Here is a 57671-nt window from a genome sequence, read left to right as displayed (position 1 = left end):
TTCTACAAATGGAAGAGGAAATCTTATTGATAGGAATACACTTAACCCATCTGTTGAAACCACATTAACTTATGATTTTTCGGTAGGTAAAAGCAATGCCAATATTTTAGTGGGTAATACGTTTCAAAACGAGAAAACTGAGACAAATAGTTACTATGGCGAAAATTTTCCCAATGATGATACTTTAAGAGGTTTAAGTTATGCAGGAGAAAATCTTTCCATACAACAAGCTATAACAGAAAGTACACTAGTGTCTTTTTTCTCTAGATTTATTTATGACTTTGATAATAAATATCTTTTAAGTTTTGCGGGTAGAATTGATGGCTCATCTAAATTTGGTGAAAACAACCGTTGGGCATCATTCCCTTCTCTTGGTGTTGGTTGGAATATTCACAGAGAAAAATTTGCCGAAAAATGGAATGGTTTAAATTTTTTAAAACTGCGAGCCAGTATCGGGCAATCAGGTAATGTGACTTTCGACCCTAATCAGTCTTTTAGCTTATTTGGTGCATTAAACAGCACATTGGGAGTTTACGATGGTAATACAGGCGTAGTACCTTTAAGAATTGGCAATCCTGATTTGAAATGGGAAATTACCACCCAAAAAGATCTAGGGATAGAGTTCGCTGTTCTAGACAACAAAATAAAAGGAGAAATAGGATATTATATTAAAGATACCAAGGATGTGCTCTATCAAACCGAACTGCCTTCTTCTAGTGGGTTGTATACCGTAATATCAAACTTAGGCGATACCCAAAATAGTGGTTACGAGTTAACCCTTAACTTTAATATTCTAGATTCTGAAGATTTAAAATGGAACCTAGGTTTTAATGCTGCAACTGCAAAAAGCAAAATTATACGACTAAATAGTAGTTATAAAGATGAGTTTGGTGGTGTTTCCTTAAATGGATTATATTTTAAAGAGGGTCAAGCACTTGGGTTAATTCGTGGTCATGTAGCTAATGGTTTGTTTCAAACACAAGATGAAATTGACGCATTAAATGCAGGTGCACCTAGTGGGCTTTATCAAGCTTCCTTAACAAGCCCGGGGGATATTTATTTTGCCGATTTAGATGGTGATGGAGAAGTTAGTACATCGTCCTCTGGTCCAGATGTTACTAATATTGGGAGTATAGAACCAGATTTTTTTGGAGGTATTAATACCAATATAAATTATAAAGGCTTGTCTTTAAATGTATTTGCCAACTATAGTGTAGGGAACGATATTTATTGGAAAGCAGGAGAGAATACTTATAGTTATACATCTCTTAACGACCAAGGAAATAAAGAATTAATAGCACTAGATCGTTGGACCCCAGATAACACCGACGCTAAATACCCAAGGGCTGTATATAGAACTAATTTAACTGGTGGTAACCAAAACAATAGAATATCTAGTTTGTATGTTTTAAAAGGCGATTATTTGCGTATTAAAACAGTAACATTAGGTTATAACTTACCAAAGGAAGTGCTAGAATCGCTTAATTTTCAAGGTCTTTATTTATACTTAACAGGCACAAATTTGTTTACTATAACAAAATATCCTGGAGCGGACCCCGAGTTTACCAATGTTAACAGTTTTAGAACACCTATAGACAACAATAAATATCCAGCAACAAAACAAATTGTTGCAGGGGTTAGGTTAACTTTTTAAAAGATTTAAGAGATATATAATAAGCTGAACATTAGTATATTTTGCTGATTGAAATAAGCAAAAATAATATCTGATAATAAAAAATCATAAAACATAAACAGATGAAAAATAAAATAATATTACTCTGCATATTTACAAGTTTTTTATACAACGCTTGTGATGATGCTCTAGATGTAAAACCAGAAAACTATTTGTTTGAAGAACAGTTGGTAACCGATGATAAAAGTGCACAAACTTCTCTTACAGGGGTTTACACACAATTAAATTGGCTATATGCTCAGTATTTTGAGCTTGTACCACCTATTATGGATGGTTCTCTAACGCCTACAGCTAGTTTAACTGGTATTTGGGGCGAAGCTAAAAATAACACGTTTGATTCCTCAAATGCTGTTACTAACACAATGTATGAATGGCCATATTATATTGTAAATTCAGCAAATGCTACTATTAAAGCTGTTTCAGGAAACGAGGCGGTTTCTCAAACAGAAAGAGATAGGATTCTTAGTGAAGCCTATTTTCTAAGAGCTTTTGGGCATTACCAAGCACTGCGTCTTTTCGGACAATTTTTTGATACCTCTAGTAATTATGGCATCGTAATTCGAGATAAACTTTCAACTGTTGAAAATAGTCAAAAAGCACGTTCGACCGTACAAGAAAGTTATGATTTCATCCTAAGTGATTTAGATAAAAGCATCGATTTAAACGCACCATTTTCAAAAAATTATTATGCATCTGCTGTAGCGGCAAAAGCATTTAAAGCTAATATATTAATGTATATGGGTGGTGATGCTAATTATACCGAGGCCATTAATTTGGCAAATGAAGTAATAGCTTCAGGTGCTGTATCATTAGAAACTAAATTTGAAGATGTGTTTCTTAAAGGATCAGCAAATAGAGAAGTGATCTTTTCGCGAACTGTAGGTACTGGTCAATCTAATAAATTATCCAGCTTTTTTCAAACCAATGTAAAGGCTTCCACATGGGTTCAGAATTATTTATTGGGAGATCCTAGAGCTGCGGCATCTTATTTAAGTACAACGAAAGTGATTAAAAAAATATACACAACCAGTTTAACCGCAAGTCCCACAAATTATTTGCGTTTAGCTGAAGTATACCTTATAAAAGCAGAGTGTCAAGCCAGACTTAATCTGTTATCTCAAGCAGAAACCACTCTTAATGTAATAAGAAATAGAGCCTATAGCGGTGCTGCCCCAGCTTTGGTTTACACCACTAAAGAGCATTTACTGGATTTAATTTTTAGCGAGTATGTTAAAGAACTTTGTTTTGAAACAGGGGCCGTATGGTTTGCTGCTATTCGATATGGTAAGTTAGAAACTCTTAGACCAAGCATAACAAGCACAAACCAATATATCTTGCCCATTCCAATTTCAGAATTAGAAACTAACCTTGAGTTTGGTGCACAAAACCCAGGGTATCTTGGACTGTAAATAGTGGTTTTTTATTTAAAATTAGGGTTATACTCCATTAAAATGTTTTATAGCCCTAGTTTTAAAATATAATTATTGTATGCATAATTTTGTAATTCAATTACTTATAGGCCTGTCAATTGCTCTTTGGATTTGGACTTTAATGGATTTATTGCAATCAAAATTAATAAGTATAAAACATAAAGTGTTTTGTGCTTTAATCATTTCAATACTCCCAATTTTAGGAGCCTTACTTTATTTCCAATATAAAAAAGACAATAAGATATCAGATTATGAGGTAGATTAGAGGTTTCTGACTAAAATCCAAGGAAACTCAATTTAAGTTTCAACCAATTAACATATTTCAATAAATATTTAGAAACATTAATCATGAAACAATTTAAAATAACATTCCTTTTTTTCTTACTTGTAAGTGTACCCATACTTTCAGCACAAAAAACGGGATTAAATATTTCAAACTTAAATAGGAAAATCCCTATTGATTCTACAATTAAAATAGGTAAGTTAAGCAACGGGCTTGTTTATTACATAAAACAAAACGCAAAGCCTAAGGACAAAGCAGAACTACGTTTAGTGCTTAAAGCAGGTTCTATTTTAGAAGATGAAGACCAACTAGGTTTAGCTCATTTTATTGAACACATGGCGTTTAATGGCACCAAAAGCTTCGAAAAAAACAAACTAATTGATTATTTACAAAGCTTAGGTGTTGAGTTTGGGGCAGATTTAAACGCACATACCAGCTTTGACGAAACGGTTTATAAATTATCGGTGCCCACAGATAAAAAAACGTTTGATACCAGTTTACAGATATTAAGAGATTGGGCAGATGGTATTACTTTTGAAGATGAAGAAATTGATAACGAACGCGGTATAGTAGCCGAAGAATTAAGAGCACGGAGCGGTGCAGGCATGCGTATGTATTACCAATCTATTCCCGTTATTACAAACAACTCTAGGTATGCCCAAAGAGCTCCTATTGGAACTTTGGATGTGGTCATGAATGCTGAATATGATGCCCTAAAACGTTATTATAAAGATTGGTACAGACCAGATTTAATGGCTTTAGTATTAGTAGGAGATTTTGATGTTAATGAAACCGAAAAGAAAGTGAAGGATTTTTTTGAAAGTATTGAGCCTGTTAAGGACCCGAAAGAAAGAATTTACTATAAAATTCCTGAAAATACGGAACCTAAAATTACTGTTATTACAGATAAAGAAGCAAAAGGTGTTAGTATTTCTATTTACAATAAAAAAGAAGAAACCCCGATAAAAACATTAAGCGATTATAAAGAAGTGATTTTACAAAAATTATATACAGGTATGTTACGCCAAAGATTTTCTGAGGTTGAATTGCAGCCTAATGCGCCTTTTTTATCTGGAACGGCTGGTATTGGAAATTTTTTAGCCAATATGGATGCCTATTATTTAAGAGCTACGCTTAAAGAAGATCAATTAAAACAAGGCATCGAAGCTTTACTAACTGAAAGTGAACGCGCTAAACGTTACGGCTTTAATCCTTCAGAATTAGAACGTTATAAATTGCTGTTGCTAAATAACGCTGATATTATAAGAAAGGAGTCAGATAAAATGACTACCAAATATTTCATAGAACAGTATATCGACAATTTCACTGATAATAAGCCTATACCGAGTGATGAATTTATTTATGAATTTTATAAAACAGTATTTCCTACCATAACAGTAGAAGAAGTTAATAAAGTTGCAAATGAATGGGTGACGCCTACAAATATGGCGGTGGTTTTAAATGCGATTGAAAAAACAGATTTAACCATTCCTACTGAAGACGAGATTGCTAAAATAATTGCCAATGTTAATAATAGTAATATTGAACCTTATGTTGACACTTTAGGAGATTTGCAATTAATGCCAAATAAACCAAAGCCAGGTAACATAACAAAAACTATCTATAACAAAAAAGTAGATGTTACCACATGGCAATTATCAAACGGTATTACGGTAATAGCAAAACCTACCAAGTTTCAAAACGATTTAATATCGATGACTGGTTTTAGGCCTGGTGGAAGTTCTGTGGCCCCAGATTCATTGTATGTTTCAGCGAGAAATGCAGGTGTTATAATTGGGTCAAGTGGTTTTAATAATATTTCAGATATCGATTTAAAAAAAATAAATATGGGCAAAACAGTGAATGTTACGCCTAGAATCAATTATTATGATGATCTTTTTTCTGGAAGCAGTTCTTCAAGTGATTTAGAAACCATGTTACAAATGGTTAATTTGTATTTTACCAAACCTAATAAAGATGAAAATGTTTTTGCAGCCAATAAGGAAAATTTGAAATCCTTGTATAAGGATCAAGATAATAGTCCAGGTGCTTATTTTGAAAAAATCATAGAACAAACTATGTCTCAAAATCATTTAAGAGCCATTCCACTAACTGAAGAACAAATTGAGAATGAACTAAACCTAGATGAAGCTTATAAATTTTATAAAGAACGTTTTGCATCGGCCAATGGCTTTGCGTTTGTTTTCGTAGGAAGTTTTGCATTGGATGATTTAAAGAAATTTATAACCCAATATTTAGGCAGTCTTCCATCTAATTTGAAAGAAAAAAGTACATGGAGAGATATAGGATTACGCAGAGCCAAAGGAATTATTAAAAAAACAGTTAAAAAGGGTGTTGAAAATAAAAGTGTTGTTGACATGAGATTTACAGGAACACTTAATTATTCAGAGGAGAACAAAGAAAAAATAGGTTTGCTAGGTAAACTACTTAAAATTAAACTGACAGAAGAATTAAGAGAAAAAATGTCAGGTGTTTATGGTGTAAAAGTATCAGGCTTTGCTACTGATAAGCCTTATGAGTGGTATAGAATGAATGTTAACTTTTCATGTGCACCCGAAAATGTTGAGAAACTTATTGAAAAAGTTTTTGAAGAAATCAATAAAATCAAGCAAAACGGAGCTTCACAAGAAGATATTAATAAAATTAAGGAAGCAGAATTGGCAAACACTAAAGAATATCTTGAAATCAATAGTTATTGGACATATAAATTGAAAGAACTTTATGAAAGTGGTTTAAATTTTGAGTCTATTTTAGATTATCGATCTAGTATTGATAAATTAAATTCAAAAACCTTTCAAGATGCGGCAAAAACCTACTTCGATGAGAATAATTATGCTGAATTTATTTTAATTCCTGAAAAATAATTAGACTTAATTAGTAGTTCTTCAATTAATAAAGATGAAGTGATTTAAACTTTTTACAGAAAAAACAAAAGGGTTGCCGATATTTGCGTTACCACACGTAAAATATTCAAAAGCAACCCATTATGTACACAGTACTTGACAAAGATACGATAGAATTGGAAATTATCCCATACATACCATTGACAAAACGAGGTTTTCCACCAAGGGTTCCGTTGGTCGAGACTGTCAACGCAATTCTCTACAAACTGAAAAACGGGAGTTCAATGGCATCAATTGCCCACAGAGGTGTTTTTCAAGGAAAGCCCTTTGGAAGGGGTGTTTTTAAATGCCGATGCTGGGTTCTACTCAAAAGACTTTAGGGACTCTTGTTAAAAAAAAGAAATCAATGCCAATGTCGGCTTTAACAAACGTAATGGAAATGCCGGAAGGGACGGGTATTTTGACCCAGAGCTCCATGGGCAAAGATATGCGATTGGGAGAACCAACGCATGGATGGATAGCTACCGGTCTGTATTGAACAGATTTGATACTACAGTTGCCAGTTGGTTGGGGTTTAACCATCTATTGTTTATGGTCTTACTCCTCAAGAAAATAAAAAAGAAAAAGTTTAAATGAGTTCATAATTAAAAACGCCAACCAGTATCCGGTTGGCGTTTATAATTTTATCCGTTTATAATCCTTTCCTGATGATTGATGGATTCTTGGTGGATGGCCTTGAACATTTTTAGGATGAACTCTTCGCTCAACCCTTTCGATTCGCCTTCCATAACCATTTTTCCTAAAATTTCATTCCAACGCTTACTTTGTAAAACCGAAACGTTTTTCGATTTTTTAAGTTCGCCAATACCGTCGGCGGCCTTCATACGCTTACCAAGCAGCTCTATAATTTGGTTGTCAATTACATCAATTTGTGCTCTTAAATTTTCAAGTTGCTTATTGTAATTCACTTCAGAATCGGTTTCTTTTCTAATTTTCAAATCTCTCATAATTTGAATTAGGGTTTCTGGGGTTACTTGTTGAGAGGCATCGCTCCAGGCGTTATCCGGATCAAAATGGGTTTCAATCATTAAGCCGTCAAAATTCAAATCCAGAGCGGTTTGCGATAGATCAAAAATCATATTGCGGTTGCCTGTAATATGCGACGGGTCGTTAATTAAAGGAATGCCTGGATATTTATTTTGAAACTCGATTACCAGTTGCCATTCGGGATTGTTTCGGTAATTGGTTTTTTCGTAGGTTGAAAATCCGCGGTGAATCGCCCCTATATTTTTAACGCCCGATTTGTAAATACGCTCAATACCGCCCAACCACAAGGATAAATCGGGGTTAACGGGGTTTTTTATCAAAACAGGCTTATCGGTACCATCCAAGGCATCGGCAATTTCTTGCATAATGAATGGGCTAACGGTAGAACGGGCTCCAATCCATAATAAATCCACATCATGCTCTAAAGCCAACTTTACATGGGCTGCATTGGCAACTTCGGTACATATTTTCATGCCTGTTTCTTCCTTTACTTTTTGTAGCCATTTTAAGCCTAAGGCACCTACGCCTTCAAACATGCCGGGGCGTGTTCTGGGTTTCCAAATACCTGCCCTAAAATAATTGACATCGGTATCTTTTAGCGCGTGCGCTATTTTTAAAACCTGTTCTTCTGTTTCTGCACTGCAAGGCCCTGCGATAACCAAGGGATGACTTAAATTCAAATCATCTAACCACGTTCTCATTTCTTTTTTGTTTTCCATCTTCTTTTTTAAAAAATTCAAAAATCAAATCCCGAATCCCAAAATTTTTATTGGGCATCCCATGGGAATTGGCTTTTATTAATTGGTGTTTATTTTATTCCCTTTAAAATTTCCTTTATATAATTGGTGTCTTTCATTTCGTTAAAAATGGCATCGAAATCATCGGCCTTCATCAGTTCTTTAAACTGCGTTAGGTTGTCGATGTATTCTTCTAAGGTCTCGATAACATTTTCTTTGTTCTGTTTGAAAATGGGAGTCCACATTTCGGGCGAACTTTTTGCCAAACGAACCGTAGAGGCAAATCCACTGCCTGCCATATCAAAAATATCGCGCTCGTTTTTTTCCTTTTCAATAACCGTTTTACCCAACATGAACGAACTGATGTGCGATAGATGCGACACGTAGGCAATATGCTTATCGTGTGCAACGGGGTTCATGTACCGAATGCGCATGCCGATACCCGTAAAAAGTTCCAACGCTTTTTCCTGAAGTTTAAAGGTTGTTTTTTCAACTTCGCAAACAATGTTCGTTTTGCCTTCAAACAGGCCGCCAATGGCTGCACTTGGCCCCGAATGTTCGGTTCCCGCAATAGGATGCATGGCCAAAAAATTTCGGCGCTTCGGATGGTTTTCCACCGCTTTACAAATCGCTTCTTTTGTTGAGCCCGCATCAACCACCAACCCCGTATCCGGAATTTTATCCAATATGGTTGGCAACAACTTTACGGTAGCATCAACGGGGATGGAAATAATCACTAAATCGGCATGGATTAAATCATCCAACGTTGCTTTTCTGTCAATTAAACCAAGTGCCAAGGCTTCATCCAAAGTGGCCTCTTTTCTGCTGATACCGTGAATAACCATTTCGGGATGCTTCTTTTTGATATCAATAGCAAGACTGCCGCCTATTAATCCAACACCTATGATGTATATGTTTTTCATTGTCTAAGCCCCTAGCCCCCGAAGGCGGAAACCTTTTACTCGGGCGGGTTAAAATTTATTGTTAATTATTTGTTCTTTTTTCTATATCTTTTTTCTGTTTTCTGCAACTCAAGACTGCGATTGCAAACTCACTTCACCCGTGCAGCGGCTTCCTCTAAAACTTCCGTGGAAGCGCATAATGAAAACCGAATGTAACCTTCGCCCTTGCTGCCAAAAATGGTTCCGGGCGTAATGAAAATATGACTGTTTTTAAGAATCGTATCGATAAATGCTTCCGATTTAACATTTGGTGGCAGTTTAGCCCACACAAAAAGTCCGGTGGCATTTTTATCGTAAGTACAGTTTAGGGCATCGGCCAATTTCCATACAAAATCACGACGCTGCTTGTAAACATTGTTTAAGGTAACAAACCACATTTTTGAACATTTCAAAGCTTCAACAGCGCCTTTTTGGATGCCGTAAAACATACCCGAATCCATATTGCTCTTCACTTTTAAGATATTGTTAATGTGCACGCTATCGCCAACCACCATGCCTACGCGCCAACCTGCCATATTGAAGGTTTTACTTAATGAATTAAGTTCCAAACAAACATCTTTGGCCCCTTTTGTAGCTAAGATGCTTTTAGGGTTGTCGTTTAGCACAAAACTATAGGGGTTGTCGTTTACAATTAATATGTTGTGCTTTTTGCCAAAAGCGACCAACTCTTCAAAAAGGTATTTGCTTGGTTGTGCGCCTGTGGGCATGTGCGGGTAATTTACCCACATAATTTTCACCTTGTTTAAATTTAACTTTTCCAAGGCCTTAAAATCGGGTTGCCAGTTGTTGGCCGCATCCAATTCGTAAAAAACAGGTTTGGCGCCAACTAATCGGGTAACCGACTCGTAGGTTGGGTAGCCCGGGTTTGGTATCAATACCTCATCGCCTTCATTCAAATAGGCCATTGAGATATGCATGATGCCTTCCTTACTTCCCATTAATGGTAAAATTTCGGAAGACGGACTTAAGCTTACCGAAAAATGCTCTTTATAAAACGCTGCCATAGCTTCCCTAAGTTCTGGCAAGCCTTGGTAACTTTGATATTTATGGGCACTCGGACTTGAAAACCCAGTATTTAGTGCATCGATAACCTTTTGCGGTGGTTGCATGTCGGGGCTACCAATTCCTAAATTGATAACGGGTTTTCCGCTTGCTATAAGCTGGTTTACTTCCCTTAATTTTTTTGAGAAGTAGTACTCTTCAACCGTGTTTAATCTATTCGCTGCTTCAATCATTTTTTTGCATTTTTATACTCGCCCAACACTTTGAAATTTTGTGCCATAATATCTATAATGGACTTTGCCTTTTTAAAATCGTTGTAGGTTTCAAAAGTAACATCTACGAAAAAAGCGTATTTCCAAGGTGTTTCAACAATGGGCAAGGATTGAATTTTTGTTAAATTGAGTTTGCAATCGCTCATAACATTTAAAATTGCCGCCAAACTACCGCGCTTGTGGTCGGCCTCAAACCGTACCGATGCCTTATTTATCTCTGTTTCTGGAACTTCGGAATTTTTGCGCATCACAACAACAAACCTGGTTTCGTTCACTTGAATGGTTTGTATGCTGGCAGCGATCACCTCCAGTTTAAATAACTCGGCAGCCATTAAACTCGCTATGGCACCTACGCCTTTTAATTGCTGTTCTTGAATGCGTTGGGCAACTTCGGCAGTATCCTTATCTTCAATTAATTTTATGTGTGGGTGCAGTTTAAAAAACTCGGTACATTGCAACAATGCCATGGGGTGCGAATACACTTCTTTAATATCCATAATGGTTTGATTTGGCAAAGCCATTAAATTTTGTTGGATATCAATATAATGTTCGCCCACAATATGCAATCCAAATTTATTGATCAAAGCGTAATTGGGAATGATAGAGCCCGCGATGGAATTTTCCAATGCCATAATAGCCGCATCACATTCTTTGGTAATCAAGGAATCGACAACCCTGTCGAAGGTAGAGCACTCGATAGCCTCCACTGGGTTTTTAAAAAATTCCTGCGACACAATATGATGGAACGACCCCCTAACTCCTTGTATAGCAACTGTTTTTATCATATTACAAAAAAAAGTCCCGATTTTCATCGAGACTTATATTTTAAAATTTATGTTTATAAATTATACATACAAAGTCTCGTTTCTTCCGCTAAAGAAAAAATAAAAACCGCTAAAATATGTATAACCTATTGTTGTTTTCATGTGTTTGTTATATTGTTTTCTCAATGGTTACATGCAACATCCACTTCATCTTTTTCATAAAGTAAAGAAACTCGTTGTTGGATGTTTCATAATTATGTGGCTAAAGTAATTAATATTTTGAGAAATCAAATAGGCTAAAAATCTTTTTTTCATATTTATTAAAAATTTTAAATATTTTACAGCAAAACCCACATTACGTTAGATAATCATTATTTTTGAACAAATTTTTTTAATATGTCGATACAAGTAGCGGGCATTTCAAAACTTTACGGAAACCAAAAAGCATTGAACAATGTATCTTTTACGGTTGAAAAGCCAGAAATTGTTGGGTTTTTGGGCCCTAACGGTGCCGGAAAGTCCACCATGATGAAAATCTTGACCACCTATTTAGTTGCCAATGAAGGAACAGCCCTTGTAAATGGCTTTGATGTAAACAACCACACCCAACAAGTACAGCAAAGTGTGGGCTACCTGCCAGAGCACAACCCACTGTATGCCGAGATGTACTTGAAAGAATATCTGGCCTTTAACGCAAGCATATACAGCATTAACAAACAACGCATTAACGAGGTTGTTGAGCTTACTGGCCTAACCACAGAAGCCCATAAAAAAATTGGACAACTCTCAAAAGGCTACCGCCAGCGTGTTGGGTTGGCAAATGCCTTATTGCACAATCCTGATGTTTTGATTTTAGACGAACCTACTACAGGCCTGGACCCCAACCAACTGATAGAAATCAGGAACCTTATAAAAACCATTGGTAAAACAAAAACCGTTTTTCTTTCCACACACATCATGCAAGAAGTTGAGGCCATGTGCGACCGCGTAATCATCATCAACAAAGGTGAAATTGTTGCCGATAAAAAATTGAAGGAACTGCGCGAAAGCAAAGAACAAGTTGTAATTGTTGAATTTGATTTTAGGGTAGAAGATGCCTTTCTGTTAAAACTTCCTAAAGTTAAAAACGTGAATAACACACATGATTTTGTTTACGAAATAACCTTTTCAACTTCCGAAGATATGCGTTCGCATGTATTTGATTTTGCACACGACAACCAATTGAAGATTTTACAGCTTAACCAAAAAAATGCGAGCTTAGAGAGTTTGTTTAGAGAGTTGACCGCCTAACCTATTAAGAATTACGGCACTTTTATTTAATTTATATCCAAAAGTATGACCAATGTCATCTTAACTATACACCCAAGGTTTTAATTTTGCACCCGCATTTATTTTTTCATTAAAAACCATTTCAATTTTAATGACATAAAAAAACGCAATCGATTATCTTTGCAAAACAATAAAACCATAACATGAGTAAAGGAATTTATGTAGCTACCATCGAGCCAAACAGCGGAAAATCTGTTGTTGTTTTAGGCTTAATGCGTATGTTATTAGGAAAAACAGCTAAAGTTGGATATTTCAGGCCCATTATTGAAGATTTGAATAATGGCAAAATGGACAACCATATTAGTACCATTTTATCGTATTTTGAAATAGATATAAATTATAAGAAAACCTTTGCTTTTACCAGAAACGAGGTACTCGATTTGTACAACCAAGGAAAATCGGGCGAGGTTATCGATCATATCATTAAAAAATACAAAAACTTAGAAGAACGTTTCGATTTTGTTTTGGTTGAAGGCACCGATTTTTCGCATGAAAACTCCAGCATCGAACTGGATTTGAATATACTCATCTCGAAAAATTTAGGCATCCCCGTTATTATCGTGATGCAAGGCGACAAAAAAGAACCTAAAGAAATTGTTGATAATGGCCAATTGGCATACGACACGTTTAAAAATGATGTGAACGTGCTTTCCATTATAGCCAACAAAGTAAACCCTGATGATTTATCGACCTTAAAAACCCTTTTAAAAGAACGTATTCCCAACACGGGCATAACAGTTATCCCAAAAATCCCCAACCTTGCTTGCCCAACGGTAAAAGAAGTAGTAGATTCACTAGACGGCAACGTACTTTTTGGCAAAGAAATGCTTAACAACCTTATTGAAAGCTTTAGTGTTGGCGCCATGCAATTGCGCAATTACTTAACGCATTTAAAGGATAACGGCTTGGTAATTACCCCCGGCGATAGAGCCGACATTATTTTGGGGGCGCTACAAGCCAACATATCAAAAAACTACCCTAAAATTTCCGGTATTATCTTAACGGGTGGCTTAATTCCTGAAGAACCCATTTTAAAACTCATCGAGGGACTTTCAAGTGTGGTGCCCATTATTAGCGTAAGCGGTGGCACTTACTTTGTTACCAACAAAATTGGCAGCATTAAACCTAAAATTTATGCCGATAACATCGAAAAAATAACAACCTCTATTTCAACCTTCGAAAAACATGCCAATACCGATAAACTGGCCGAACGGTTAATTACTTTCGAGTCGGAACGCTTTACACCACGCATGTTCCAATATAACTTATTGCAACGGGCCCTAAAAAATAAAAAGCACATTGTATTGCCCGAAGGTTATGATGAACGCATCCTAGAAGCCGCGGCACGCCTAATAAGTGCCCAAGTAGTAGAACTAACACTTATTGGTGAAGCCGATAAAATTAAGGAACGTATTGAAAAACTCGATATTTCTTTAGATGTAAACGCCATAAACATTGTTTCGCCAACAAAATCGCCTCATTTTGACGATTATGTAAACACTTATTACGAACTCAGAAAGCACAAGAACGTTAATCTGGCCATGGCACGCGATGCAATGACCGATGTATCGTATTTTGGCACCATGATGATTTATAAAGGGCACGCCGATGGCATGGTGTCGGGTGCGGTAAATACCACCCAACATACCTTATTGCCCGCTTTGCAGTTTATAAAAACCAAACCGGGCGTTAACATTGTGTCTTCCATTTTCTTCATGTGTTTAGAAGATAGGATTTCGGTTTTTGGCGATTGTGCCATTAACCCAAACCCCAACGCTAGAGAATTAGCAGAAATAGCCATTTCATCGGCACAAACCGCTAAAGATTTTGGCATCGAACCTAAAGTTGCCATGTTGTCGTATTCGTCGGGAGCATCAGGAAAAGGTGCCGACGTTGAAAAAGTAAGGGAAGCTACCGAAATTGTAAAAGCAGAAGTCCCAAGTTTAAAAATTGAAGGTCCCATTCAATATGATGCGGCTGTTGATATGCGCATTGGAAAGAGCAAGTTGCCCGATTCTGAGGTTGCAGGTCGTGCCAGCGTGCTCATTTTCCCCGATTTGAATACGGGCAACAACACCTACAAAGCCGTACAGCGCGAAACGGGCGCTTTGGCTATTGGCCCTGTGTTGCAAGGATTGAACAAACCTGTTAACGACCTAAGCAGAGGGTGCACTGCAGATGACATTTACAGCACCGTTATTATAACCGCCATTCAAGCACAAGATATTTAAAACCATGCAAGTACTTATATTAAACTCGGGGAGTTCATCCTTAAAGTTTCAGTTATTTTTAATGCCCCAAGAAACCATTCTGTGTTCAGGAATTATTGAGCGCATTGGCTCAAAGGATGCGCTTTTCAAATTTAAAACCGAAAACAACAACATTGAATTTGAATCTCAAATTTTAAACCACAAACAAGGCCTAAAATTGGTGGCCGAACATCTTTTGGATAAAAACACCGGCATCATCAAATCGCCCGAAGACATTGCCGTAGTGGGGCACCGTGTAGTTCATGGCGGTGTGTACTTTAGCGAAACCACAGAAATTACAGAAGATGTGAAAGATAAAATAAATTACCTATGCTCATTGGCTCCGCTTCACAATCCTGCCAATTTGGAAGGCATTGAGGTTGCTGAAGATATTTTTCCGAAGGCCAAACAAGTAGCAGTATTCGACACGGCATTTCTTCAAACCATTCCAGAAGTGGCATACAAATATGCCATTCCAAACGAATTTCTAACCAAACATCACATACGCGTGTATGGTTTTCATGGCACCAGTCATAAATACGTTTCAGAGAAAGCGATTGCTTTTTTAGGCAAAGAAACATCGAAAATCATTACCATTCATTTAGGAAATGGCTGTAGCATGACCGCCGTTAAAAACGGAAAGAGTGTGGACCATTCTATGGGCTTTTCCCCACTTGGCGGTTTGATTATGGGAACCCGTTCTGGTGATATTGACCCTGCCCTAACTTTTTATCTTGCTGAAAAACTTAACTACAATTTGAACGACATCAACACCATGTTGCTTAAAAAAAGTGGCATGTTGGGACTTACCGGTTATAGCGATTTAAGGGATATTGAAAGTGAGGCCGAAAAAGGCAATAAAGCGTGCCAATTGGCATTGCAAATGAATGCTTACCGCATAAAAAAATACATAGGAAGCTATGCGGCCATTTTAAACGGGTTGGATGCCATTGTGTTTACGGCGGGTATTGGCGAAAACTCCAATGTGATGCGCCAGCTTATTTGTGAGGATCTGGATTATTTGGGGATTGCATTGGATACAGAAAAAAACAACATTCGTTCTAAAGAGATTCGTGCTATTAACAACCCACATTCGAAAGTTAAGATTTTGGTAGTGCCAACAAATGAAGAGTTGGAAATTGCAAAACAGGCGATGGCGTTAATTAAAAATTAAACGTCCTTTATAAAACGTTTGTACAACTACGGTGGGCGGGCGTGTTACGGCAATAACGTTGCCAGTGCCGTAAATTTGCCCATATATATAATTTTGCGGATTAACAATCATATCGTTTGAGCTTCGGTTCCAAAACGATATGTCTTGTGCAATTAGGTTTGCACCCTCAAAGCGTGAAGTACCAGCAGCCAATGTTACATTTAAGTTTATTGTTTTTCCTGAAATATAGCAGTTGGACAAATTATTGAAAGCTAAAGTAAAAACCTTATTGTCAATTTGCAATCTAAAATCGCCACTTGTAAATGCGTTCGCATCATCATAATCATCTGACAACACTGTTAAACTAGGGTAGGTTAAAACACCATCCGAACGCACATCATATTGTGTAGAACTGCGTATTTCGGTAATATTGGGCGCGGTTACATACACTTTTGTAATTCCATACTTGCGCACATAATTACAGGTATTATTATCCGTAAGAATCAATTTTCCATCTAAAACTAGGGCTTGCACATCGTTCAATAAATTCTTTCCGGTTTCAATGGTTACTTCTTGTTCCAAACCGTCCTTAATGATAAGTTCAATATCCCGATTGACCAAAATTTTATCGAAACTAGGCACTGTAACTTCTTGCTGAACAATTGCTCCTGTGGCTTGGAAACAATCGTTTGCATTTTCGCTGTTGCAGGAAAACAATAAAATTATAAGATATATGTATGCTAGTTTCTTCATTTTTTTTAATTCCTGCGAAAGCAAAAATCTATTTTAATATTTTAGTTTCCATTTATGGAATTCCAGCTTCCGCAGTAATTTATAAGCGAACACCAATTCCTAATTCTACCGCTTCGGCCTTAGCACCGTGCGATTTTAAGGTTAAGGCGCCAAACCATTTTTCATTTATATAGCGTTTTAAACCAATTCTTAAATAGGTACGCCCTTCAAAATCAAATGGATAATACACATAATAGCCCAATTGCGTTTCTAAGGAAGTTCTATTTATAAACAACTCGTGTCCCACAAAAACACCAACCCGTTTATAATCTTCATCTCCAGACACATTTTCTTCAGGAAACGCCACACTTTGGTAATATATAAGTTCTTTCAGGAAATTTGAAAAAAACACATCGGCCCCCAACTGAAGGGCGCTCTTTACGTTGATGCGTTTATCGGCATACGCTGAAACAATGTAAAACGGAAACTGGCCACTGCCTACCACATCGCTTTCATTTACGCCGCCCCTAAAAACCACATTGTATTTGATGGGTTGGCTGAATTTTTCTTTTTCACTTTCTGAAATTGTGGTTATAAATTTAGGTGCTTCAGCATCCAAATTATAAGTTATTCCCAAATTTAAAGCAATGGTATTGATGCTTGCATTGGGCGCTTTTACATTGGCATTTGAGTAATGAATTAAAGACAGTCCCGCTTGAAGCCCAAGATTGTCGATAAGCCGTTCCTTTTTATAATTGAGCATCATAAACGTACTGCTTAACAAATGGGTGCCAAAAGCAATGTTTCTATAATTGGTTACTTTATCATAAGGCTTGGGAGTGTAGGCAATGCCTTGGCCAATGCGGAACATTAAATTTCGGTTCAAAAAATAAAAATTATAATGGGCGTAAAGTGACGTGTTGCTTCCTAAAACATCGTTTTGAAGGTCTTGGTAGATCAAGGTTGCTCCATAATCGGGATAGTTGTAGCGTTGTTCCCATGCGTTAAATCCGTAGGTTTTTTTGTTCCAACTTAATATGACGCCTTGGGGATGCCCTTGAATTAAATGGAGAATATCATTGTTGTGCAAGGCAATATTTCCTTTGAAATTATTGACATCAAAATAGTAAGTATGCTCTTTTTCCTGTGAAAACACACACAGTTGTACCATTAAAAACGTACAGGTTAAAACGTATAATTTCATTAACAAATTTGCAGATAAGCAAAAGTAATAGAATATTTAAAACAACGCCGATGCAATGGCCTTAATATTGTCGCTTTTGCCCATAGAATAGTAATGCAGCACGGGAACGCCTGCCGCTTTCAATTCTTTTGATTGTTGAATGGCAAACTCGATGCCAACTTGCCTAACGGCATTATTGTCTTTGCACGCTTCAACAGCATCAATTAAATCTTGGGGCAAATCTATTTTGAAAACCTGTGGCAAAATTTGCAAATGGCGCTTTACGGCAATGGGTTTAATGCCCGGAATAATAGGTACATGAATGCCTGCGGCCCTCGCTTTTTCAACAAAATCGAAAAATTTGGTATTATCAAAAAACATTTGGGTTACCACATAATCGGCACCTGCATCCACTTTTTCCTTTAAGCGTTTTAAATCGGATACCAACGATGGTGCTTCCATGTGCTTTTCAGGATAACCTGCTACCCCGATACAAAAATCGGAATTATGCTCAACCTCAACATCGTCGTGCAAATATTTGCCCCTGTTTAAGTTGGCTATTTGTGCTACCAATTCACTTGCGAAACAGTTACCTCCTGCAACGGGCTTAAAATAAGGCTCGTCCTTCATGGCATCACCGCGTAAAGCCATGACGTTATCCAAACCTAAATAATGGCAATCAACCAAAACATACTCGGTTTCTTCTTTTGTAAAGCCACCACACAATAAATGCGGAATGGCATCAACACCATATTTATGCATGATTGACGCACAGATACCTACGGTTCCTGGACGCATCCGGGTAATACGCTTGTCCAGTAGCCCATTGCCTTTATTGATATACACATACTCTTCGCGCGAGGTTGTTACATCGATAAATGGTGGATTGAATTCCATTAACGGGTCGATATTATTATATAAATCCTGAATGTTTTTTCCTTTTTGAGGTGGAATCACTTCAAAAGAAAACAATGTTTTCCCGTTTGCTTTTTTTATATGTTCTGTTACTTTCATGATTTAAGCCCCATAAACCCCAGAGGAGAAACTCCTACTCGGGCGTGTAAGTGTTTTGTTTTAATTATTATTTTTATTTCCTTGTCTCTCGCAAGGAGGGACTTTAAATAATCGTTTTTAATTTCCTTTTATCAATTCTATTTTCAACCTTGTCAGGGCTAAATCTACTCATCTGCAATGGCTGGGTGCAGCCACTTTCCTGCTTTTTCTTTGGTAATGCCTTTTCTAACTGCATAGTCGGTAACTTGGTCGTCGGTAATTTTTCCCAATCCAAAATATTTTGCTTCCGGATTTGCAAAGTAATAGCCCGAAACGGCCGAGGCTGGCCACATGGCCATACTTTCGGTTAATTTTACACCAATAATTTTCTCTACATCTAGCAATTGCCAAATGGTTTCTTTTTCCAAATGGTCTGGGCATGCTGGATAGCCCGGTGCCGGACGAATGCCTTTATAGCTTTCTTTAATCAAATCTTCATTTGAAAGTGTTTCAGCAGCATCGTAACCCCAATGTTTGGTTCGTATTTTTTTGTGTAAATATTCGGCTAATGCTTCCGCAAATCGGTCGGCAATAGCTTGCGACATGATGGCGTTGTAATCATCTTCTTTGGCCTTATAGCTGTCGGCCAACTCTTGTGCACCAAAAATGGCGACACAGAATGCGCCTATATAATCGGTTTTACCTGAATCTGCAGGCGCTATAAAATCGGCCAAAGCGATGTTTGGAATACCGTCGCGTTTGCTTAATTGCTGGCGCAAGGTTCTAAAAACAGCGATTTCCTTTCCTTTTTTCTGAACAGAAATATCATCATCATGTATGGTATTTGCTTCAAACAGGCCAAAAACAGCCCTAGGTTTTAGTAATTGTTTTGCAATGATTTCTTCAATCATTTTTTGAGCTTCATTATAGATAATTGTGGCCTGTTCACCTACAAGTTCGTCGGTTAAAATATCGGGGAACTTACCATGCAATTCCCAACTTCTGAAGAATGGGCTCCAATCTACAAAAGGCAGAAGCTCTTTCAAGCTTAACTGCTTCAACATTTGAACACCTAATTCATTGGGCTTCACAATTTCACAAGCTTCCCAATCAATTTTATATTTACGTTGTCGTGCCTGTACAAGCGAAATATATGATTTTTCCTTGCCGCGTTTTAAGAACTTGGTTCGGAAGTCATCGTAATCTTTTTTTAGGTTCGCAACATAGTCGTTAGCGGTTTTCTTGTTCAACAGATCGCCCACAACGGTTACGGCCCGAGAAGCATCGTTAACATGCACCACCGCATTTTTGTATTGCGTATCAATTTTTACGGCGGTATGTGCTTTTGAAGTTGTTGCACCGCCAATAAGCAACGGAATTGTAAAATTTTGACGTTGCAATTCTTTTGCTAAATACACCATTTCATCAAGCGAAGGTGTTATTAATCCAGACAAACCAATAGCATCAACGTTTTCCTTGATGGCCATTTCAATTATTTTTTCTGGCGGAACCATAACCCCTAAATCGACTATTTCATAATTGTTACATGCCAAAACCACGCTTACAATGTTTTTACCAATATCGTGCACATCGCCTTTTACAGTAGCCATTAATATTTTGCCTACAGGCTCTTGCGCATCGCCTTTTTCAGCTTCAATAAACGGATTTAAGTATCCAACGGCCTTTTTCATAACGCGTGCCGATTTTACTACCTGCGGCAAAAACATTTTTCCGGAGCCAAATAAATCGCCTACCACGTTCATGCCAATCATTAAATGCCCCTCAATAACATCAATTGGTTTTTCGGCTTGCTGTCTGGCTTCTTCAACATCTTCAATAATAAAAGCATCGATACCTTTTACCAAGGCGTGCGTTATTCTGTCTTGAACCGGGGCTTTTCGCCATGATAAATCGACTGTTTTTTCTTCTTTCGAGCCTTTTACGGTTTCGGCAAAATCCAATAACCGTTCGGTGGCATCGTCGCGCCTATCGAACATCACATCTTCTACGTGTTCTAATAAATCTTTTGGAATATTGTCATAAATCTCTAAAAGTGCCGGATTTACAATACCCATATTCATGCCCGCTTGTATGGCATGGTACAAAAACACCGAGTGCATCGCTTCGCGCACGCCATCGTTCCCTCTGAAAGAAAACGATACGTTACTTACCCCGCCACTTACACTCACGTTTGGTAAATTTTGACGTACCCAACGGGTCGCTTCAATAAAATCGATGGCGTTTCGACGGTGTTCATCCATACCTGTTGCCACCGGAAATATGTTTAAATCGAAAATAATATCTTCGGAAGGAAAGCCTACTTTGTTGACTAAGATATCGTAGGAACGTTTGCAAATCTCGATGCGCCGCTCGTAATTATCGGCTTGCCCTACTTCATCAAACGCCATGATAACAACCGCTGCTCCATAGCGCTTTATCTGTTTTGCTTCCCAAATAAATTTTTCTTCGCCTTCTTTTAAAGAAATGGAGTTTACCACACATTTTCCTTGCACAACCTTCAATCCCGCTTCGATTATTTCCCATTTCGAGCTATCGATCATGATGGGTACTCTGGCTATATCGGGTTCGGCAGTAATTAGATTAAGAAAACGCACCATCGCTTCTTTGCCATCAATCAGGCCGTCGTCCATATTTATATCAATAATTTGGGCGCCTCCATCAACTTGATGCCGTGCAATATCGAGGGCTTCATCAAACTTCTCTTCCTTAATTAACCGAAGGAATTTTTTTGAACCCGCTACGTTTGTACGTTCTCCTACATTTATAAAATTGCTGCTTTCGTTCAATACTAACGGTTCAAGTCCCGATAGTCTCATATATTTTCGTTCAACCTTCTCTTTCATTTTCAGTTTTTTAATGAGACCCTTCGACTGCGCTCAGGGTGACCGCTCGACGCGGTTTATATTTGGCCGCTATGTTTGCAATCACTTTAATATGCTCTGGCGTGGTGCCACAACAACCGCCAATAATATTTATTAAGTTTTTTTTGAAATAGGCTTCAATTTGTTCGCCCATATCTTCGGGCGATTCATCGTATTCGCCAAACGCATTTGGCAAGCCCGCATTGGGGTGCGCTGAAATAGCAAAATCGGTTTTATTGGCGATGGCCTCTAAATGGGGCTGCAATAAATTAGCTCCCAAAGCACAGTTAAAACCAATAGACAATAACGGAATATGTGATACTGAAATTAAAAAAGCTTCGGCGGTTTGCCCTGACAATGTGCGTCCGGAAGCATCGGTAATTGTGCCACTTAACATGATGGGAATATCGATGTTTCGTTCTTCTTTTACTTCTTCAATGGCAAACAAGGCTGCTTTGGCGTTCAGGGTATCGAAAACGGTTTCAACCAACAGTAAATCGACACCACCATCCAATAAGGCTTCCACCTGTTGCTTATAGGCTAGGTGCAATTCATCAAAGGTTACCGCTCTATAACCGGGGTCGTTTACATCGGGCGACATGCTTGCGGTACGGTTTGTTGGCCCAATGGAACCAGCCACAAAACGGGGCTTGTTGGGTTCGCGCTTTGTGAATGCATCGGCTACTTCCCTCGCTAATTTTGCCGATTGAAAATTAAGTTCATACACCAAATCTTCCATTTGGTAATCGGCCATTGCAATGGTTGTACCCGAGAATGTGTTGGTTTCAACAATATCGGCACCCGCTTCAAAATATTTAGCGTGAATGGTTTTAATGGCTTCGGGCTGTGTAAGGGAAAGCAAATCGTTATTTCCTTGCAAGGGCGTTGGGTAGTCCTTAAAACGTTCGCCCCTAAAATCGGCCTCGGTAAATTTATAGCGTTGCAGCATCGTTCCCATGGCGCCATCGAGCACTAAAATACGCTCTTGTAAAGCTTGATGTATATTTGACATTTGATGTTTTTTATAGCTGTTATGTCATTAAGAAAAGTAAAAGAAACACTTTTCGTTATCTTTCCAATATTCTGTAAAATATTAGTAGAACGTAGCACCTTTCCCTAAAAAACGGGAGGTTGCCAAGGTTTCAACGGGTCTATTCCCTCTGCCTTTCTTGATAACACTGTAAATAAGGTTATGAACTTGTGAGCAAAAATACTAACTATATTTTTGTTTTCCCTATCCTGCAAGGTCTTTTTTTGACCTTGTAGGTGTTGTTTCTCCTTTAAAAATAAATACCTACAAGGTTTTCAAAACCTTGCAGGGATTTATTTAACTATTCAAATAATGTGGAAGATAGATACCTATCGCCCCTATCGCAAATGATGGCAACGATAACGCCTTCATCAATAGATTCGGCTATTTTTAAAGCACAAAACACCGAACCGCCGCTGCTCATGCCTGCAAATACCCCTTCTTCTTTAGCTAAACGTTGCGTTGTTATTTTTGCATCTTGTTCGCTAACATCTACAACAACATCTACTTTAGAACGGTTGAAAAACTTAGGCACATAATCGGGTGACCATTTTCTAATACCTGGTATTTTGGCACCATCTTCGGGCTGTGCACCTACAATGGTGATGTTTTTATTTTTCTCTTTTAAATAGGTTGAAACGCCCATGATGGTTCCGGTGGTACCCATGGCCGACACGAAATGGGTGATTTCACCATTGGTATCGTTCCAAATTTCGGGGCCTGTGGTTTTGTAATGGGCTTTCCAGTTATCATCGTTTTCAAACTGGTTTAATAACACATAGCCTTTCTCATCACGCAGTTTGAAAGCTAAATCCCTAGACCCTTCTATGCCTACTTCCGCAGGGGTTAAGATAACCTCGGCACCATAAGCTCGCATGGTTTTTACGCGCTCTTCGGTTGAGTTTTCGGGCATGATCAAAACCATATTCAATCCGAATAAGTTGGCTATAAAAGCCAAAGCGATACCTGTATTGCCACTGGTAGCTTCTACCAAATAACCGCCTTTTTTAATATCGCCCCGTTTTAAGGCTTCACTTATCATATTAAAAGCGGCGCGGTCTTTTACGCTTCCACCGGGGTTATCGCCCTCTAGTTTCAAATATAATTTTACACCTTTTTTGGAAATGAGATGACTGGCCTCAACCAGTGGCGTGTTGCCTATTTGGTTTAATATTCCTTTAATGGATGCCATTCTTTTTGGGTCTTATTTTAATTTCGGTTTGATAGGTTACCAATGAATTTTCGGGAACCGATTGGGTAATCCACACGTTTGCGCCAATAGTGCTGTTGGCTCCTATTACAATATTGCCCCCTAAAATGGTAGCATTGGCATAAATAGTTACGTTATCTTCAATAGTTGGGTGGCGCTTAGTAGATTCCATGTCCTTTTTCACCTGGATACCACCCAAAGTAACCCCTTGGAAAATTTTAACGTTATTTTTTATGATGGATGTTTCGCCTATAACAATTCCCGTACCGTGATCGACAAAAAACGAATTGCCAATAGTGGCTCCCGGATGAATATCAATACCCGTAATACCGTGCACGTACTCGCTCATCATCCTAGGAATAATAGGCACGTTTTGCACGTACAGTTCGTGGCTTAAGCGATAAATTGAAATGGCATAAAAACCGGGGCATGCCAAATAAACTTCCTCTAAACTTTTGGTTGCCGGATCAAAATTAACAACCGCCTGCGCATCCAAATCCAGTTGCTCTCTGATGGATTGAAACTTAGACTGAAATTGATTCCAAATGGCTTCACCGTGGTTGATATTTAAGTTATCAGCTATCTCTAAAAAAGTTTTCCTTAAAGATTGAAGCTCGTTTTCATGCGCATCAAAAACATAGTAAAACAATCGTTTTGTAAATGTTTTTACCACATCTTTTAAGCGCACATTGTATTTTTTCTGAATTAATTTATCATTGAACTCTTGGCAAGGATCCATATTAAATACGTTTAATAGTCATAATGAATGTCGTTATTCAATCTTGAAATTTACGACAATTAAGGATTTATAAAAAATCTTTTCAATTAAATGGACTGCACAACTGCTTTTGGTGCTTCCTTACGTGAACCATCGAACCCATCGATACCGCTTACGGTGGTATATTTTAACACATACCTTTTGCCTGGATTGATAATTCTGTAAGCTGCCTGACACATAAGGGTTGCCTCGTGAAAACCGCACAGAATGAGCTTTAATTTTTCAGGATAGGTATTTACATCGCCAATGGCAAATATGCCGGGGATATTTGTTTGGTAATTTAATGAGTTATCAACCTTTATGGCATTTTTTTCAATTTCCAGCCCCCAATCGGCAATGGGGCCCAACTTTGGCGACAAACCAAATAAAGGAATGAAATGGTCGGTTTCCAAACGAATATCCTTTCCGTCAACATTTACCGTTAGCGCTTCAATTTTTCCATCGCCATGCAACGCCGTTACTTCAGCCGGTGTTATCAGGTTTATTTTTCCGGCATCCTTTAGTTCGCTCACTTTTTCAACAGAATCTAATGCGCCCCTAAATTCGTTTCTTCTGTGGATGAGTGTAACTTCAGAAGCTACATCGCTTAAAAAGATGCTCCAATCTAGTGCAGAATCGCCGCCACCAGAAATTACGACGCGCTTATTTCTGTACATTTCTGGGTCTTTAATGAAATATTCCAGTCCGTTATCTTCATAAACTTCAAGATTGTCCATGGCTGGTTTGCGGGGTTCAAAAGACCCTAAACCTCCAGCAATGGCCACAACGGGCGCATGGTGTTTGGTGCCTTTGTTGGTTGTTACAATAAAAGTGCCATCCTCTAATTTTTCAATGGTTTCGGCACGTTCGCCCAAGGTAAAACCGGGTTCAAATTGGCGTCCTTGCTCTAAAAGATTTTTGGTTAGATCGCCTGCTAATATTTCGGGAAATCCAGGAATATCGTAAATGGGTTTTTTTGGATATATTTCAGAGCATTGTCCCCCCGGTTGTGGCAAGGCATCAATTAAATGGCATTTTAATTTTAACAATCCTGCTTCAAAAACGGTAAACAATCCTGTGGGGCCCGCACCTATTATTAGTATATCTGTTTTAATCATAGTGTTTGTAATTTAGACCTTAAAGATTTTAAAAATCGTGTAGGTCTTCTTTATTTTTTCTCAATTAATCCTTTGGTAAATTCGTTAAGCGTTTCTACTTTTTGTTCAAAATCACCCTTTATTGTTTTTCTATATTCATTTAGGTTTTTAACCAAATCGTCTATGTTTTCAGGAATGACATCCTCAAAAAACTGGCGTAGGCGCTTAGCTGTTGTGGGCGACTTCCCGTTAGTCGAAATTGCAACCTTTACATTACCTTTCGTTACGATGCCGCCCATATAAAAATCGCAATACGGTGGGTTATCGGCAACGTTTACTAAAATACTGCGTTTTCTGCAATGTTTATGCACCTTTAAATTTACTTTGGGCACATTGGTTGTGGCAATAACCAGGTGCTTTCCTTTTAAATAGCGTTTATGATAGCGTTGTTTTATTAATTTAACATCGCCCTTTTTTGCGAGTTCCATAGTGGCTTCCCTAAACATGGGCGATACCATTGTTACTTTTGCATCGGGACTTGACTTTAGCAAAAAGGCCAATTTTTCTTCAGCTACCTGCCCGCCTCCAACAATTAATATATGTAAACTTTTTACCTTTAAAAAAATGGGGTATAAATGATTCCGAAGCTCTCCAACCTCTGATGGGATAGCTTGCTCACTGGAATTATTATTAGTGTTTTCTTCGGCATTCATAAACATAGATTTTGATTGACTTCTTCAAAAACCGAAGTTAATTTTACACGCTCTTTCACCACATCGCCAATAACAATAATGGCAGGAGCGGTTAATTGTTTTTCTTCAACTACTTTCGTTATGGTCGCAATGGTTCCGAAGCCTACTTTTTCGTTTTCTGTTGTTCCTTCCTGGATGATGGCCACTGCTGTATTTTGCTTGTTTTCTACTGAAAAAATATGAACAATATCATCTAATTTGTGCATGCCCATAAGGATAACAACCGTTGCGGTAGATTTTGCCGCTATGGCCACATCTTCAGATAATTGATGCGCTTTGGTTGTTGCGGTAATGACCCAAAAACTTTCGGCTACACCACGTTTTGTTAACGGAATACCTTGATACGCAGGTACTGCAATTGCTGATGAAATACCGGGCACCACAAAGGTTTCCAGTCCAAATTTTTGTGCATATTCAATTTCTTCGGCACCCCGACCAAATACAAACGGGTCGCCGCCCTTTAACCGAACCACGTGACCTTTTTCCTTTGCTTTGGCAACAATTAGTTCGTTAATTTGCGCTTGCTGAAAGGCATAACACCCTTTGCGCTTGCCAACAAAAATCAATTCTGTTTCCGCGGAAGCGTAGTTTAATAGTTCTTCATTTATAAGAGCATCATACAAAATAACGTTAGCAGACGCAATGGCCTTAATTGCTTTAAGCGTAATAAGTTCCACATCGCCTGGGCCCGCGCCTACAACGGTTAAACGCCCTAGACCCCTAACACCCGAAGAGGGAATTTGATGCCCGGTATTTATGTTTTCTACTTTTTTATTCATGATTTTTTTACCTCTCATAAATTTATAATTCCTTGATAGTTAATCTTTTGGAACTAATGAACTTGGGCTTCTTAATGCTTTTACTTTCTCTAAAAACTGGTTGGCACTATGTATATATTGTGCCGCAAATGTTTCAGATGGCGCATTTTTATTGATTTGATAAATCAATTCTGAAAACGAGGTTCCTAAATCCAGTTGGCCACTTTCAACAAACAACGCATCGAATTGGCTGATGATGCCCGCATGGGTGTTGGTACTTTTGTTTTCGGCCAACAACATGGCCTTGGCGGAATTTACCATAGAAGCATAAGCGTAATAAATGGCACTTGAATACACTTTATCACCAAAGGCTTGTTGCGCATTTTCAATTTTCTCCTCACTTTCAAAAAACAAGGTAGCAATTAAGTCTATAACAACGCCGGCACATTCGCCAATACCAATTTCCTTTTCATATTTTTCCTCAGAACCCCAGTCGATAAAATCGCTTTGGGTTAAGTTGGTAACATCTTGAAGATCGTTCAACAAATCGTAAAAATACCTTTCGCCCGTAATTTTATAATACTCCACAAACGATTTTCCGTTCGCGTTGGCATCAATATCATTTAAAATTCGGCGTAATGCCTCGGGGCCGCGTTTACTGGGGACTTTCACCACTTTATCGGCAAACACACCATTGCCGTTGCCCAAGTTAGCGCCACCCAACAATACCTGTAACGCTGGTGCCACCAATTTATCTGGCGTGCGTACCGACATGCCCTGAAACCCAATATTTGCCATATTGTGCTGTCCACAAGCATTCATGCAACCGCTAATTTTTATAACAACATCGGTGTTGTTTAAGTAGTGTGGATATTCGGTTTTGATAACACGTTCCAACTCTGCAGCTATACCCGTGCTACTTGCTATGCCTAAATTACAGGTGTCCGTTCCGGGGCAAGCCGTAATATCAACAGCTTTATTATATCCTGCTTCGGTAAAGCCTAATTTTTCCAATTCGGTATAGAAAAATGGGATTAAATTCTCTTTTACAAAAGGGATTACGATGTTTTGACGCAATGATAAACGAATTTCGCCTGCTGCATAATTTTCCACTAAATTGGCCAACAATCGCGCCTTATCGGTATAAAAATCGCCTAAGAGCACTTTAATTCCAATAGCAACGTAACCTGCTTGCTTTTGCGGAATGAGGTTTGTGGATTTCCATGTTTCGAACGCATTAAGGTCTTTAATTTCTACTTTTGGAGCTTCAACCGAAACTGGCCGTGATGTTACATACGCATCGGCATCAATAGCAACTGTTTTAAATTCAATGGCTTTTTGTTCTTCCTCGACCAGTGCTTTAAAAGCCTCTAAACCTATGTCTTTAATTAAAAATTTCATTCTGGCCTTTGAGCGACTTTTACGTTCGCCATACCTATCGAAAACCCTCACAACACCCTCCATTAAAGGGATAATTTTATCTGAAGGCAAAAAGGGATATAGTGTATCGGCATGACGTGGTTGCGAGCCTAAGCCGCCGCCAATCATTACTTTAAATCCGCGTACGCCCTTTTCAATTTTGGCAATAAAGCCCAAATCGTGCATATACGAAAGCCCAGAATCTTCATCGGAAGATGAAAAGGACACCTTAAACTTACGGCCCATTTCTTGGCAAATTGGGTTTCTTAGGAAGAAACGGAACAGGGCATCGGCGTAAGGCGACACATCGAAAGGTTCGTTTATATCAATGCCCGCCAATTCTGAAGCGGTAACGTTTCTTACGGTATTTCCGCATGCTTCCCGAATGGTAACATCATCTTTATCCAACAACGCCCAAAGTTCGGGAGTTCTGTTAATGTCCACATAATGGATTTGAATATCCTGGCGCGTTGTAATGTGTAAACGCCCGCGCGAATATTCATCGGACACATCGGAAATGGTGCGCAATTGACTGCTTTTTACTTTTCCGTAGGGCAATTTAATGCGAACCATTTGAACGCCTTCTTGACGTTGCCCATAAATGCCACGCGCCAAACGCAGGCTTCTAAACTTTTCTTCATCAATTGTACCATTATTGAATGCTTCAATTTTTTTAGCCAATTCAATAATATCCCTTTCGACAATAGGATTTTCTATTTCCGTTCTAAAACTTTGCATAATGCCCCACCCGACCTCCCCACTAAGGAGAGGAACACTTTACTGGGTATTTTTTAAGTTAATACTTTTTTCAACACCTAAAAGATTTTTGAAACCTAATAGGATTTTTATGAATTTATTATTAGCAAACCTGTAAATCTCCCCCATTGGGAAGTAAGGGGCTATTGAATAAAGCCTGCGCCAACCGTACTATTGGACTGTGTATCAATCAATATAAACGATCCGTTGGTTCTATGATTGCTGAACTTATCATAAAAAATAGGCTTGTTTAATTTAAACGTTACCGAAGCAATATCGTTAACGCCAATTTCTGAAACATTGGTTTCGATACCAGAATAATCGGGATGTATTTTATGGTGAATCGCATCAACTTTTGCCAACACCTTATTAACGCCGTGTTGTACTACATATTTGCCACCCACGGTTAATTGCTTGGAATCCATCCAACACACATTGGCAGTAAATTGTTTATCGATGGTTGGCAAATCGTTTTCCAGAACAATCATATCGCCACGGCTTACGTTGATATCATCTTCTAAAGTAATGGTAACAGAAGAACGTCGAGATGCTGTTTGATACTTTTGATCGTAAAAATATATGTCTTTTATTTTGGATTTTGTTTGCGATGGCAGCACCACAACTGCATCGCCAACACTTAGCTCGCCGCCATATACTTTTCCTGCATACCCCCTGAAATCGTGAAAATCTTCGGTTTTAGGGCGAATGACATATTGCACCGGAAAACGTGGGGTCCCCACATTGAAAATATCCTTTTTATCCAGTTTTTCCAAATGTTCCAACAAGGAATCACCGGTGTACCAAGGCATGTTTTTAGATTTATTCACCACATTGTCTCCTTTTAGCGCACTTACGGGAATGAAGGTTATTTTTTGGTCTTGATAATCGCGCTTGCTCATTAATTCTGAGAAATCGGCTTTGATTTTGTTGTAAACGGTTTCAGAATAATCAACCAAATCCATTTTGTTGATGGTAACCACCACATCTTTGATACGCAACAAATTATTGATAAAAAAGTGACGGTTGGTTTGTTCGATAACGCCTTTTCTGGCATCAATTAAAATGATGGACGCTTGCGATGTTGAAGCGCCCGTAACCATATTTCGGGTATATTCCACATGCCCGGGCGTATCGGCAATGATGTAACTTTTTTTGCCTGTTGAAAAATAAATATGGGCCACATCAATCGTGATACCTTGTTCCCTTTCGGCCACTAAGCCATCGGTTGCCAACGAAAAATCCAGATAATCATACCCTTTTTGTTTACTGGTTTTTTCAATGGCCTCTAGTTTATCGGTGGTCAAAGATTTTGTGTCGTAAAGTATGCGCCCAATTAGGGTACTTTTTCCATCATCTACACTACCTGCCGTTGCAATTTTTAGTACTTCCATTTTATTTTTTTCTTTATGCTTTGGGCTTTACGCTTTAAGCATTTTAAACTTATCTTAATTTTATTTGGCTACGGCTTTAAGCCTGAAGCTTATTGCCTATAGCTTAAAAATAACCTTGTTGTTTTCTTTTTTCCATGGCTGCTTCCGAGCGTTTGTCGTCTATACGGGCACCGCGTTCGGAAATGGTGCTTTCCCTTATTTCCTGCACTACGGTGGCAATATCGGCCGCATCGGATAAAACGGCTGCCGTACAGCTCATGTCGCCAACGGTTCTAAAACGCACCATTCTTTCTACCACTTCTTCATGTTCATCCCTATAAACCACGCCATCTTCAGCAGACCATATTAAACCATCCCTTAAAAAAGTAGCTCGTGTATGGGCGAAATAGATGGAAGGGATTTCAATATTTTCTCTTTCGATATACGACCAAACATCAAGTTCTGTCCAGTTTGAAATAGGGAACACCCGCACGTTTTGCCCCAAATTAATTTGGCCGTTTAACATGTCGAACAATTCCGGACGTTGATTTTTTTCATCCCATTGGCCAAAATCGTCACGTACTGAAAAAATACGCTCTTTGGCACGTGCCTTTTCTTCATCACGACGCGCACCTCCAATACATGCATCGAACTTAAATTCTTCAATGGCATCTAAAAGCGTGGTGGTTTGTAGTTGATTTCTACTGGCATAACGGCCAGATTCTTCTTTAACCTTGCCTTGATCGATGGAATCCTGCACGTTTCTAACAATTAATTCCAAGCCTAATTCCTTAACCAAACGGTCTCTAAACTCAATGGTTTCAGGAAAATTATGGCCTGTATCGATATGCATTAACGGGAAAGGTACTTTTGCCGGGTAAAATGCTTTTACCGCCAACCGTACCAACGTAATGGAATCCTTACCGCCAGAAAACAACAGTACGGGTTTTTCAAACTGTGCCGCTACCTCGCGTATAATGTAAATGGCTTCGTTTTCTAGTGAATTGATATGGTATGTGTCTTTGTTCATAATGGTTCCCTAGCTCCCATTTCGACTGCGCTCAACGCAGGCTCAGGGAGGACTCTTACTCGGGTGGATTTTTGTTATTATTAACTATTTACTTCGTACTTCTAACTTCGTACTTCTAACTTTTATTAAGCATGCAACCCACATTCCCTGTTTTCCAAAGCTTTTGTTGGGTCGAAATATTTGAATTCGTTTGGCAAGTTGTTTTCTGCCAGGTATTTATCTAAATCGGCATCGGTCCAGTAATAAAATGGACTAACCTTTAAAACCCCGTCTTTACTTAAACTAAAAATGCCAATGCTGTTGCGAAACGCGGTTTGTCCTTGGCGCAAGTTGGTAAACCAAACTTTTGGTTTATGGGCCTCCATGGCGCGACGAAAAGGCTCTAACTTGACCTGTTCGGTAAACAAGGCATGCTCGGGCGCATCAATACTTGGGATGCCCATAACCACATCGCGATGGGCCGCTGTTTGTTTGGGCACATACAAAAACACGTTTAGGTTTAAATTATTAATCACCTGTTCGGCATGTTTGTATGTTTGCGGAGTATTATAACCCGTATCGCACCAAACCACGGGAATATTGGGTATTACCACATTAACTGCATGCAAGATGGCTGCTTCGTAAGGTCTGAAATTTGTTGTTACTACCGCCTCACTATTTAGCTCGATGGCCTTCTTGATAATTTCAGATGGTTTTGCATCTTTAAACAGTGTATTTAATTCGTTTATCGTGTTTTGTGTTATCATATTAACTTATTTTCCCCATTTTATCGTGTTCCAAATGCGTTCGTGAAAAAAGTACAATACCATTTTAGTAACCAACTCTACCGAGCCAATTTGGAACGCCAAGGTTAAGTGACCTGTAACGACCCATGAAATTAAAATTGTATCTAAGGTACCTATGATTCTCCAACTGATGGATTTTACGACACTACGTGCTGGTTTCTCTTTTGCTGTATCTTTTTTATAGCTTGTTTTTTCGCCTTGATTTGAATTTATTAACACGTGATCTATCATTTTAAATCGTATTATACTAATCCTACCAATTTAATAGGAAATGCAAATTTAATACTTTTTTGAACTTATCAAAATATATTTTAATTTTTTTTACCTATCGGATAAATCTTTCAAAGTGGTATTTTTGAAAACCTCTAGTGTGCTATCCCGAACTTGAATCATGAGTTTATGTACGCTACAAGCAGCTTCATCGGGGCAATCGTCGCACTTTTCATAAAAATTCAAACTAACACATGGCACCATGGCAATAGGGCCTTCAAGAACGCGCATAACCTCGGTCATTAAAATCTCAGAAGGGTCTTTTCTTAAATAATAGCCACCGTGTTTCCCTTTTTTAGAACCTAAAATACCCGCCTTTCTTAAGGCAAGCAAGATACTTTCTAAAAATTTTTGTGGAATTTGTTCACCTTTGGCAATTTCGCCCACTTGCACAGGTTCACTGCTCGTACTTCTAGCAATAAATGTGAGGGCTTTTAATCCGTATTTTGTTTTTTTGGATAGCATGGTGCAAAGATAGCTAAATTAACGCCTGTTGCAAATCCTGAATAATATCATCAACATGTTCCAGGCCTACCGAAATCCTTACCAAACCATCGGTAATATTTACAATTAACCTGTCGGCTTCGGCCAAACTATGGTGCGTGGTAGAGGCAGGATGCGTAACAATGGTTCGGGTATCGCCCAAATTGGCCGAAAGCGAACACATTTTAATGGCATTTAAAAATTTTCTTCCGGCTTCAATGCCGCCCTTCAATTCAAAAGCGACAATGTTTCCACCCAGTTTCATTTGCTTTTTGGCTACTTCGTACTGCGGATGCGATTTCAAGAACGGGTATTTTACCCAATTGACCTGCGGATGGTTTTCCAAAAATTCGGCAACTTTCATGGCGTTTTCACAATGTTTATCGACCCTTACAGCAAGCGTTTCCAAGCTTTTTGATAACATCCACGCATTAAAAGGCGATAAAGCAGGCCCCGTATTTCGGGAAAACAAATAGATTTCCCTAATTAAATTGGCATTACCAACCGTAACACCGCCCAAAACGCGCCCTTGGCCATCTATCAATTTTGTGGCAGAATGAATGACCAAATGCGCCCCAAATTTGATGGGTTGCTGTAAATAGGGCGTTGCAAAACAGTTATCGATTATTAAAATGAGATTGTGCTTTTTGGCTATGTTTCCTAAAATTTCCAAATCGATAACATCAATAGCTGGATTGGTGGGCGATTCGGCATACAGTATTTTCGTGTTGGGCGTGATGAAACTTTCAATGGTTTCGGGTTCATTGCTATTGAAATAGCTTGTTGTAATCTGCCATTTGGGAAGATATTTAGTAAACAAGCTATGCGTAGAACCAAAAATGGAACGCGCCGATACAATATGGTCGCCACTTTTTAACAGCGCCGCAAAGGTTGAAAATACGGCCGACATGCCCGTGGCGAAAGCGTAACCCGCTTCGGCACCTTCCATCTTGCAAATTTTATCAACAAACTCGGAGGTATTTGGGTTGGTAAAACGGCTGTAAATATTGCGCTCTTTTTCTTCGGCGAAGGAGGCACGCATATCTTCGGCATCTTCAAAAACAAAACTGGAGGTTAAATAAATAGGACTGGTATGTTCTAAAAACCCAGTGCGTTCCAGTTGTGTTCTTATGGCTTCGGTTTCAAATTGTTTTTCGTTACTCATGTCGTTCTTTATTCGGCAAATTTTTAATTTAGTTGCCCCAATCTTTCGGGGAATTCACGACTAAATATTTCGTTTAATTTGAGAATTTGCGGTTTATAAGTTAATTTATATGTTTTGAAAGTCTTAATATATCCCCAAAAACACCCCGTGCAGTTACTTCAGCGCCCGCGCCGGCACCTTGTATCACAATGGGTTGTTCGCCGTAGCTTTCGGTGAAAATCTCAAAAATGGCATCCGAGCCTTTTACATGGCCCAAGGTGCTATCTTCTGGAATGGACACCAATTTTACTTCCAGATTTCCTTTATCCTTGGAAAGATCGCCCGACAAATCGCCCACATACCTAAGAACATGTGCTGGTTTTTGATTTTCCTTTAGCTTTTGAAATTCGTCATTTAAAACAGCTAACTGGCCCAAAAATTCTTTTACGGAAATATTTCGATAGGCTTCTGGAATTAGATTTTGTACTGAAACATTTTCAAATTCATTTTGCAAATCCAATTCCCTTGCTAAAATTAATAATTTTCGGGCAACATCGTTCCCTGAAAAATCTTCTCTTGGGTCGGGTTCGGTAAAACCTTTATCGATGGTTTCCTGAATGATTTCGCTAAATGGTTTATTTTGAACTGAAAAATTATTGAACAAATAGCTGAGCGTTCCCGAAAAAACACCCCTAATCCTGGTGATATTTTCCCCCGATTCGTGCAACAGCCTTATGGTATCAATTAAGGGCAACCCCGCGCCTACCGTGGTTTCGTAGAGATATTGCTTGTTTAGTTCCTTGAGTTTAACACGCAAATCGGTATAAAACTGGTACGAAATGGTATTGGCAATTTTGTTGGACGATACCAAATCGAAACCGGCTTCTACCAGTGGCACATAGTTTGTGTAAAAATGGGAACTTGACGTATTATCAACTGCAATTAAGTTTTCCAAATGATGGTTTTTGGCAAACGTGATAACAGCCTCGATGGAGCTTTCTAAAGATGATGTTTGTATGGCTTCCTGCCAGTTTTCATCAACACCTTTTTTGTTTAAAAGCAGTTTTTTGGAGTTTCCAATGGCAAACACATTCAGGTTGATGCCTTTGCGTTTTTCAATATCGCCCTTCGATTTTAATATTTGGTTTATTAAAGCGCTTCCAACCAAACCATGGCCAAAAATGGCGATGTTTATTTTTTTTGAAATGCCGAAAATCTCACCATGAATCACGTTCATCGCCTTATGAAGCTGGTGTTTTTTTACCACCAAGCTCACGTTTTTCCCCGTTACCGTATTATTAAAAAGTAACGGTGTGATTTGGTTTTTTATAAGTGCGTTGAAGGGTTTGTGGAACGAACTAAGCTCTATGCCGATAATGGAAATAACCGAAACATCGTCAACCACCCCAATTTTATTAACATCTTGTGAGTAAAAATCGCTTTCAAATTCCTGTTCTAGGGCAATAACCGCCTGAGTGGCCTGTTCTGCGTCAATAATTAACCCAATACCACGTTCTGAAGACCCTTGCGATATGATGCTCACACTAATTTGATGTTTCGCCAGAGCTCCAAAAATTCGGGCATCAACGCCACTTTTACCCAACAACCCGCGACCTTCCAAATTCAACAAGGCCACATTATCTAAAATCGATAAAGAAGTAACCTCTTTAGCGTTTGGTTTTGCGGTAATAAGCGTGCCTTCATCCTCGGGGTTAAAGGTGTTTAAAATACGCAGGTTGATATTTTTCTCCACCAATGGAATGATGGTTTTGGCGTGCAGAACCGTGGTGCCAAAATTGGCAAGTTCATTGGCTTCGCTAAACGATAGTTCCCGAATTTTCTTGGCATCCTCAACCAAATCGGGGTTTGCCGTATAAATGCCGTTTACGTGCGTGTAATTTTGAAGTTCTTCCGCATCCAAATAATTTGCCAACAAGGCCGCGGTATAATTGCTGCCGTTTCTGCCCAAAGTGGTGGTTTCATTTTTGGTATTTGAAGCTATAAAACCCGTAACGATATTTATAACATCGCTACCACTTTTCTTATAATAATTCTTGACATTATCTTTTGAAAGTTGCAAAATGGGCTGTGCATTGCCAAAGGTGCCATCGGTTTTAATCAGCTCCCTGGCATCCACCGCATTGGCCTTAATACCTTTATTATTTAAAAGCGCTGCAATTAATTTTACCGAAAGCAGTTCGCCCTGTGCTAAAATTTCATCTTTCGTTTTTTTGCTGAAATCACCCAACAAACTTACCCCTTCAAACAGTTTATCTAAAGTTGAAAATTCTTTTGAAAAATCAACGTCCTTCAACGGTTCGGTTTGGTAGTTTTTGAAAACCCGCAGCACTTCTTTATACGGATGCCCTTTTACGGCTTTATTCAAAATATCCTCTAAATCGTCGGTTGCAGAGCTTCGTGCCGAAACCACCACGGTTATTTTTTCTCCATCGGTTACCTTTTTTTCAATAGTGGATATAACGGTATCCAACCCGCGGCCGTTTGCTAACGATTTACCTCCAAATTTTAATACTTTCATGCGTCTTTTTTTAGAACTTGGCACAAAAATGCCCTCTACTATTTTTTCCAATTGTTCATATTCCATTAAAAAAGCATCGTGCCCATGCACCGAATGGATTTCGTTATAGGTTACGTTCGGGTTGCTTACCGCCAATTGTTTGTGGGTTTGCCGGTTTTCTTCGGCCGTGAAAAACAGATCGGAATCCACGCCCACAATATGGATGTTTCCGTGGATGTTTTCCAGCACATTGAAATCGGTTGGCCTGTTTTTGGTAACATCGATGGTTTTCAACAACTGGTTCATTAATTTATAGGCCGAAAGCTGAAACCGTTCCTGCAACTTGTTGCCATGGTGCAACAACCAGCTTTCTACGTTAAAGATTTCCAGTTCCTCATTTTTGGAGCGTTGGAAGCGTTCCTTGAAAGATTCTGGCGTACGGTAGCATAACATGGCGTGCATGCGCGCATCGTGCACGGGGTTTCTGGAATTCAATAAAAACTGTTCTTGTATTTGGCAGTTGGCAATAAGCCAGTCGGTCGATTTCCAATCGGTCGCCACAGGTATTAAATGCTGGGTAATATCGGGATTTAAAACGGCCATTTCCCAAGCAATGCCGCCGCCCAACGAGCCCCCAATAAGGGCAAAGAGCTTGTCTATTTTCAGCTCTTTCAAACCTATTAAAAAGATGTTGGCAATATCGCGCGCCACAAAATCCTTGTAATTATCAATCACAAAGCCGTCAAAACCGTTTCCGGGAATGTTGAAGGCCAACACGGTGTACAGTTTGGTGTCAATTACTTTATCATTGCCCACCAAATCCTGCCACCAACCATCCTTACCTGCTACATTGCTGTTGCCCGTAAGCGCATGGTTTACCAACACCACAGGGGCTGTACCTAAAGATTTTCCAAATAGCTGATAACTCAACTTTATTTCTGGATTTACCACCTTACTCTGTGTCGTAAAGTTTTTGATGATGATATGTTGCAAATTTGTTTTCAAAATTGGTATGGTAAATTTTTTTAAGACCTACAAGGTTTTTGAAACCTTGCAGGTCGATTATTCAAGCTTGCAGGTCGATTAAATATTGCTGAACGCCTCTTTTAAATCGGCTTTCAAATCCTCAATATCCTCAAGTCCAACCGACAAGCGGATGAGATCCCGCGACACCCCTGCCGAAACTTGTTCAGCCTCGGTTAGTTGTTGGTGCGTGGTACTTGCAGGGTGGATGATGAGCGATTTTGTATCGCCAATATTTGCCAACAATGAAAAATATTTGGTGTTATCGGCAATTTTCTTAGCAGCCTCAAAACCTCCTTTAGCCCCAAACGTAACAATTCCGCTTTGGCCATTCGGTAAATATTTATCGGCCAACGCTTTGTATTTGCTCGATTCCAAACCTGGATAATTTACCCAAGCAACTTCCGGCTGTTGTTCTAACCATTTTGCAAGTTCTAAAGCATTTGCGCTGTGTTGTTTAATCCTAACGGGCAATGTTTCTAAACCTTGAATAATTTGAAAGGCGTTAAACGGACTTAAAGCACCACCAAAATCCCTTAATCCTTCTAAAATCAATTTAAAAGTATAGGCTGCGGCACCTAAAGCCTCACTATAAATTAAGCCATGGTAGCCTGCTGAAGGCTGGGTAAATTCTGGGAATTTCCCGTTGGCCCAATCAAAAGTACCCGCATCAATAATAGCTCCCCCTAATGATGTGCCTTGACCGCCAATATATTTTGTTAATGAATGGATAACAAGGTTTGCACCATGCTCAATTGGGTTTAAAAGCACCGAAGTTGCTACAGTATTATCAACAATAAAAGGTACGCCCGCAGCTTTGGCATGTACTGAAATAGACTTTAAATCGAGCACATCCAATTTTGGGTTTCCTAATGATTCCACAAAAAAGGCACGGGTGTTTTCTTGTACCGCTGATGCGAAATTATCAGGATTATCGGCATCGACAAAAGTGGTAGTAATGCCTAATCTGGGCAAGGTTACGTTTAGCAAATTAAAAGTGCCACCATAAAGACTACTTGATGCGACAATATGGTCGCCGGCCTTTAAAAGCGTTAATAAACCGGTTGAAATTGCAGATGTTCCCGATGCAAATACAACGGCACCAATACCTCCTTCAACCGCCGCCAAACGTTCTTGCAAAATTTGGTTGGTCGGGTTGTTTAAACGTGTATAAATGAAACCGAGTTCCTTTAATGAAAACAGGTTGGCCGCATGGTCGGTATCATTAAAAACATACGACGTTGTTTGATAAATGGGAACCGCTCTGGTACCGCCATTGGTTTTAACATCGTGCCCTGCATGTAAAGCGTTTGTAGCAAATTTTTGTGTACTCATTTTTCTTTTTTTTTGAATTAATAAATTGATTAAACCAAAAGCCAAATGCATCGTTTTATTGATGTACTTAAAATAGAAAAATGTTAAAAAGAAATATAACTATTATTGAAAAAAATAGTTGTTGGTTATCTATCCAATTTTTAATAAATGAATTAAAAATTAAGTAGAATTTAGCACCTTCCCCGATAGGTCGGGAGGTTGCTAAGGCTTCAATGGGTCTAATCCCTCCACCTTTCTTGATAACATTTCAGTAAGTGTTTGAACTTTGTGAGTGCAAATATTCAGTTAGAAAAACTTAAAATCCTAATTTTTTATGAAAAAATTATCAAAAATTATTGAAGTTCGACCCCTGGCATGTGATTTTCATTTGGCTGTGCGCAGTTTTTGAAACTTGTTTTGAATGATCAAATCGATGGGGCGGTTCCAGATTTTAGATTCTAGCCAGGAAATGATATCCAAATATAAAAATGCCCGACTTTGGTAGGGGTCGTTTTCAAATTCCTTGAGCTTTTCGTGCAGTTTAATAAATTCGTTCCTTACTTCATTAGGGTAAATATCGCCCAAGCCCCTTAAAAACTTAATAAATTCCCTTTGCACATCATACAAATCTTCCATTTTAATCAAGAACTTATAAGTGCTTCTTATTAAAACATCCAAATTATAGTCCATGCCCGCTTCATAATGTGCCACCAAATTAAGTATCCTGGCAAAACACAACAAGTCTTCGCGCATGTGCAACGATTTGTTGTTTATTATTTTTTCTAAGTACAAAATGCTTTTTTTGTGTTCGCCAGCACCAAAATACATGCTCGCAATTTTGTAGTAAAACACCATTACGTGGTGCTCGTCAATACGGTCTTGATAGTCTTTCAAACGTTTTAAAACCTCATCAACCAAAGGCAAACCTTCTTTAAAACTACCTTCAATAAAATGCAAATTGAATTTGTTGTTGTAAATGTACAAAAAGGCCAACCCGTCCAGATTATCATCAACAGGGAACCATTTTTCCTTGGTTACGGTTTCTAGCCTGAGCAGCGATTCCTTAAATTTTTCATAGTGCCTTAAATAGAACAGCGCTTCCAGCAAATAGTGGTTGCCCTTTAAGAAAAAAACGGGGTTCAAAACAATTTGGTCTTTATTTTCGTAAAACAGATCGACCCATTTGGTAGCGTATTTGTATGACGATAAAAAATCGACGGTTAAAAAGCTGTACCACAAATAAGCCTTGTAGAGCCACAGTTTTTCGCGAAATCCTAAAGTATTTAGGTCGTATTTTGGAAGTCGGGCGTTGAAATATTTGATAACCCGCATACTTTCCTTATCGTTTTTTACATAGCCTGTTTTTAAAAAGAGGCCGTACAATTGCAGCGATAAATTGGACAGCTTACTTGCCACGACATTTTGTTGGCTTAGTTCCTTGGCCTGTATGGATAGCTCGTCGGCACGATTGCTTAAGCTTCTGGTAATATACTGCGATTCAATAATTTTCTCAAATTCAACAATCTCATAGGCCACATTTTTTTCCTCGTTGGCAATGGCCAGGTTTTTAGCTTTTTCTAAAATCTTTAAGCTTTGTTTGTACAGGCCTTTGTGATAAAGAATGGTTGCAAAATCCAACTGTTCGCGAATTTGGATGCGAATGTTTTGGTGCGAAGGGTTTAACCGTAAACTAATTAAAATTTGCTTGTACAAGTGGGCCTTTAAATTGGATAACTGTTCTTTTTTTACGATGCCCTTTTTAAGAATGGCGGTTTCATCATAAACCGGTAGTTTTTCAAGAATGTTGAAAAGCGTTAAAAATTTGGAATCTTCATTAACATCCAATCGACCCACATAAAGTTTGAACTGTCGCTTTTCAGACTTTGAAAGCGATTTTACCAACACAAACAAATTATCTTTTTGTTCTTTTGTCATAGTTTCAAAAACAGTTATAAAAAACTGGTTTTCAGTTATTTAATTACATCACACATAGGTTAAACATCGTAAAAAAAGCGAGTTGCATTATCATTTTAGGAAACCAAAATATACATTCGTACTACAAAAGAAAAATTTATTTTATTAAATGTCCAATACAAACGTCCAAATTTTTGATACAACGCTTCGCGATGGCGAGCAGGTCCCAGGCTGCAAATTAAATACCGAACAAAAATTGATCATCGCCGAACAGCTCGATTTATTAGGTGTCGATATTATCGAGGCCGGTTTTCCTGTTTCTAGCCCCGGCGATTTTAAATCGGTTGAAGCCATTTCTAAAATTGTAAAACATGCAACGGTTTGTGGTTTAACCCGTTCTGTTGAAAATGATATAAAAGTTGCCGCCGAAGCCCTAAAATACGCAAAAACACCCAGAATACACACAGGAATTGGCACTTCCGATTCCCATATAAAATTCAAATTTAACTCCAATAGAGATGCCATATTAGAACGTGCTTTCAAGGCCGTAAGTTACGCAAAATCTTTTGTAGAAGATGTAGAATTTTATGCAGAAGATGCCGGTAGAACCGATAACGATTATTTAGCTCGCGTTTGCGAAACCGCCATTGAAGCGGGCGCCACCGTTTTAAACATCCCAGACACCACAGGCTACTGTTTGCCGCACGAATATGGTGCCAAAATAAAATATTTAAAAGAAAACGTAAAAGGTATTGAAAAAGCCATTTTATCGTGCCATTGCCATAACGATTTAGGATTGGCAACCGCCAACTCCATTGAAGGCGTAATTAATGGGGCGCGCCAAATAGAATGTACCATTAACGGTATTGGCGAACGTGCCGGAAACACCGCTTTGGAGGAAGTGGTAATGATCTTGAAACAGCACCCCTATTTGAATTTAGACACACACATAAAAACGGAAATGCTCTATGGCATCAGTCAATTGGTGTCCGATAGCATGGGCATTTACACACAACCTAACAAAGCCATTGTAGGTGCCAATGCCTTTGCCCATAGCTCTGGAATCCACCAAGATGGCGTGATTAAAAACCGTGAAACCTATGAGATTATCGACCCAAAGGATGTTGGCGTCACCGAATCGGCCATTGTGCTAACCGCCCGTAGTGGTCGTGCCGCCTTGGCGTACAGGGCCAAAAATATTGGGTATGGCCTAACAAAACTTCAACTGGATGAAATATATTTGAACTTCTTGGATTTTGCCGACAAAAAGAAAGAAGTTAATGATGACGATATTCATAAAATCATAGAAAGCAGCAGATTATACAAAGAGATTGTTTCAGCTTAAAATAGATTTCTATCTTTACCGAAATAATCAAACCTCATAAACGCATGAAATTAAATATAGCCGTTTTGCCAGGAGATGGCATAGGACCGGAAGTGATAGCCCAAGCTGTAAAAGTTTTAAAGGCTATTGCTATGGAATTTAACCATGTATTTACCTTTCAATATGCCTTAGTTGGTGCCAGTGCCATTGAAAAAACAGGCAATCCGTTACCAGATGAGACCATAAACATTTGCGAAAAAGCCGATGCCATTTTATTTGGCGCCATAGGAAACGATGCCTTCGATTTGGATCCTTACGCCAAAATACGACCAGAACAAGGGCTTTTAAGGCTTCGCAAATCGCTCGATTTATATACCAACATACGGCCCATAATTGCTTATGAAGATTTATTGAACAAGTCGTCATTAAAGAAAAAACAGATTAAGGACACCAACATTCTTATTTACCGCGAACTTACCGGGGGCATTTATTTTGGCGAAAAAAAATTAAGCGACGATGCAAACACCGCTTCCGATACCTGTGAATATACACGCCATGAAATAGAACGCATCGCCCATTTAGCTTTTAAGGCAGCACAATCTAGAAAACGCAAATTAACCCTGGTGGACAAAGCCAATGCCATGGAAAGTTCCCGATTATGGCGCAGGGTGGTGCAAGAATTGGCACCACAATACCCAAACGTAGCATTACACTTTATGTATATTGATAATGCCGCCATGGAACTTATTGTAAACCCACGGCAGTTCGACGTTATTTTAACCGAGAACATGTTTGGCGACATCCTATCCGAGGAAGCCAGCGTTATCGTGGGCTCCATTGGTTTATTGGCATCCTCTTCCATTGGCGATAAGCACGCCATGTTCGAACCCATTCACGGTGCATACTCAAAGGCAGCCAACAAAGGCATTGCCAACCCTATCGCCGCTATTTTGGCAGCAGCCATGTTGTTGGACCATTTTGTTTTGGACGATGAAGCGGCACGCATACGGGAAGGCGTCGATAAATCGCTAAAACTGCACATTACCACACCCGATTTAAACACCAAATACGATACCATTACCACCACGAAAGTTGGCGACTTCATTGAGGATTTCATTAACCATCCCGATGAAACCAACTTAAACTTTACCAACATTCATTTAGGACAATCCACCATTATTTGAGTTAGTCACCAAAAAATTAAAATTTCAGGAAAGTCCTTAAAAGCGCATTTTTAAAGTGCGCTTTTTTAATGTGATTGTTTTTTTTTTGGCGTTACCCATTGGGGTCGGGCTTTCCGCTAAATCTTTTTAAAACGCTGTTGCACAGAAGCGCCACAAGGCAATCTGCCAGTTTGCGTTACTTTCCAAAGGTTGTTTTACCAAAGTTTTAAAAAGGCCTAACGCGGGCATACTTGCTTAGTTTTAGGCAAAACCATAAGGTTTAGCGGTTCATAATTTTTGCAAGCTTTTTTTTGACCCTATAGGCAACCATCATAACAAAAAGGCATACCTACAAGGTTTTGAAAACCTTGCAGGATTGGTTACTTTAAAATTGATACCTAAAACGAATAAGGTTCAGCTTTTCACAAAAGCATCAAAAGCATCGTTATAATAAATAGTTATTTCCGTACCCTTTTCAATAGATGTTTTAGCCACAAATGTTTGAATGAGGTTTACAAAATCGCGTGTTGCGACTTCAGCAGTAGGGTTGCTACTATGGTTAAAAAAACTCCCCACATCGCTCATGCAAATAGCGTCGTATTCCTCGGTCCAAGGGAATTGAAGGGTTGCCAAAACTTCAGGCAAATTCTCATTAACATGTACAAGTGCCATGTCGCATTTCGCTAATAGTTCACCTTTTGCAATATTTCGGGTGGCAAAAACACCTTTACCGTGTACCGGCGAATGTTTTACTTCAACTAAGTTAGTCATAAATATATTTGTGAATCAAAATTCTGATTATGTATCAAGCAAATGTATAAGGATTATCTAAACGCAAGCTAAATTTTAATTAAAAAACTTGTTAGTCCATTTTTCCTGTTCCTATAAATAGTCCACCCATTTATGCTTCACTGTTTTATTTAACAAAATTTTAACAAAACCGCTCTTTAAATTTTTCCGTAGGTATGTGTGAGAGTCTAATAAATAACTAATAATAAAATCTCGAAAAACATGAAAAATTTAAAAACAGTAATCGGAATTGGAGTTATAGCGGTAGCTAGTTTCTTCGTAATTGCAGCAGATCATATCGATGCGCCTGCAGTAAAAGGTGGTAGTAGCGATATTACCGATTTTTATGCCTTTAGAGGGCAAAACACAGATAACATGGTGTTTGTAGCAAACATTCAAGGTTTGTTAAGCCCATCAGCCACTAGCAGTGCTAAGTTTGCTGAAGATGTATTGATTGAATTCAACATCGATAATACAGGCGATAATGTGGAAGATCTCGTTATTCAAGCCATCTCTAAAAATGGTAAAATGTATTTTTTTGGGCCCGTTGCACCAGCACAAACAGGACTTAACAGTACCATACAATACACATCAACAATTGGTGGGGTTGTAGATATTACGCCATACGGCACGAATGCTAAAATTAGCACTAATGGAGGCATGAGTTTTTTTGCTGGACCAAGAGACGACCCATTTTTCTTCGACTTTGCCCAATACTCAGCTATTATAGCAGGAACAGCGACGGGTGGTTTTAACAATCCAGGAGCAGACACTTTTGCAGGAACCAATGTATTATCTATTGTGGTAGAAGTACCAAAATCGATGATTGCAGGTAGCGGAACAACTATTAATACTTGGGTAGAATCTAAAAGAAAATAACAATTAACCTTTTTTAAAATTATAATCATGAAAAATATACACAAAATAAAAGTTTTAACAGTTGCCGTAGCAGTTTCATTATTTGCATTTAACTGTTCAAATGACGACGACGACAATATGAATAACGCACCAGATTTTTCTGGAACCTATTCACAAGAAGACCAAATGGGTCGTCCAGCGATAAATACCGTATTTGTATCGGCTGCCAGTAAAGATATGTTTAATGTAACCATACCGTCTGCACAAGGCGCCGCTTTTCAAAGCATGTTTCAAACTAATTTAAAAGCCTTGAGTCCTGCGTATGCCAACCCGGGCGATAAAAATGCACTAGGTTTAGATGCTGCGGCTTTTACAGGTTTATTGGCTACCGATGTTTTAACTGTCGCATTAGATAAACCTACTACATTTTATGATGGCACCAATGTTTTAACGGGTAGAAATTTAGCCGATGATGTCATCACTGTTGAATTGATACTGATTTTTGGTGGTGAAACCGGATTGACCATGTCTGAAAACCCGACGTTATCAAATGATAATGTAAATGCAAACGACAAGCCTTTTTTGCCCTCATTTCCTTATTTAGCTTCTCCTTGGTAGAATACTCAACACCCTCAGAAACAGGTGTGTCTCACATGTGTTTCTGAGGTTTATTTAAACAAAAAATAATTAACTAACAAAAAAACAAAACAATGAACTTACGATATATTATGATGTATTGCACACTAATATTTATAGCTAGTTGTACAACATCTTCAAAAAAGATAACAGATAGTAAACAGTATAATGTTTATCTAGATGTAACAGAAAACACATCGATTGAAAAAGCAAAGACCGAATTGGGATTTTGGAAACAAAAACTTAAAAACCAACCCACTCAATTTCCATATTTAGCAAAAATAGCTTCAGCCAATAACAGTTTATTTTCTATAACTGGAAATATTGAATATTTAAAAAATGCTGAAACCAACTATTTAGAACTAAATGAAAAAACTCGAAACACGAATAGCTCCTATTTAAAAGGACTTGCTGCCAATTATATTTCGCAACATAAATTTAAAGAGTCTTTAGAATTATTAAAGAAAGCTGAAGCAATAGGAAATAATTTGGAAGGCACTCAAAAAATGCTTTTCGACGTGCATTTGGAATTGGGAAATTACGAATTAGCGAAAGCCTATTTAGATAAATTTAGCGACGATCGGGATTTTGATTACTTAATACGCGTTGCAAAATGGAGCGACCATCGTGGTAATTTGGATGCTGCCATACGTTATCTGGAAAAAGCCAAAGAAAATGCAGAGTTTGCCAATATGCCAGAAGCTAAAATTTGGATCTATACCAATTTAGCTGATTTTTATGGACACCACGGAAATATTGAAGCGTCGTACAATCACTTTTTAAAAGCCTTGAAATTAAACCCAAATGATGCTTATTCAAAAAAAGGAATTGCTTGGATTGTTTATTCATATGAAAAAAACCCTAATGAAGCGTTACGCATCTTAAACACGGTTTCAAAAACGCATAATTCGCCCGATTATTATTTATTAAAAGCTGAAATAGCCGAGTTTAAAGGCGATTTGGTCATGCAAAAACAACAAATAAATCAATATAAAATAGCGGTTGAAAACACCCTTTATGGCGATATGTACAACAAATACAATGTGTTGTTATTTGCTGATAATTCTGAAAAATTAAATACCGCTCTTGAAATTGCAAAAACCGAAGTAATGAACAGACCAACACCCCAATCTTATGATTTACTAGCGTGGACTTACTATAAAAAAGGCAACACAAAAGAAGCATTACAAATTATGGAACAGCATGTTACCGGTAAAACTTTTGAGCCACATACTTTGTATCATTTAGCTGAAATTTATAAAGCAAGTGGTAAAATAAGTGAAGTTAAAAATTTGAAAAAAGAATTAATAGAAAGCGCTTTTGAACTTGGACCATTAATGGCTCAAAAAATCAATGCTATTTAACTTTAAACCTTGATATGAAAACATTAAGATCTGTAGCTTTTCTATGTACTCTATGCGTTGTAAATACGCTGTATTCTCAACAAACAAAAGGCATTGTGGTTAACGAGAGTAACCAACCTCTAGAGTCTGCTTACATATATAACCTAAATTCAAAAAGTCATACACATTCATCTGAAAATGGCGTTTTTATTTTAGATAATAGTAAGGTTGGCGACTCCTTAAAGGTGAGGCTTTTAGGGTTTCAGAATAAGAATATCATCTTAAACGCATCAAATTTCAACACGAATTTGATTATCACTTTAGCAGAAAAATCATTTCAATTAAACGAATTGATTATTACCGAAACCTTAAATCCGGTTAGCACCATGAGTCGATTGGACATCAAAACAAATCCTGTTAATTCTTCTCAAGAAATTTTAAGAAAAGTACCCGGTTTATTTATAGGTCAGCATGCCGGTGGTGGCAAAGCGGAACAACTATTTTTAAGAGGGTTTGACATAGATCATGGTACCGATGTCGCCCTTTCGGTAGATGGCATGCCAATTAACATGGTATCACATGCGCACGGACAAGGTTATAGCGATTTGCATTTTATAATCCCAGAAACGGTAAATAAAATAGATTTTGGCAAGGGCGCATATTATGCAAATCATGGGGATTTTAATACGGCGGGTTATGTCGATTTTTCAACTAAAGATTATTTAAAAGAAAATTCAATAGCGCTATCAGTTGGTAAATTCAACTCCTTACGAATGTTGGGCATGTTCAATTTAATGGAAAACATAAAAAACCAAAACGCCTATATTAGTACCGAATATTTAGCAAACGACGGTCCTTTTAATTCGCCCCAAAATTTCAACCGCCTTAATTTATTTGGAAAATATGTGGCTTTCTCACCTAATAACGACAAAGTGTCTTTAACCCTATCCCATTTTACCAGTCGTTGGGATGCTTCAGGACAAATACCACAACGTGAAATTGATAACGGAAACATTACCCGTTTTGGTGCTATTGACGATACTGAAGGCGGTACTACGGAACGAACTAATTTTAACGTGGAATTGCAGAAACATATTTCAGATAATTCAACATTGAAAACCAATGCTTTCTATTCGCATTATGGGTTCGAATTGTTTTCAAATTTTACATTTTTCTTAGAAGACCCCATAAATGGCGACCAAATAAAACAAAAGGAAGACCGTCAAATATTAGGTTTTAATACCGCCATTTCCAAAGAAATTGATTTAGGAAATACGCAGGTAACAACTACCTCAGGCATTGGTTTAAGACACAATATTGTAAATGATATTGAGCTTTCAAAAACCTTGAACAGAAGTGCCATTTTACAAAACGTACAATTAGGCGATTTAAATCAAACCAATTTGAGCGCCTTTACAAATGCCGAATTTGATTTTGGAAAATTGAAAATTGCTCCAGGGTTACGTTTAGATTATTTCAACTTTTTATACAATGACAAATTACAACCTACTTACGCTTCACAGTCTGAAACAAAAACCATATTAAGTCCAAAACTTAATTTTTACTATGATGCACAATCAAATTTACAATTGTATTTAAAGTCGGGTTTAGGCTTCCATTCCAACGATACGCGTGTGGTGGTTAGCCAATTGGGTAAAGATATTTTACCACGCTCGTATGGTTTAGATTTAGGAACTATTTGGAAACCAGCCACTAAAGCTTTGGTCAATGCCGCATTATGGTATTTATTTTTAGAACAAGAGTTTGTTTATGTGGGCGATGCAGGCATTGTTGAACCTAGCGGAAAAACAGAACGTTATGGTCTGGATTTAGGATTGCGCTACCAATTAACGGATTGGTTGTATTTTGATACCGATGCCACTATAACACATGCTAGAAGCACCGAAGATCCTGATGGACAAAACTACATTCCACTGGCACCCGATTTTACGATGGCAGGCGGACTTTCCATAAATAATTTATACGGTTTTTCTGGAGGTATCCGCTATAGGTATTTGGATGATAGACCCGCAAACGAAGGCAATAGCATTGTTGCAAAAGGCTATTTCGTGACCGATTTTAATGCTAATTACAATTTTAAAGACATAACATTAGGAATCGTAATCGAGAATCTATTTAACACCGAATGGAACGAAACACAATTTGCAACCGAATCTAGATTACAAAATGAAGCACAACCCGTTGAAGAAATTCATTTTACCCCAGGAACCCCTTTCTTTATAAAAGGAACTATTTCTTACAGATTTTAATACCCAATAAAAAAACTAACATTTGAAAAAAGGGAAATTATTTTTAAAAATCAAGTTTTTGGTTTTTGGTTTTTTTGTTAGTGAAGCTGCCCGATTATAGCAATATAGTTGGGTGTTTTTTTAATAAATTTTATTTGGGCGTTACCACAAGGGTCGTGTTTTACGCTGTATCTTTTGGTTTTACATTACCAACTCAGGTCATCTACATTTTAATATAAATGTATAAATCAAAATTATGCCAGTCACCAAGAAAACCAAAAGGATGCCGCTTCAACCACTAACGCAAAAAAGGATGACCTAAATCTTATTTAAGTTCTATACTATCAATTTCTAACTTAAAATATTCATCTATTTTATTGCCAATTAAAAAAGCAATAGCTTCCATTTTTAAACCATGATAATTTTGCAGGTTCAATGGTTTTCCTCTAAAAGCAGGATACATCGTATTGAAAGGTATTTCTAAAGTTTCCCAGTCGTTGCTCGTATTAATAAGCGCTATATAAGAATGTTTATCGTCTTTATTCGCTTTAATTCTAAACTGATATGTTTTACCATCGCCTTTCAATCGAATACACACCTTACTGAATATCGCAACGCTTTTTGTGCCAAAATAATATTGCACCATTGAAAAACCACCATTGTTATCTAAAGAAACTACCCCAGAAAAAATACCATTCCCAGCCTCATTCAAACCAAAATTCCCACTCGAGCATCCACCCATTACAACATCGTCAACAATTTTCCAATCAGAAATGTTGCTGTTGTGTTTAAACTTGAATAAAATCATGGGTTGCTAAAAGTAAATAATAGTCTAAAATTAAGAATGAAACAGCTAATCAATTAAGAAGACGCCACCACACCCAAAGTATATAATTGTTCCATGGTTGGCGTTGCGCTACCTCCTGCTGGTTCTAAAGTAATCCCGAACGCTTCACTTTCGTTGGCATTTTCTATTTCGAAAATCTTGTTGGCATCTGTTGTAAAATTGTCAATAGTGCCTAAGCTTGTTGGCGTAAGCGGATTTAAGGTTAACGACCAAACTTGGTACACTTTACCTTTTGGCGGCTCTGGTAAGCCTTGTGCATCTAAAAATATTCTTTTCGTGTTTTTATCCCAATATACTTTGGCATACGCATCAGCAAAATTTCCTTGTCCTGCCAATGGCACTTTTGTAATTTTATCATCACGCAATACGGTTATGAGGGTATTGGCTTCTTCTAAACTGTTTTTAGAATTGGCTATTTGGGTTTCTAAAAGCGATTGTTGTGTTTCAGAAATCTGAATATCAGATTTTAATTGGTTGTTTTGTTGCGAAGTCCAAAATAAACCTACCGCTAAAACAATAGATGCTGCCCATCCTGTATAAGTTATCCAGTTGTATTTAGGCTTAACTATGGATATAACTTTGGTTCCATTAGTGTTGTTAAAGCCTAAATTTTGTTTTATGGCTTCAAATGTGTTTTTAGTAGTTTTTTGCGAAGTAGCTGCTGTTAGTTTAATAATGGCAGCCTCAATATCTAAAACTTCTTTTAGTATTTCAGGGTGTTGAAGCATTAAAGCGTACACTTCCTTATTTTCTTTTTCAGAAAGTACGCCAGCTACGTATAGCTCTAAAATTCCAGATTCTATGTAAGCTTTAATATCCATTTTAATTTAACACTATATTTCTTAATTCTTGAATGCAATTTCTGTTCCTGGTTTTGATAGTCCCAATGGGCATATCCAGTGCTTCAGATGCTTCCGCTTGCGTGTAACCCTTAAAATAAAGGAGTTCAATAACTTCAACACATTTTTTAGCAAGCTTGCTAACAAATTTTGAAACGCCTATCGCATCGGTCGAATTATCTAAACTATCATTGCTTTCAAGTATATCTACGAAAAAATCGGAATTAAGGTTTTGTTTTGAATTTTTGAAAGATTTTGAGCGTATTTTATCAATTGCTGAATTTCTTGATATATTTAAAATCCAAGTAAAAAAACGTCCTTTTTCCGCAGAATAAGATTGAGAATTATGCCATGCTTTAATAAAAACATCCTGCATTACTTCTTCGGCTATATCGCTATCTCTTACAATATTATAGATAACCCCTTGCATACTTTCACGATACATATTGTATAATGATTCGAAAGCTTTTTCGTCTTTCTGCTTAAATTTTTCTATAAGAATTTCTAACTGCATGAATAGGTTATATATGCGTGAAGATAATAAATAAAAACGCTATTTAATCAGGAAACTTTTCCCGAATCTTATCTAAACACAAATTATGGATGCTACCAACGTGCGTATGCTTTTTAGAAGTATCTGGTTTGTAAGTGCCATCTTGCACCTGTCCGCCAATTTTTTGATAGGCTTCTCTAAAACTTTGTCCCTCCACAACCAAGGTATTTATATTATCAACCGTAAACAGGTATTTATACAAGTCGTTATGCACATCAACATCTTTCACAATAGCTTGTTTAATGGAGAAATTGAAAATATCTAAAATATCTTTAACGTCTTCAAAAGCAGCTATCATATTTTCTTTTAACAACTGAAAATCACGATGGTAACCACTCGGTAAATTATTGGTAATTAAAATCATTTCCGTTTGAAGTGCTTGTATTTTGTTGCATTTTCCACGAATCAATTCGAATACATCCGGATTTTTTTTATGTGGCATGATGCTACTGCCCGTGGTCAATTCATCTGGAAAGGAAATAAACCCAAAATTCTGACTCATATACAAGCACACATCCATAGCAAAACGGCTCATGGTGTTGCACAAACTGCCCAAACTGGCGGCAATGGTACGCTCACTTTTTCCTCTGCTCATTTGCGCCGCCACCACATTGTATTTTAGGGTGGAAAAACCCATTTCCTTGGTGGTAAACTCCCTATCTATTGGAAACGAACTGCCATATCCCGCCGCAGAACCTAATGGATTTTGGTCCACCGTTTTTAAAGCGGCGTTTAACAGAAACACATCGTCAATTAACACCTCGGCATAGGCCGAAAACCACAACCCAAATGATGATGGCATGGCTACTTGCAAATGCGTATATCCTGGCAATACTTTATCCTTATGTGTTTCCGCCAACTCTAAAAGGGTTTCAAAAAGGGTTTTGGTTTTTTCTTTTACAATACCCAAATTTTCCTTGTAGTATAACTGTAAAGCCACCAAAACTTGGTCGTTTCTAGAACGTGCGGTGTGGATTTTTTTCCCAACCTCGCCCAAAGTCTTCGTCAATTCAAATTCTATTTTAGAATGTACATCTTCAAATTGTTCATCAATAACAAACGTGCCATTTTCAATCTGCGTTTCAATTTTTTTCAAACCGCCTAATAATTCAATCAACTCGTTGGTAGTAAGAATACCAATTTTTTGAAGCATTTTAGCATGCGCTTTTGATGCAATAACATCGTATTTTGCTATATGAACATCAATTTCCCTATCGTTGCCAACGGTAAATTGTTCTATTTTTTTATCGATTGATATGCCTTTGTCCCAGAGTTTCATTTCTTGATGTTTAGTCGTTTGTTGTTTAGTTGTTGAGCGACCATACGACCGACAAACAACAAAACAACAAACGTTTATATAATTAGATTATTCAAAAATTTTATTTCTTTTTATCCTAAATTGTTTAGTTATTACATCGACTCAACGACAAACAACTCAACAACAAACATTTATACAATTACCCGATTCAACAATTCAACATATATTTTGATGCCCTCCTCAATTTCGTGCAAATAAATATATTCATCGGCGGAATGTGAACGCGGACTATCCCCTGGCCCCAATTTTAACGACTTGCAGGATAACCATGCTTGATCGGAAAGGGTTGGCGACCCATAGGTGGTTCTTCCTAAAGCGATTCCTGCTTGTACCAACGGGTGCTCAACGGGAATTGAGGATGAATTCAAATTTAAACTACGTGGTGTAATGCTTGAAACTGGCGCATTTTTTTGTAAAAAATCAGCAATTTCAGCATTGGTATATTTATCGTTTACACGTACATCTATTACCAACTCCACATCGGCAGGTACTACATTGTGCTGTTTTCCGGCGTTTATTTGGGTAACGGTTAGTTTCACATCGCCCAAAGCTTCCGATGTTTTTTCAAACTTCAAATCTTTAAACCATTGTAAAGTTTCAATAACTTTATAAATAGGATTATCATCATTCGGGTGGGCCGCATGACTTGCCGTTCCTTTCACTTTGGCATCAAAAACCACCAAGCCTTTTTCGGCAACCGCCAAATGCATCAAAGTAGGTTCGCCTACAATGGCGACATCAATCTTCGGGATGATTTTCAGCATACTGTTCAATCCATTTGGGCCGCTGCTTTCTTCTTCCGCGGAAGCGACCAAAATCAAGTTATATTTTAAATCTTTATGATTGTAAAAATGGGTAAATGTGGCAATTAACGACACCAAACAACCACCCGCATCGTTACTGCCCAAACCGTATAATTTTCCGTCTTCAATAATGGCTTTAAACGGGTCTTTGGTATATGCCGAGTTTGGTTTTACGGTGTCGTGGTGCGAGTTTAGCAGCATGTTGGGTTTGTTCGCATCGAAATGTTTGTTTACTGCCCAAACGTTGTTTTTTGTTCTTTTATAATCTATATCATAGCGCTTCAACCAAGCTTCAATATGCAATGCGGTTTGGTCTTCTTCCGAAGAAAAAGAAGGCGTTTCTATTAACTGTTTTAATAGTGCAATTGCATCGGTTGTTAATTCTTGTATAGCCATATTATAAGGTTATCCGTGTAAAATGATCGTTCTCTTGGGTTAACATGTTCGTGTTTCCCATATTGATGGTATTTACGCCCTGATTTAGCGCATCGAAACAGTTTTCCAACTTAGGAAGCATGCCATCTGCAATGATATTCTGTTTTAATAATTCAGAATACAACTTGGAATCGATGTGTTTTATTACCGAATTTTTATCGTTGATGTCTTTTAAAACGCCATTCAGTTCAAAACAATAATAAATGGATGTTTCGTATAAATTACTCATACCAACGGCTAATTGCGACGTGATGGTATCGGCATTGGTGTTTAGCAATTGGCCCTTGCCATCGTGGGTAATGGCGCAAAACACGGGCGTAAAATCTGCTTGGATTAATTTGTCGATAGAATGGTGCGCCACATTTTTAACATCACCAACAAAACCAAAATCAACCTCTTTTACGGGTCTTTTTTCTGATGAAATACTATTGATATCGGCACCTGTTAACCCTATGGCATCAATGTTTAAAGCTTGTAACTGTGCGACGATATTTTTGTTTACCAGACCGCCATACACCATGGTGATGACCTCTAAAGTTTCGGCATCGGTAATGCGTCTGCCATGTACCATTTTAGATTCTATGCCCAATTTTGAAGCAATTGCCGTAGCGCGTTTACCGCCACCATGCACCAAAATTTTCTTTCCTTTTAAATTGGCGAACAATTTTAAAAACGCGCTTAAAGATGCATCGTCTTCAATGATATTCCCTCCTATTTTTACTATGGATAGTTTTTCCATTCCTTTCCCTCCGCCCTTTCCGAAGGAAAGGGAACTTGTTTTTTGTTATGTTTTTATATTTATCAATACGATGTGATTTTCACAATAAATCAATCAACTTTTTGAATTAAAAGATTGCTTCGTTCCTCGCAATGACCTCTTAATTATTTTAAATCTTCCAATAATTTTTTCAACACCAATTGGGCTGCATAGGTTCTATTGTTTGCTTGCTGAATAACGATAGAGCTATCACTATCCAATACCGCATCTTCCACAATTAAATTTCGTCTTACCGGTAAACAGTGCATAAATTTAGCATCGCCTATTTTCTCTTTTGTAATCATCCAATTGGGGTCGGTATTGGTTACTTTTCCGTAATCGTTATAATTACTCCAGTTTTTCACATAAACAAAATCGGCATCTCTTAAAGCTTCGGTTTGGTTGTAATTTACCTTGGTATTACCCATAATTTTTGGGCTCAACTCATAACCTTCAGGATGTGTTACTACAAATTCCACATCCATTTTTTGCATAGCTTGTACAAAACTGTTAGCCACCGCATGTGGTAAGGCTTTAATATGTGGTGCCCAACTTAAAACTACTTTTGGCCTTTCTTTTTTGGTGTTTTCTGAAATGGTAATCGCATCGGTTAACGCTTGTAGCGGATGGCCTGTAGCACTTTCCATGTTTACAATGGGCACTGATGCGTATTTTACGAACGACTTCAACACATACTCGCTTTCGTCTTTTTCCTTATCCGTTAAGGTTGGAAATGCCCTTACCGCAATGATGTCGCAATATTGGGACACTACCGCAGCGGCTTCCTTGATATGTTCGGCTGTGTTGCCGTTCATAATGGTGCCATCGCCAAATTCAATGCCCCATGCATCGCCAGACACATTCATTACAATGGGGTCCATTCCTAAATTTAAAGCAGCTTTTTGAGTGCTTAAACGCGTGCGCAAACTGGAGTTAAAGAACAACAACCCTAAGGTTTTGTTTTTTCCTAAGTCTTTATAGTTAAGCGGATTGCTCTTTAATGCTTTAGCTTCCTGAATCCAAGTTTTGATATCATCAATATCTTTTATGGAGGTGTAATGTTTCATATTTTTAATATTATTCTTAAAACTAACAAGGTTTTTGAAACCTTGCAGGATAACTTATTTTATTTTGGTAAACGGAATTTTATTATCGAAGGCATTCAAAATGAAATTATCTTCCAGTCCGTTTACAATCCACGTTTCAATATTTGCTTTTTTTGTAACTGCAGCCGCTTCAATTTTCGATTGCATCCCTCCGCTGCCATGTGTTGATTTTGAATTGACCACTTGTTTTGCCAATTCTTCAAAATCCTCCACCAGTTCAATGGTTTTTGGCGTACCGTTTTCCATGGATTCTTTGGTGTAAATACCATTTGTGTTTGTTGCAATAATGAAAAGATCGGCTTTCAAAAGAGACGCTGTTAAGGCTCCTAATTTATCATTATCACCAAATTTTATTTCATCGGTTGCAACCGTATCATTTTCATTGATAATTGGAATGAAATTGTTTTCAACCAAAACGTTTATGGTGTTTACAATGTTTGTTCTGCTTTGTTCTTTTTCAAAATCGGAATACGATAGTAAACACTGGGAGGTTGCCAAACCACATTCCCTAAAAATATCTTGGTAAATGCGGATTAAATGCGGTTGCCCGATGGAAGCCAAAGCTTGTTTAACGGTAATATCCTTACCCTTACTTTCCAGTTTTACAAACTGTTTTGCCGCCGCAATAGCCCCGGAACTTACAATAATAAACTCGCAAGTATCTTGAAGTTTTGCCATTTGATTTGCCAAATCTTCAATTTTACCCCAAGAAATATTATCGGTTTCTTTGGTAAGTGTGTTAGAACCAACTTTAAGTAATATGCGTTTTTTCTTCATCTATTTAAAACTTCGCTCTTTAATGTGTACAGGCGTTCGCTTATTTTTAAATGCCCATTATGGACTTATCTAATTTGTCCATTGCCGTGAACATACCATTTATTAGTTACTAAATGCTGCAAACCAATAGGCCCGCGTTGATGTAATTTATCGGTGCTAATGGCCAATTCGCCCCCTAACCCCATTTGGCTACCATCGGTAAAACGCGTAGAAGCGTTGTGATAAACTGCGGCTGTATCTACGTTTTCCATAAACACTTTAGCAACCGCATCATTTTTTGTGATGATTGATGATGAATGACCTCCAGAATATTTATTGATCATGGCGATAGCATCTTCATTTGAATCTATTTCAGCCATCGCAATTTTATAATCCAAAAATTCTTGATACCAAATAGCATCCGATTCAATGGCTTTAACACCTTCAAATTTTGAAATGGCTTCATCACCTAAAATCTGTACGTTGAATTCCTTTAATTTTGAAATCAAGTTTTTAATAAATGCTTCTTTATTAGAAAGCTTTTTATCAATCAGTACTTTATCCAATGCGTTACATGCTGAAATTTTAGCTGTTTTTGCATTGATGATGACTTTTAAAGCAAGGTCTAAATCGGCTTCCTTATGAACATACACAAAATTATTACCACGTCCACTGATGATTACCGGACAT

The 57671-nt window shown here is 38.0% G+C and carries 45 protein-coding genes, 3 pseudogenes and 2 riboswitches (2 of these 50 only partly in view); of the genes and pseudogenes, 14 read left to right on the top strand and 34 right to left on the bottom strand.

From position 1 onward, the window contains the following. The 5 genes and pseudogenes from GQO80_RS05290 to GQO80_RS05270 all read left to right on the top strand — a co-directional run. A protein-coding gene (locus GQO80_RS05290; protein ID WP_157207278.1) for a SusC/RagA family TonB-linked outer membrane protein crosses the window boundary here: on the top strand, positions 1-1654 show its end. The gene continues 1886 nt to the left of window position 1, outside the view; 1654 of the gene's 3540 nt are visible here — the last part of the coding sequence; the start codon falls outside the window, past its left edge; the stop codon is at positions 1652-1654. 101 nt (positions 1655-1755) lie between these two features. Beyond that, positions 1756-3102, top strand: a complete 1347-nt coding sequence (locus GQO80_RS05285) for a RagB/SusD family nutrient uptake outer membrane protein (protein ID WP_157207277.1) — start codon at positions 1756-1758, stop codon at positions 3100-3102. A gap of 79 nt (positions 3103-3181) precedes the next feature. Further along, entirely contained in the window at positions 3182-3388 is a 207-nt protein-coding gene (locus GQO80_RS15985) for a PLDc N-terminal domain-containing protein (protein WP_157207276.1), read from the top strand. Between the two features lie 83 nt (positions 3389-3471). Continuing rightward, entirely contained in the window at positions 3472-6291 is a 2820-nt protein-coding gene (locus GQO80_RS05275; RefSeq protein WP_157207275.1) for a M16 family metallopeptidase, read from the top strand. Positions 6292-6372: 81 nt separating this feature from the next. Beyond that, positions 6373-6906 (top strand): annotated as a pseudogene (locus GQO80_RS05270) (hypothetical protein). 47 nt (positions 6907-6953) lie between these two features. On the opposite strand, the gene GQO80_RS05265 reads toward GQO80_RS05270, so the two are convergent. The 4 genes from GQO80_RS05265 to GQO80_RS05250 form a co-directional block, all read right to left on the bottom strand. After that, entirely contained in the window at positions 6954-8036 is a 1083-nt protein-coding gene (locus tag GQO80_RS05265; RefSeq protein WP_157207274.1) for a bifunctional 3-deoxy-7-phosphoheptulonate synthase/chorismate mutase type II, read from the bottom strand. An 89-nt stretch (positions 8037-8125) separates the two neighbouring features. Then, a complete protein-coding gene (locus tag GQO80_RS05260; protein WP_157207273.1) occupies positions 8126-8977 on the bottom strand; it encodes a prephenate dehydrogenase in 852 nt (283 codons plus the stop codon). A 128-nt stretch (positions 8978-9105) separates the two neighbouring features. Further along, positions 9106-10251: a pyridoxal phosphate-dependent aminotransferase gene (locus GQO80_RS05255; protein ID WP_157207272.1), complete on the bottom strand. Its 1146-nt coding sequence runs from the start codon at positions 10249-10251 to the stop codon at positions 9106-9108. Further along, entirely contained in the window at positions 10248-11075 is an 828-nt protein-coding gene (locus GQO80_RS05250) for a prephenate dehydratase (RefSeq protein WP_157207271.1), read from the bottom strand. The genes GQO80_RS05255 and GQO80_RS05250 overlap by 4 nt, the downstream gene beginning before the upstream one ends. Before the next feature lie 375 nt (positions 11076-11450). On the opposite strand from GQO80_RS05250, the gene gldA reads away from it, so the two are divergent. The 3 genes from gldA to GQO80_RS05235 all read left to right on the top strand — a co-directional run bounded on the left by gldA (position 11451) and on the right by GQO80_RS05235 (position 15806). Then, the gene (gene gldA, locus GQO80_RS05245) at positions 11451-12344 is read left to right on the top strand and encodes a gliding motility-associated ABC transporter ATP-binding subunit GldA (protein WP_157207270.1); all 894 of its coding nucleotides are present in this window, start codon (positions 11451-11453) and stop codon (positions 12342-12344) included. A 182-nt stretch (positions 12345-12526) separates the two neighbouring features. Next, the gene (gene pta / locus GQO80_RS05240; protein WP_157207269.1) at positions 12527-14614 is read left to right on the top strand and encodes a phosphate acetyltransferase; all 2088 of its coding nucleotides are present in this window, start codon (positions 12527-12529) and stop codon (positions 14612-14614) included. Between the two features lie 4 nt (positions 14615-14618). Then, complete coding sequence (locus GQO80_RS05235; protein WP_157207268.1) at positions 14619-15806, top strand: acetate/propionate family kinase; 1188 nt, start codon at positions 14619-14621, stop codon at positions 15804-15806. On the opposite strand, the gene GQO80_RS05230 is transcribed toward GQO80_RS05235, so the two are convergent. From GQO80_RS05230 to GQO80_RS05135, 20 genes are all read right to left on the bottom strand, one after another. Next, positions 15792-16538 (bottom strand): head GIN domain-containing protein, encoded by a 747-nt coding sequence (locus GQO80_RS05230; protein ID WP_157207267.1) that lies wholly within the window; start codon positions 16536-16538, stop codon positions 15792-15794. The two genes, GQO80_RS05235 and GQO80_RS05230, sit on opposite strands and share 15 nt — an antisense overlap. A 79-nt stretch (positions 16539-16617) precedes the next feature. Then, the gene (locus GQO80_RS05225) at positions 16618-17721 is read right to left on the bottom strand and encodes an acyloxyacyl hydrolase (protein ID WP_157207266.1); all 1104 of its coding nucleotides are present in this window, start codon (positions 17719-17721) and stop codon (positions 16618-16620) included. Positions 17722-17757: 36 nt separating this feature from the next. Next, on the bottom strand, positions 17758-18714 hold the full coding sequence (metF, locus tag GQO80_RS05220; protein WP_157207265.1) for a methylenetetrahydrofolate reductase [NAD(P)H]: 957 nt from the start codon (positions 18712-18714) through the stop codon (positions 17758-17760). 164 nt (positions 18715-18878) lie between these two features. After that, positions 18879-21557, bottom strand: a complete 2679-nt coding sequence (gene metH, locus GQO80_RS05215) for a methionine synthase (protein WP_157207264.1) — start codon at positions 21555-21557, stop codon at positions 18879-18881. Positions 21558-21567: 10 nt separating this feature from the next. Further along, positions 21568-22587, bottom strand: coding sequence for a homocysteine S-methyltransferase family protein (locus GQO80_RS05210; protein ID WP_157207263.1), 1020 nt, complete (start codon positions 22585-22587; stop codon positions 21568-21570). Positions 22588-22639: 52 nt separating this feature from the next. Continuing rightward, positions 22640-22754, bottom strand: a riboswitch (SAM riboswitch). Positions 22755-22906: 152 nt separating this feature from the next. Continuing rightward, entirely contained in the window at positions 22907-23797 is an 891-nt protein-coding gene (gene cysM / locus GQO80_RS05205) for a cysteine synthase CysM (RefSeq protein WP_157207262.1), read from the bottom strand. Then, complete coding sequence (gene epsC, locus GQO80_RS05200) at positions 23784-24554, bottom strand: serine O-acetyltransferase EpsC (RefSeq protein WP_157207261.1); 771 nt, start codon at positions 24552-24554, stop codon at positions 23784-23786. The genes cysM and epsC overlap by 14 nt, the downstream gene beginning before the upstream one ends. An 86-nt stretch (positions 24555-24640) precedes the next feature. Continuing rightward, entirely contained in the window at positions 24641-25690 is a 1050-nt protein-coding gene (locus GQO80_RS05195) for an NAD(P)/FAD-dependent oxidoreductase (RefSeq protein ID WP_157207260.1), read from the bottom strand. A 50-nt stretch (positions 25691-25740) separates the two neighbouring features. Next, positions 25741-26382: a precorrin-2 dehydrogenase/sirohydrochlorin ferrochelatase family protein gene (locus tag GQO80_RS05190; protein WP_157207259.1), complete on the bottom strand. Its 642-nt coding sequence runs from the start codon at positions 26380-26382 to the stop codon at positions 25741-25743. Next, the gene (cobA, locus tag GQO80_RS05185) at positions 26379-27200 is read right to left on the bottom strand and encodes a uroporphyrinogen-III C-methyltransferase (RefSeq protein WP_157207258.1); all 822 of its coding nucleotides are present in this window, start codon (positions 27198-27200) and stop codon (positions 26379-26381) included. The genes GQO80_RS05190 and cobA overlap by 4 nt, the downstream gene beginning before the upstream one ends. A gap of 39 nt (positions 27201-27239) precedes the next feature. Then, positions 27240-29336, bottom strand: coding sequence for a HEPN domain-containing protein (locus GQO80_RS05180; RefSeq protein WP_157207257.1), 2097 nt, complete (start codon positions 29334-29336; stop codon positions 27240-27242). 161 nt (positions 29337-29497) lie between these two features. Then, a complete protein-coding gene (locus GQO80_RS05175) occupies positions 29498-30745 on the bottom strand; it encodes a sulfate adenylyltransferase subunit 1 (RefSeq protein WP_157207256.1) in 1248 nt (415 codons plus the stop codon). A 103-nt stretch (positions 30746-30848) separates the two neighbouring features. Further along, the gene (gene cysD, locus GQO80_RS05170) at positions 30849-31754 is read right to left on the bottom strand and encodes a sulfate adenylyltransferase subunit CysD (protein ID WP_157207255.1); all 906 of its coding nucleotides are present in this window, start codon (positions 31752-31754) and stop codon (positions 30849-30851) included. A gap of 125 nt (positions 31755-31879) precedes the next feature. After that, positions 31880-32500: a phosphoadenosine phosphosulfate reductase domain-containing protein gene (locus GQO80_RS05165; RefSeq protein WP_157207254.1), complete on the bottom strand. Its 621-nt coding sequence runs from the start codon at positions 32498-32500 to the stop codon at positions 31880-31882. Positions 32501-32506: 6 nt separating this feature from the next. Further along, a complete protein-coding gene (locus tag GQO80_RS05160) occupies positions 32507-32770 on the bottom strand; it encodes a DUF2061 domain-containing protein (RefSeq protein WP_157207253.1) in 264 nt (87 codons plus the stop codon). A gap of 90 nt (positions 32771-32860) precedes the next feature. Continuing rightward, a complete protein-coding gene (locus GQO80_RS05155; protein WP_157207252.1) occupies positions 32861-33274 on the bottom strand; it encodes an RrF2 family transcriptional regulator in 414 nt (137 codons plus the stop codon). A gap of 13 nt (positions 33275-33287) precedes the next feature. Then, complete coding sequence (locus GQO80_RS05150; RefSeq protein WP_157207251.1) at positions 33288-34457, bottom strand: trans-sulfuration enzyme family protein; 1170 nt, start codon at positions 34455-34457, stop codon at positions 33288-33290. A gap of 100 nt (positions 34458-34557) precedes the next feature. Further along, entirely contained in the window at positions 34558-37959 is a 3402-nt protein-coding gene (thrA, locus tag GQO80_RS05145) for a bifunctional aspartate kinase/homoserine dehydrogenase I (RefSeq protein ID WP_157207250.1), read from the bottom strand. Between the two features lie 78 nt (positions 37960-38037). Further along, positions 38038-39312, bottom strand: a complete 1275-nt coding sequence (locus GQO80_RS05140; RefSeq protein ID WP_157207249.1) for an O-acetylhomoserine aminocarboxypropyltransferase/cysteine synthase family protein — start codon at positions 39310-39312, stop codon at positions 38038-38040. Positions 39313-39434: 122 nt separating this feature from the next. Continuing rightward, a riboswitch (SAM riboswitch) is annotated at positions 39435-39558 on the bottom strand. Positions 39559-39675: 117 nt separating this feature from the next. Next, positions 39676-41226: a hypothetical protein gene (locus GQO80_RS05135; RefSeq protein WP_157207248.1), complete on the bottom strand. Its 1551-nt coding sequence runs from the start codon at positions 41224-41226 to the stop codon at positions 39676-39678. Between the two features lie 148 nt (positions 41227-41374). Between GQO80_RS05135 and GQO80_RS05130 the strand changes: the two genes are divergently transcribed. Then, positions 41375-42550, top strand: coding sequence for a 2-isopropylmalate synthase (locus tag GQO80_RS05130; RefSeq protein WP_157207247.1), 1176 nt, complete (start codon positions 41375-41377; stop codon positions 42548-42550). A gap of 44 nt (positions 42551-42594) precedes the next feature. Beyond that, positions 42595-43713: a 3-isopropylmalate dehydrogenase gene (leuB, locus tag GQO80_RS05125; protein WP_157207246.1), complete on the top strand. Its 1119-nt coding sequence runs from the start codon at positions 42595-42597 to the stop codon at positions 43711-43713. A gap of 393 nt (positions 43714-44106) precedes the next feature. Here the strand turns inward: leuB and GQO80_RS05120 are convergent, their stop codons facing one another. After that, the gene (locus tag GQO80_RS05120) at positions 44107-44463 is read right to left on the bottom strand and encodes an SET domain-containing protein (RefSeq protein ID WP_157207245.1); all 357 of its coding nucleotides are present in this window, start codon (positions 44461-44463) and stop codon (positions 44107-44109) included. 240 nt (positions 44464-44703) lie between these two features. On the opposite strand from GQO80_RS05120, the pseudogene GQO80_RS15980 reads away from it, so the two are divergent. The 4 genes and pseudogenes from GQO80_RS15980 to GQO80_RS05100 form a co-directional block, all read left to right on the top strand. After that, positions 44704-44976 (top strand): annotated as a pseudogene (locus GQO80_RS15980) (DUF4331 family protein); the annotation flags it as partial. Between the two features lie 33 nt (positions 44977-45009). Then, positions 45010-45957, top strand: a pseudogene (locus GQO80_RS15835) (DUF4331 family protein). Positions 45958-46049: 92 nt separating this feature from the next. Beyond that, complete coding sequence (locus GQO80_RS05105) at positions 46050-47339, top strand: tetratricopeptide repeat protein (protein ID WP_157207242.1); 1290 nt, start codon at positions 46050-46052, stop codon at positions 47337-47339. Positions 47340-47353: 14 nt separating this feature from the next. Continuing rightward, a complete protein-coding gene (locus tag GQO80_RS05100) occupies positions 47354-49588 on the top strand; it encodes a TonB-dependent receptor (protein WP_157207241.1) in 2235 nt (744 codons plus the stop codon). 304 nt (positions 49589-49892) lie between these two features. Here the strand turns inward: GQO80_RS05100 and GQO80_RS05095 are convergent, their stop codons facing one another. The 9 genes from GQO80_RS05095 to GQO80_RS05055 form a co-directional block, all read right to left on the bottom strand. Next, complete coding sequence (locus GQO80_RS05095) at positions 49893-50375, bottom strand: CIA30 family protein (RefSeq protein ID WP_157207240.1); 483 nt, start codon at positions 50373-50375, stop codon at positions 49893-49895. A gap of 53 nt (positions 50376-50428) precedes the next feature. After that, positions 50429-51235, bottom strand: a complete 807-nt coding sequence (locus GQO80_RS05090; RefSeq protein WP_157207239.1) for an anti-sigma factor — start codon at positions 51233-51235, stop codon at positions 50429-50431. Position 51236: 1 nt separating this feature from the next. Continuing rightward, positions 51237-51767, bottom strand: a complete 531-nt coding sequence (locus tag GQO80_RS05085) for an RNA polymerase sigma factor (RefSeq protein WP_157207238.1) — start codon at positions 51765-51767, stop codon at positions 51237-51239. A gap of 43 nt (positions 51768-51810) precedes the next feature. After that, the gene (gene argH, locus GQO80_RS05080; RefSeq protein WP_157207237.1) at positions 51811-53085 is read right to left on the bottom strand and encodes an argininosuccinate lyase; all 1275 of its coding nucleotides are present in this window, start codon (positions 53083-53085) and stop codon (positions 51811-51813) included. Positions 53086-53255: 170 nt separating this feature from the next. Next, a complete protein-coding gene (locus GQO80_RS05075; RefSeq protein WP_157207236.1) occupies positions 53256-54323 on the bottom strand; it encodes a M20 family metallo-hydrolase in 1068 nt (355 codons plus the stop codon). A 1-nt stretch (position 54324) separates the two neighbouring features. Next, positions 54325-55101 (bottom strand): acetylglutamate kinase, encoded by a 777-nt coding sequence (gene argB / locus GQO80_RS05070; protein ID WP_157207235.1) that lies wholly within the window; start codon positions 55099-55101, stop codon positions 54325-54327. Between the two features lie 143 nt (positions 55102-55244). Then, positions 55245-56186 carry an N-acetylornithine carbamoyltransferase gene (locus GQO80_RS05065; protein WP_157207234.1) on the bottom strand — a complete coding sequence of 314 codons (942 nt, stop codon included), beginning with the start codon at positions 56184-56186 and terminating at the stop codon, positions 55245-55247. Positions 56187-56240: 54 nt separating this feature from the next. Next, complete coding sequence (gene proB / locus GQO80_RS05060) at positions 56241-57002, bottom strand: glutamate 5-kinase (protein WP_157207233.1); 762 nt, start codon at positions 57000-57002, stop codon at positions 56241-56243. A gap of 65 nt (positions 57003-57067) precedes the next feature. Further along, a protein-coding gene (locus tag GQO80_RS05055) for a glutamate-5-semialdehyde dehydrogenase (RefSeq protein ID WP_157207232.1) crosses the window boundary here: on the bottom strand, positions 57068-57671 show its 3' portion. It continues 593 nt past the right edge of the window; the window shows 604 of its 1197 coding nt (coding positions 594-1197); its start codon lies beyond the right edge, outside the window — the gene reads right to left on this strand; it ends in the stop codon at positions 57068-57070.

The sequence above is a fragment of the Mariniflexile maritimum genome, from assembly GCF_009746565.1.
Lineage (GTDB): Bacteria > Bacteroidota > Bacteroidia > Flavobacteriales > Flavobacteriaceae > Mariniflexile > Mariniflexile maritimum.
Note: the sequence above shows the minus strand (reverse complement) of the source record. Positions and strands in the feature narration are given on the sequence as shown.

Coding starts and splice junctions, on each gene's coding strand:
- GQO80_RS05285 (WP_157207277.1), top strand. CDS start 1,756: ATGAAAAATAAAATAATATTACTCTGCATATTTACAAGTTTTTTATAC.
- GQO80_RS15985 (WP_157207276.1), top strand. CDS start 3,182: ATGCATAATTTTGTAATTCAATTACTTATAGGCCTGTCAATTGCTCTT.
- GQO80_RS05275 (WP_157207275.1), top strand. CDS start 3,472: ATGAAACAATTTAAAATAACATTCCTTTTTTTCTTACTTGTAAGTGTA.
- GQO80_RS05265 (WP_157207274.1), bottom strand. CDS start 8,036: ATGGAAAACAAAAAAGAAATGAGAACGTGGTTAGATGATTTGAATTTA.
- GQO80_RS05260 (WP_157207273.1), bottom strand. CDS start 8,977: ATGAAAAACATATACATCATAGGTGTTGGATTAATAGGCGGCAGTCTT.
- GQO80_RS05255 (WP_157207272.1), bottom strand. CDS start 10,251: ATGATTGAAGCAGCGAATAGATTAAACACGGTTGAAGAGTACTACTTC.
- GQO80_RS05250 (WP_157207271.1), bottom strand. CDS start 11,075: ATGATAAAAACAGTTGCTATACAAGGAGTTAGGGGGTCGTTCCATCAT.
- gldA (WP_157207270.1), top strand. CDS start 11,451: ATGTCGATACAAGTAGCGGGCATTTCAAAACTTTACGGAAACCAAAAA.
- pta (WP_157207269.1), top strand. CDS start 12,527: ATGAGTAAAGGAATTTATGTAGCTACCATCGAGCCAAACAGCGGAAAA.
- GQO80_RS05235 (WP_157207268.1), top strand. CDS start 14,619: ATGCAAGTACTTATATTAAACTCGGGGAGTTCATCCTTAAAGTTTCAG.
- GQO80_RS05230 (WP_157207267.1), bottom strand. CDS start 16,538: ATGAAGAAACTAGCATACATATATCTTATAATTTTATTGTTTTCCTGC.
- GQO80_RS05225 (WP_157207266.1), bottom strand. CDS start 17,721: ATGAAATTATACGTTTTAACCTGTACGTTTTTAATGGTACAACTGTGT.
- metF (WP_157207265.1), bottom strand. CDS start 18,714: ATGAAAGTAACAGAACATATAAAAAAAGCAAACGGGAAAACATTGTTT.
- metH (WP_157207264.1), bottom strand. CDS start 21,557: ATGAAAGAGAAGGTTGAACGAAAATATATGAGACTATCGGGACTTGAA.
- GQO80_RS05210 (WP_157207263.1), bottom strand. CDS start 22,587: ATGTCAAATATACATCAAGCTTTACAAGAGCGTATTTTAGTGCTCGAT.
- cysM (WP_157207262.1), bottom strand. CDS start 23,797: ATGGCATCCATTAAAGGAATATTAAACCAAATAGGCAACACGCCACTG.
- epsC (WP_157207261.1), bottom strand. CDS start 24,554: ATGGATCCTTGCCAAGAGTTCAATGATAAATTAATTCAGAAAAAATAC.
- GQO80_RS05195 (WP_157207260.1), bottom strand. CDS start 25,690: ATGATTAAAACAGATATACTAATAATAGGTGCGGGCCCCACAGGATTG.
- GQO80_RS05190 (WP_157207259.1), bottom strand. CDS start 26,382: ATGAATGCCGAAGAAAACACTAATAATAATTCCAGTGAGCAAGCTATC.
- cobA (WP_157207258.1), bottom strand. CDS start 27,200: ATGAATAAAAAAGTAGAAAACATAAATACCGGGCATCAAATTCCCTCT.
- GQO80_RS05180 (WP_157207257.1), bottom strand. CDS start 29,336: ATGCAAAGTTTTAGAACGGAAATAGAAAATCCTATTGTCGAAAGGGAT.
- GQO80_RS05175 (WP_157207256.1), bottom strand. CDS start 30,745: ATGGAAGTACTAAAAATTGCAACGGCAGGTAGTGTAGATGATGGAAAA.
- cysD (WP_157207255.1), bottom strand. CDS start 31,754: ATGAACAAAGACACATACCATATCAATTCACTAGAAAACGAAGCCATT.
- GQO80_RS05165 (WP_157207254.1), bottom strand. CDS start 32,500: ATGATAACACAAAACACGATAAACGAATTAAATACACTGTTTAAAGAT.
- GQO80_RS05160 (WP_157207253.1), bottom strand. CDS start 32,770: ATGATAGATCACGTGTTAATAAATTCAAATCAAGGCGAAAAAACAAGC.
- GQO80_RS05155 (WP_157207252.1), bottom strand. CDS start 33,274: ATGCTATCCAAAAAAACAAAATACGGATTAAAAGCCCTCACATTTATT.
- GQO80_RS05150 (WP_157207251.1), bottom strand. CDS start 34,457: ATGAGTAACGAAAAACAATTTGAAACCGAAGCCATAAGAACACAACTG.
- GQO80_RS05140 (WP_157207249.1), bottom strand. CDS start 39,312: ATGAGTACACAAAAATTTGCTACAAACGCTTTACATGCAGGGCACGAT.
- GQO80_RS05135 (WP_157207248.1), bottom strand. CDS start 41,226: ATGACAAAAGAACAAAAAGATAATTTGTTTGTGTTGGTAAAATCGCTT.
- GQO80_RS05130 (WP_157207247.1), top strand. CDS start 41,375: ATGTCCAATACAAACGTCCAAATTTTTGATACAACGCTTCGCGATGGC.
- leuB (WP_157207246.1), top strand. CDS start 42,595: ATGAAATTAAATATAGCCGTTTTGCCAGGAGATGGCATAGGACCGGAA.
- GQO80_RS05120 (WP_157207245.1), bottom strand. CDS start 44,463: ATGACTAACTTAGTTGAAGTAAAACATTCGCCGGTACACGGTAAAGGT.
- GQO80_RS05105 (WP_157207242.1), top strand. CDS start 46,050: ATGAACTTACGATATATTATGATGTATTGCACACTAATATTTATAGCT.
- GQO80_RS05100 (WP_157207241.1), top strand. CDS start 47,354: ATGAAAACATTAAGATCTGTAGCTTTTCTATGTACTCTATGCGTTGTA.
- GQO80_RS05095 (WP_157207240.1), bottom strand. CDS start 50,375: ATGATTTTATTCAAGTTTAAACACAACAGCAACATTTCTGATTGGAAA.
- GQO80_RS05090 (WP_157207239.1), bottom strand. CDS start 51,235: ATGGATATTAAAGCTTACATAGAATCTGGAATTTTAGAGCTATACGTA.
- GQO80_RS05085 (WP_157207238.1), bottom strand. CDS start 51,767: ATGCAGTTAGAAATTCTTATAGAAAAATTTAAGCAGAAAGACGAAAAA.
- argH (WP_157207237.1), bottom strand. CDS start 53,085: ATGAAACTCTGGGACAAAGGCATATCAATCGATAAAAAAATAGAACAA.
- GQO80_RS05075 (WP_157207236.1), bottom strand. CDS start 54,323: ATGGCTATACAAGAATTAACAACCGATGCAATTGCACTATTAAAACAG.
- argB (WP_157207235.1), bottom strand. CDS start 55,101: ATGGAAAAACTATCCATAGTAAAAATAGGAGGGAATATCATTGAAGAC.
- GQO80_RS05065 (WP_157207234.1), bottom strand. CDS start 56,186: ATGAAACATTACACCTCCATAAAAGATATTGATGATATCAAAACTTGG.
- proB (WP_157207233.1), bottom strand. CDS start 57,002: ATGAAGAAAAAACGCATATTACTTAAAGTTGGTTCTAACACACTTACC.